The organism is Brevibacterium aurantiacum, assembly GCF_900169065.1.
GTDB lineage: Bacteria > Actinomycetota > Actinomycetes > Actinomycetales > Brevibacteriaceae > Brevibacterium > Brevibacterium aurantiacum.
Genome location: NZ_FXZB01000021.1, coordinates 1 through 57,671, shown reverse-complemented (window position 1 = coordinate 57,671; position 57,671 = coordinate 1). Strand labels below are relative to the sequence as shown.

Below are 57,671 nucleotides of genomic sequence, written 5' to 3'. Positions count from 1 at the left end.
GTCGCAGGAAAGGCATCGCACGTAAGATGAAGGCGATGACTGACTCCGACACCGACAGGTCCCACACCGCCGCCCCCGCACTCATCGGGGCGCTGCTCCACCTCGCCGCGACCGACGCTGGCCTGGCCCCGACTGCCACGTCCGCGCTGAGTCCCAAGGACAGCGAGATCCTCGCCGAGGTTGAGGTCGCACTCCGCAATCAGACGTTGAATGAGAATGGCGTGAAGAAGGCCCTCGCCGAGGTGGCCGGATCCATTGCCAGCGTGCGCAGCTCACCCAGCCCGGTGGCGTTGACCGCGGCGAAATACGAGAAGGCGCGCACCACAGTCCTCAGGCAGTTGGGTGTGGCCTCGACCAAGGGCGCCAGTGTGTGGCCGCCGACCAGCCAGACCGCCGTCCAACGCTTCGGCTCCTGGAACGAGGCGCTCAAGGCCGCGGGCCTGGCCACCAGCTCGGTGGGTCGAGCACGGGGCCAGCTGCGCTTCGACGAAGCCGCGTATGACAAGGCGATCGCCGACTTCGTCGCTGACTGTGACGACCGGGACCTCGGTGCCACCTACAAGGCCTACGGCGAATACGCCGCCGAACACAAGGGCGAAGTTCCTTCGGCCGCCGCAGTGCGGAAGTTCTACGGAAGCTGGAACGCGGCACTCGCCTCGGCGGGGTGAGGGTTTGACCGCGAGGTAAGAGGCCGAGCACGGATTCTCAAGCCACCACGGGATGGCTCGATGATGCCGAAATGTGCAAATACACAATTCTGAGCCTCACCCTGGTGTGAAATTTCATTGTTGGCGGAGTGCGCACAGGGAAGAGTGATGACAGTCACTTCCAACTCTGTTCATCTGCACTCTCGGAGGCACCACCATGAGTTCGCCAACTCGCACCGACGACGGTTCCGTCGACAACTCGGGCACCGGCACAGCCGCCAGCGCTCGCCTCGATCGCGCGAAGATGCGCAAAATCGCGACCGCCAGCGTCATCGGCACCACCGTGGAATGGTACGACCTGTTCCTCTTCGGCACCGCCTCGGCTCTGGTGTTCAACCAGGTCTTCTTCCCCGAACTCTCACCGGCGCTGGGCACGATCCTCGCGTTCCTCACCTTCGCCGCCGCCTACCTGGCGCGCACGGTCGGCGCGGTCCTGTTCGGACACTTCGGCGACCGCCTCGGACGCAAGTCCATGCTGCTCGTCTCCCTCCTCGTCATGGGTGGTGCGACCCTGGCCATCGGCTTGGTCCCCGACTTCAACACGATCGGCATCGCCGCCCCGTTCATCCTGCTCACCCTGCGCATCATCCAAGGGTTGGCGCTCGGCGGCGAATGGGGCGGGGCGGTTCTCATGACCGTCGAACACGCACCTGAGGAGCGCCGAGGCTGGTACGGCTCGATGGTCCAGGTGGGCGTGCCCGTGGGGACCCTGCTGGCCAACCTCGCCTTCCTCATCGTCACCGGTCTCGTGTCCGAAGAAGCACTCATCTCCTGGGGCTGGAGGGTCCCGTTCATCGCCTCCGTGCTGCTCGTGGCCGTCGGCATCTACATCCGCCTCAACATCGAGGAGACGCCGAGCTTCCAGCAGGTCCGCGAACAGGGTGCGAAGGCCAAACTGCCCTTCGCCCACCTCATGCGCCACTACTGGAAGCCCGTCATCCTCGGCGGCGTCGCTACCCTGTCGACCGGGTCAACATTCACGCTCATGGTTGCCTCCGGCGTCAACTACGGAACCCAGGAAAAGGGGCTGTCGAGCAACTTCATGCTCTGGGTCGTCCTTGTCGCCTGCATCATCGGACTCATCTTCATCCCGGTCTTCGGCCGCCTCTCCGACAAGGTCGGACGGCGCCCGATCATCGCCGCAGGAATCGCCGGCGAAGTCATCCTCGCCTTCCCGTTCTTCTGGCTCATGAACACCGGCAGTCCCGCCGCAGTCTTCCTCGCCTACGGGCTGATGATGATCGCCTTCTGCGCGAACTACGGACCGATTGCGACCTTCCTCGCCGAGCTCTTCGGCGCGAAGATCCGCTACTCCGGACTGTCCGTGTCCTACATGCTCTCGGGCCTGCTGGGCTCGGCAATCACCCCCGCGATCACCGTGTGGCTGCTCGACGTCACCGGCAAGTCCGACTCGATGGCCTGGTACATCGCCGGCTCCGCGGTCCTGTCTCTCATCGCCCTGTTCCTGCTCACCGAAAACCGCCTGCAGAGCATCGACCGTGCCGATACCGCCGAGGCCGGAGTCAACGCTGACACCACCGCCGAGGTGGGGGTGGAGAACCGATGATCCGCCGCATTGAAACAGCCCCGGGTTTGGCCCCGAGTATCGGCCCGTACTCACAGGCAGTGGTTGCCAATGGGTTCGTCTTCACCACCGGGCAGGTGCCCTTCGCCGCCGACGGCATCACGCCCGAAGCGTTCGAAGACCAGGTGAGAACGTGCCTGGGCAACCTGCGCTCTGTCCTTGATACCGCCGGCAGCAGCATCGACCAGGTCGTCAAGGTCAACGCCTATCTGACCGCGCCCGAACAACGCGAACCGTTCAACCGTGTCTATGCGGACTTCTTCGGAGAGGCGAAGCCTGCACGGACCACCGTGTGCGTCTCGATCTGGGACATCTCGCTTGAGGTCGAATGCGTCGCGGTTGTCAGCGAATCTTCCGAAGCTGCGGGTGGGGCGTGAGCGGTATGGCGGTGGACCTGGACTGTGAGGACCTGGCCTCTGAGGAACTGATCGCCTCACTGAGAGAGGTCGAGCTCCCGACGCTCGGTCACTTCCTCGAAGACGGATTCTGCACACCGCGTATGGCGCCGATCAACGAAGGGCCGCAGATGGTCGGCCCGGCCAGAACCCTCGATCTGCGCGAACCCGATGCGCTCGCCGTCAACCGGGCACTGCACACACTGAGGCCTGGTGACGTCCTCGTCATCCGGGTTGCCAGCGGTCTCCATGCTCCTGTCGGGGCAGTCACCGCCGCGGCCGCGATCGCCCAGGGTGCCGCAGGCATCGTAGTCGACGGCCCCGTCACCGACGCCGACGCGCTGCGCCGTGTGCAGGACCGACTCCCGGTCTTCGCCACCGGACTGATCGCGCGGACGACGAAACGCACCGGCCGCCTCGGCGATGATGTCCTTGACTGCGAGGTCGAGATCGACGGCGTCACAGTCCGCCCCGGTGATCTGGTTCTCGGTGACCGGCAGGGAGTGCTTGTACTGCCACCGACGGGCCCGGGGAATGAGGTCCTGCAGGCGGCGCTGGCCTCCGACTGGGGCGAACCAGCACTTCTCGCGCGAATTGCCGCGGGGGAGGACCTGCGGGAGCTACTGCCGGGGTGACCGGGGAACGGTCAGATCTCAGACTCCCTGAGCGACCGCCTCGGCGATGGGGGTGTCACCGTCGTGGAAGTTCAGCGTCTTACCGAAGCTCGCGGGCTCGGCAATGGCTGCGGCGATGACATGTGCGACGTTGTCGCGAGACGTCGAGGGCACGTCCAGGTCGCGGGTCTCGCCGGCGCTGTCCACGGTGATCTTCTGTGTCGCAAGTTCGAGGGTCAGAACTGAGGGGCCGAGGACCGTCCAGTCGAGGTCGGTCTTCGTGCGCAGATGTTCGTCGGCCTGTGACTTCGCGTTGTAGTAGGCGTACATTCCGTCGCCCTTCTCGACGCCGGGAACTTCGCCGTCGACGAGCCGGGAATTGAAGTATGAGACCATCACGAAGCGGCGGATACCCGACTTCTGGGCTGCATCCATCACGCGGATGGCGGCATCGCGATCCATCGCCCATGTGTGGTCCTCACCCGATCCGCCAGCACCGGCGGACCAGACAACTGCGTCACTGCCGGCCAGCACCTCGGCGATGGCATCGGTGTCGAGGTTTTCGACATCGGCGACGACAGGCGTCGCGTTCGCCGCCTCGATTTCGGAGGACTGCTCCTCCTTGCGGATGGCCGAGCGGACCGTGTGCCCGGCATTGTTGAGCAGCGGTGCCGCCAGCATCGCAACTTTTCCGTGGCCGCCGATGATCGTGATAGTCGACATGTCTGCCTCTCAAATGGTGGAGTGCGTTCTATTGGTTCCCTGGTGTAAGTCCGGATGTCGGCTCAGTATTCCGAATGCGGTGGTATATTTACTGGTATGATTTCGGCGAAAAATGGACACGAGATTCTTGACGCAGTTGGGCACGAATTTCAGACTGCCCTGATCGATTCGGTCGATCAAGCCCGCATTGACCTGGGTGACTTCCAGGATTTCAGACCCGCCTGGTTTCCGACATTCACGCAGCGATTCATCAGCAGCTTCATCCACGAGCGAGTGTGGGCAGAACTCGTTCGTCGAATCGACGCGTCCCCGGAGTCAACGATCATTGACGACGAGCCGGTACGTGAGATCGGATGGATGAACTCATTCAAACTTCGCGTGAAGCGCCACCGGGCGGGGGACGTCATCGCTGCATTCCCCACCGAAGGGGCGAAACGTTGGTATGAGCCGACTCTTCCTCTCGATGGGCTTGAGGTGACGCATCTGGCTGTCGGGTACAAGTGGATGGATGGGCGAATCGGTCCTGCCGTCATCTCCTATCGAGAGTCACTTGATAGTCGAGCCCTGTGGGCCGTCACACTCGAGCGCGAAGTTGAGCGCCCGGCGACGATCCGGGTGGAAGACGTCTACGAGACTTCTATGCCTGAACTTGATCTCAGTGGCCTCGTCGACAGCGACGAAGAAACCGGAACTGACGAACTGTGAAAGGCGAAGTCATAGAGACACTGATGCGCGCACGAGGCCTGACTCAGGCTGATCTCGCGTTGGCGATCGGTGCTGCTCAGGCCACTGTTTCCCGATATATTTCGGGGGCCAGGACGCCTGAGGACTCTGAAATCCGCAGGATTGCCGACGAGCTTGGTGTCACCCCGGCGTTCCTCGTCAAGGAATTTCGCATGCGTGCCGCCATCGGAGTGTCAGCGCATATGCGCCGCCAGTCGTCGACCAAGGTGTCGATGTGGAAGTCTGCCGAAGCGAAACTGAACGAGCTCCGGATGCATATGTCGATGCTCACCGAACGCGCGCCTTTGCAGACGGCAACCCATGTGCCGACCTTCGATTATCAGTTCACAAAACCGGCGGAGGCTGCTCGTCGAGTTCGTACAGCTTGGCGCGTGCCACTTGGGCCAGTGAGGTCTGTGGTGGACCTGATGGAGACAGCGGGAACGATTGTCTGTGAACTCGACCTGGGCACTCATCGAATCGATGGTCTTTCGCAGTGGGTCTCCGACTATCCGCTGGTCATCGTCAACTCCTGGTCCTCGCCTTCGCGGAAGCGCCTGACGTTGGCTCATGAGCTGGGGCATCTTGTCATGCACGCAGACGGATATGTCGATGACGAGATGATCGACGTTGAAGCCCAGGCCAATGAGTTCGCAGCCGAGTTCCTGATGCCGGAGGCGGAGATCCGTCACCAGCTGAAGACGCTGAAGCTGCCCAATCTCTTGGCTCTCAAGCTCGAGTGGGGAGTCTCTATGCAGGCCATCTTCGAGAGGGCATTTCGCCTTGGTCTGGCGAGCGGAACCGATCGGCAGAATTTCTACCGGCAGATCAGCCGCAAAGGGTGGCGCACAGAAGAGCCAGAGGAAGACCGTGTCCCAGTGGAGTCGCCGAGGCTGGTGTCAGGTCTCGTCGCTCAGTTCAGATCGGCGGGTTTGACCAACGACGACTTCGCAGACTTGACCGGTTACGCGAGGGATGCGGTGCCTGACGTGTTCCTGCCTCAATCGGGTCGCCACTTGAGCTCGGTCTGAGTTTCACCGGGTCACAGGTGTCGGCAGGCATTACCGCGTCGCGGCGAAGTCGGCGATCCGATCGCAGGCCGTCTCAATGGTCTCCGGGGCGACGGAGAACGTCAGTCGCAGGTAGCCCTCACCCTGAGCCCCGAATGCCGAGCCGGGAATCGTTGCCAACCCGTGGTTCTCCAGAAGAGCGGTGGCCGCCTCCCACGAGGTCAGTCCCCAGTCCTTGATGTTGGCAAAGGCATAGAACGTGGCCTCGGGGCGCAGCATGCTGATGCCGTCGATGCCCGCAATGCGCTCGGTGATGAGGTCGCGGCGCTGCGCATAGGACTGCACCATCATGTCGACGTCGGTCTGCGGGCCCTCGATCGCTGCGAGTGCCGCTTCCTGCACGAACCCGGGAAGGCTCGAGGTGATTCCCTCCTGGAGGAAGGCCATCGGCGCGATGAGATCGACCGACCCGATGACGAATCCACAGCGCCACCCGGTCATCGCGTAGGTCTTCGAGAAGCTGTTGACAACGAGGAACCGATCGAAGCCAGGGCGCACCTCGGCGATGGAGGTGAACTGGGCATCGTCGAAGGTGATCTGGTCATAGACCTCGTCGGAGATGACCGTGAAGCCGAACTCCTCGGCCAGATCCGCGATCGTCTCCAATTCGGCCCGGTCCATGACCGAGCCCAAGGGGTTCGACGGGCTGTTGATGATGATCGCCGCGGTCTTGTCGGTGATGGCCGATCGAACGTCCTCGGCGCGGAATTTGAAGTCGTTGTCCTCCGTGACCGGCACTGGAACCGCCACCCCGCCGAGGCGGTGGATCTGTCCCACATAGTTCGGGAAGCTGGGATCGGGGATGATGACCTCTTCACCAGGGGAGACGGTGACGTCGAGGGCGAAAGTCAGCGCCTCCATCGCACCGAAGGAGACCATGACATTGTTGGCCGTGACCTCGCGATTCCACCGGCCGGCGTACTTCGCTGCGATCGCCGTGCGCAGCGGTGGGATGCCGGCGTTGGCCACGTACCGAGTCTGATTGTTCTCGATCCCGCGGATGCCGGCGGCCTTGATGTGCGCGGGAGTATTGAAGTCCGGCTCGCCGACCGTCAGCTTCACGGCCTCTGGGTAGTCCAAGGCTAGGTTGAACATCTTGCGGATGTTCGAGGCTGGGTAGGTCTGGGCCATCGGGGCGATGCGGCGGTACTCATGTGTCATTGATTCCTCGTACTTCTGTGTGGAGCCACGTTGGTTGGGCCGGGTCTATTCGTGGAGCCCGGCCAGGCGGGAGCCGAACTGGGCGAGGAGGCTCGTCTTCTTCGCCCCGGTGATGCGTTCCCATTCGTCGGCGATGTTGAAGATCTTGTACATCGAGCGGATGCCCAGCCAGCGGATGGGCTCGGGCTCCCACTGACCGGAGAAATGATCGTTCCAGGGCAGTCCGGTCAGCGGCGTGGCGGCTCCCGAGGCCCGGTCGAGCAGGGTCTTCGCCGCCAGATGCGTGGCCGTCACCCCATGACCGGCATAGCCGCGGGCTACACCGATGCGCTGGTCGGTATCGAAGAAGATGCCGGCGCACCAGTCCCGAGTCACGCCCAAGGCGCCGCGCCACGCATGGGCGACCTCGAGCTCAAGGTCGGGGAAGAGCGAGGACAGGCGCGCACTCAACGCATCGACCACCTCGGCGGGGACTTGGCCGTCACCCGGCAGACCGGATCCGAACTCGTAGGGTGCACCGCGACCGCCCAGCGCGATCCGATCATCGTCAGTACGCTGAGCGTAGATGAAGGTGTGCGCTGTGTCGCCCAGGCATTCCCGCCCGTCCCAGCCGATCTCCTCCCACGCTTCAGCCGGCAGCGGGTTGGTCGCGATCATCGACGAGAACACGGGAATGACCTGACGTCCTTCCAGCCCGGGCAGGTCGCCAGTGACGGTGTCCGAGTAGCCCTCGATGCAGACGAAGATCGTGTCCCCGGTGACCGGGCCGCAATTCGTTGCGACCACACCCTTGCCGATGTGACCCGCCGAGGTGTCCTCGCAGATCGTGACGCCCTGATTCTTGAGGACTGCTGCCAAGCCACGCGTGAGGAGTGCGGGGTCAATGCGGGCGGTGCCGGGGAAGAATACGCTGCCGTGAGCGTTGTCGACGTTGATGTGTGCCTTGGTCGCCTCGGCGTCGAGGAACTGCATGTCCTCGGGTCCGTAGCCGTACTGTTTGTCACCCTCGTAAAGTTCGCGCAGTCGGGTCATTCCGGCCTCGGACTGGGCGATGTCGATATGGCCGCCGCGGACCTGATGGGCGTCGATGCCCTCGCTTTTGAGAACCTCGAGGACCTCGTCGATGGAGTCGAAGAGTGCAGACTGGAATGACCTCACGGACTCCACCCCGCTCAGTCCGGCAGAGCCGACCGGGCCGTTTGGGTCGGTGTCGTTGGCACGGTCGACCGCCTCGGCGTACTTGGCCCTGTTGCCGGGCATCAGTGTGGAGAGCCAGCCGCCGTTGCGACCTGAGGCACCGTAGCCGATGTGCTTTGCCTCGACGATGGTGATCTGCCAGTCGGGGTGAGTCTGCCTGGCGTAGTAGGCCGACCACAGGCCGGTCATGCCGCCGCCGACGATGATGAGGTCCTGTTTTGCGGTGGGAAGTGGGGAGGGAGAGGTGGTCTCGGGCGGTGACTGGGTCAGCCAATGGGAGGCCTCGCCGTTGAGGTAGGACATGGAATCAGTTCTATCCCACCGCTGGAGCTAAGTAAATGGTTGCGGGGTGGCGTATTGCCATATGGAATCCGTGCGGCCCTGGGATGGTTTCATAAATCACGGAGCGCGATCGATCCGGCTGCTGGATACACTGATTCCATGAGCGCAATGGAGCCGATCAGCACCCACGACTATTCTCTCGACCACGGGCCCATCGAGGACTGGCAGCGGGCGGATGCGACTGCCTCGGCGACGGGAAGAAATACGGCCCCGGACGCAACTACCGCGTTCGCAGAGCTGGGCACGATTGCCGGAGCCGAATACGGGCTGTGGGAGATGGGCGCCGGGGCGATGCGCGACGTCGAAGGTGAGGAAGTCTTCCTCGTCATCAGCGGCACCGGCCGGATCGAGTTCGACGAACCCGCATTGGCTCCGGTTGAATTGGGACCGGGGTCGCTGGTCCGGCTTGAGGACGGGATGAAGACCCGCTGGTGTGTCGACGAGGCACCGCTGCGGAAGTTGTTCATCGCTCCGAGCGAGGGCTGAGCCGAAGCCCAGAACACCGTGCCGCGGGCTTGTCGGTACTAGTACTCGATCTTCAAGCTCCGCAGACGCCGGTAAAGAGTCGTTCGGCTCATTCCCAGCGCTCGGGCGGCCTGGTTCTTGTTGCCTTCCGCAGCTGCCATGGCTTCGACGATCGCCGCGCGTTCGGCCCGATCCAATCCGAAGAGAGGCTGATTCTGATCGCGTCGATAGATTTCGGGCAGGTCGGATAGGGTGATCTGCCCGCTGGCTCGCTCGGCCAACACCTGCATGAGGACTTTTCGGAGCTGCACTAAATTGCCGGGCCAATGTGCTCGGGCCAGTCCCTGTGATGCGGTTGCAGAGAATGTGAAGCGTTTCTTGCTGGCAATCTTCTGCGCCATCGCCTCGATGAGGATCGGAAACTCGGCTACTCGTTCTCTCAACGGGGGGAGCTCCACGTATTGATCTGCCATTGACAGAACCGAGCGAAGACGCCCGTCTGCCTCTTGAGCGTGAGAATCCGCGGTGATGACGATTCGGGCACTGGAAGCATCGTCGCTGACCAGCTGGCGGAGAAAACTGAGCTGTGCCGTCGGCAGAAGATCGATATTGTCGATGATGAGTGCTCCGGTGGTGGCGCCCACTGCCTTCTGCAGACGTTTGGACCACACCTGAGCGCCAGCAGTCTGTAAGTCAACGCAATCGATGAGGGTGGGCTCGAGAGGGCGGGATGCCTCGCGGGCCGCGCTGGTTCTGCCGGTGCCCGGCTCTCCGACTACCGCGACTGAGCCCGAACGCCCCTGCACCGCTTTCAAACGGCCTCCCCACACCTCTCCGGCCATATTCGCGCGTGGGCGACCGCGAGGAATCGTCGCCTTCTTCTGCCACAGAGGGTGCAGCGTGAGAATTTCTCCGCCGGATCGAATGTAACGGATATCCACTGCGACGAGGCGGTCGGAGGCGACTGCGATGGAAGCCTGGGACGAGCGTGCGAGGCGTGCCTCGGCAATCGTGCTCCGGAGCACGCCATAGTCGATGTGTTCGAGAAGCCCCTCGGCCTTCTGATTGCTCATCACGGTCTCATCGCCGATGGCACAGACCGCCTGATCTGTGCCTCGGGAAGCCTGGAGGAATTCGGACATCAGAGAGTACTCGTCGTGATACGTGTTCTGCAGGAGCTGCTGCTCGATCTGATGCACCATCGTTCGGCCGAAACCCTCGAGCAGAGAAGTAGTCGATTCGGTCGGAGCGGTGACATTGAGCGCGCCTTCGAGCCTCTTGCTGCCGGGGTGGATGATGGGGATGCCGAAGCAGGAGAAATCGCGAAATGCTTCGACGAAGTGTTCGTCGCCGTCGACGGTGATTCCGCGACCTGTCTCCAGTGCGGTTCCGATGCCGTTGAAGCCGAGCTTCTCTTCGCTGAGGTCTGCGCCGGCAATCAGCCCGCGTTGTTCGACCTGCGCCCCGATCCGGGACTGTGCTCCGCCGACCGTCTGCACGAGAAGGCCCGAACGATCTGCCACCAGCAGAGACAGATCCAACCCGGCGAGCTCATCGCCGACAGCGCTCAAGGTGGCGCCTGCGGCGCGAAGCAGCGCGGTTTTCGCAGGGAAGAGGTTCGTCGTGTCTGTGAGGTTCTCCGGAAGAGAGTCGTGGGTGACACCACACAGCTGCGAGCGCTTCCATGCAAAGTCCACTTCGCTTCTGCGCGATGTAACTTGCGGCACGTGACCTCCAAGGGCATAAGACTTCTTCATCTCGTCGTGCTTTTGAAACCTATCTCACAAGAGTGTCCGGCACAAGCAGTCCGATGATAGGTCCGAAATGGACTGGCGCAGCTGAGCAGGCGGACGTATGCAGAGTGTTTCATATGTGGACGCTTGTTCATATCGGTTCGACCCTAGCCTGGACAAGAGCCATCGCACCGTTGCAGCTCGCAGTGGTCGATGGTCCACATCAGAAACCGAGAAGGGAAATTCCGATGAAAGCATCATTGGCCACCGAGGTGGGCGGCAAATTCACTACCCACGATATACAGATCGACGACCCCCGAGGGCGCGAAGTGCTCGTCGACGTCAAAGCCTCAGGGCTGTGCCACTCTGACCTCCACCTCATCGACCACGACTACGGAATGCCACTGCCAGCTGTCGGCGGTCACGAGATCTCCGGAGTGGTCAGATCTGTCGCATCCGGGGTGACGAGCATGAAAGTCGGTGACCACGTCGTCGCCTGCCTGATCCCATTCTGCGGTGCCTGTGCCGAGTGCCTGGCTGGCCACAGCACCTTGTGTCTGAACCCTGCCGCCGTCTCTCGTGGGGAAGATGAGAGTCCCCGGATCTCCTTCGCCGATGGGTCTGCGATCGCTCAGTCGGTCAACGTCGGCGGCTTTGCCGAACAGGTGCTTGTGCATGAGAATCAGCTGGCCGTTGTCAATAACGAGATTCCATTCCCCCAGGCCGCACTTCTCGGATGCTCGGTGGTCACGGGTGCCGGTGCTGCGATCAATACCGCTCACATCCGACCCGGCGACACAGTAGCGGTGGTCGGGACCGGCGGAATCGGCCTCAACGCCATCAGCGGTGCCAGGCTCTGCGGTGCCAAGAACGTCATCGCAGTCGATATCGTCGACAGCAAACTTGAAGCGGCGAAGAAGTTCGGCGCCACCGATGTCATCAATTCGGCTGAGACGGATGCAGTGGCTGCCATCCAAGAGCTGACTGGGGGCGTCGACCATGCCTTCGAAGTCATCGGAATCAGTGCCACTCAGCGACAGGTGCAGGAGATGACTCGTCCGGGTGGAACTGCCTACCTCATCGGAATCGCCCCTCCCGGTGCCACCACCTCGTTCGACTCATCTCTGGCTGATCTGTTCGCGCAGAGGAGCCTGCAGGCCGTGCTGATGGGCTCGACCAACGTCAAACGAGATATAGCGCTGTACGCGGACATGTACGTCCAAGGTCGATTCGAACTCGATGGCCTGGTCACCCGCGAGATCTCTCTGAGCGAGATCAATGAAGGCTACGAGATGCTGAAGAAGGGCGAAGTCATCCGCTCCATCATCACCTCATTCTGAGGCGAATCGAGAGTGTTTTTCGGACGTTGCACGAACACAGACTGGCCAGCAGGGCCGGTCGGAGAGAGGTCATCATGAGTCCAACAATTGAGACCCGAACGACGGTCCAGTCACCCCAGATCAGCAAGTTCCTCAAGCAGCCTCAGAAGATGCTGATCAACGGCGAATGGTGTGACTCCGTTTCCGGGCAAACCTTCACCACCTATGATCCCGCCACCGGGGACGTCCTCGCTGAGGTTCCGCGAGGAGGACCGGAAGACATCGACCATGCGGTCAAAGCGGCCCGCACCGCCTTCGAGGAAACCTCTTGGGCTCGGCTGCGGCCCAATCTGCGCGAAGATCTGCTGTGGCGGATCTCCCAAGCGATCGTGGAACGAGTAGAAGATTTCGCGGAATTGGAATCCCTGGACAACGGCAAACCGATCGGCATCGCCCATGCCTTCGACGTGCGCGCCGCCGCAGACTGCTTCCGCTACTATGCAGGGTGGCCGTCGAAGATCCAAGGAGCAACGAACAACCCCTCCATGCTGTTGGCTCCGACCGAAGTCGAATTTCATTCCTATACTCGGCGTGAGCCTGTTGGGGTCTGCGGTCAGATCATTCCGTGGAACTTCCCGTTGCTCATGGCCGCGTGGAAGATCGCTCCCGCGCTCGCCACTGGTAACACTCTCGTCCTCAAGCCGGCAGAGCAGACACCGCTGACAGCTTTGCTCCTCGGCCAGATCATGGTTGAGGCCGGTGTCCCTGCTGGAGTCGTCAACATCGTCACCGGGTACGGGGACGCAGGAGCTGCACTGTCGGGTCACGAGGATGTAGACAAAATGGCATTCACCGGCTCGACCGAGGTCGGAAAGAAGATCGTCAACGCAGCTTCAGGCAATCTTAAGAAGGTGTCGCTCGAGCTCGGAGGCAAATCTCCGAACATTGTCTTCGAAGACGCGGACATCCCCAGCGCTGTGGGTGGGGTCCTACAAGGCTTCACGCTGAACTCGGGCCAGGCGTGTGAAGCCGGTACCCGAGTCTATGTGCACGAAAAGATCTATGACGAGTTCAACCAAGCCCTGGCCGAACAGGTGCGGACCTTGAAGGTAGGCCCGGGCAACGATCCCGAATCTGCGATCACTCCGCTGGTGTCGGAAGAACAGCTGAACAGGGTTGTCGGCTACCTCAATGCGGGTAAGGAAGAGGGAGCGCACGCGTTGGTGGGCGGCAATCGCCACGGCGATTCAGGCTACTTCGTGGAACCGACTGTCTTCACGGACACGACCGAAGACATGTCGATCGTGCGAGAAGAGATCTTCGGGCCGGTTGCTGTCTCAATTCCTTTCTCCGACGAGAGCGAAGTGATCAAGGCTGCCAACAAGAGCGAATACGGACTGGCGGCGGGACTGTGGACCACAGACCTCAGCCGGGCACATCGAGTCGCAAGCAGGTTGAATGCCGGCTCGGTGTGGGTCAATACCTACCATGCACTCGATAGTGCACTTCCGTTCGGCGGGTTCCACCAGTCGGGTTGGGGACGTGAGCTCGGGCCTGAGAGCATTGAGCTCTATACACAGGTGAAGTCTGTGACTATGGCGCTCTGATTCCGTGCAGCTCCAATGAGACAGGTCCGTTGTCAGGTTCCGCGGTTCACATCGGCACTGTCTTGCTGAGCGCACAATTCGACGCAGAGCCGCCATCGAAAATTCTTCGTTGGCGGCTCTGCGTATGTGATGTCTGCGCCGAAGAATCGGATCGTCAGAATGCAGAGAGCCTGAACCAAGGGACCAACCCTTTACACTCTGGTACGGTGCCGCACCCACACGTTCGGCTCGATGTAGACCGCGTTGCCGTGCTCGATATCGCAGAGCACAGGTGTCAGCGCCCCGGAAACCTCGACCGGTCCCGAGGTATCCATAGGCAGACCGGTCCAGTTCCGCCATTCCTCAAGAGTTCCGGCGATCACCATCGAGCGGTGCGCGATTCCCTCGATCGTCCCGCCGGCGCGAATATGGGTGCGCAGCCAGGGGTCGACGGGCAGCCCGTCCTCCCTCGTGCGATAAGCGTAGGAAGGCATCGGATCGTGGATGTCGTTCTTGCCATTGGGGCGGACCGGAACGACTACCTCGGCGAATCCCTGGTCCTTTGCATGCTGTCGTAACGCGTCGAGGATCCTGCCGGACAACCCCAGCCCTTGTTTGTCAGATCGTACGAAGATCTCGAGCGCGGCCAACATGTTCGGCACCTCACCTAGGACCTTCGTCTGGATTCCGCGTCGGATCGCCCCGTCCCATCCGTCTTCTGGCAGGCGCTCACCTTGGAAAAGCAAGGGGATCGCATGTGCCTTGCCCACGATCCCGTCCGCCGAGGTGTGGGCGATGACTAGGTGATCGGCGAACTGGGCGAGAATGTCCCGATGATAGTAGAGGTTGCCGAGAGGATCGTGCCGGATAAATTCCGGCCACGTATTCTCCAGGTTGAGGAGCTCGTCTTTGAGGTCCGGGCGCTGAGCCAAGGTGGAAACTGTGAGATTCATGGTCGCCAGTCTAGGCAGCCTTCCAAAAGCGTTCCTCGGCATCGACCTGTGGTTCCTGGTCGTTGGGCGAAGCGGATTGGCCCTGAACTGACTGTCCGGTCGCCGCTGACATTCGAGGTTACGGTGATCTATCGTGAGGGAAGAGACGAAGATCGGGCGGTGTGAGTACACCGCTCACCAGGACCGTCATCCCACCCGTTTGAAGGAGCCGACAATGAAGACCGCTCAACGCCTTGGCAATCTGGGCACCGAGACCTCGTTCCGGGTCGCCCAGGACGCCGCCGAATGGAAAGCCCGCGGCAATGAGGTCTATCCCTTCCACCTCGGCGATCTCAATTTCCCCATGGCGCCCCACATCGTCGAGGCGATGGACAAGGCGATCCGGGACGGCAAGACCGGCTACTGCCCCGGCCCCGGAATTCCGGAGCTGCGCGCGGCACTGGCTGACGATATCGGGAAACGACGTGGCGTGACGATCGACCCCGCCGAGGTGGTCGTCACGACCGGTGGCAAGCCGGTGATCACGAAATTCCTCCAGGTCGTCATGGACCCCGGCGACGGCGTCCTCTACCCCAGCCCCGGGTTCCCAATCTACGAATCCCAGATCGAGTACCTCGGCGGAAACGCGCTTCCCTACCGGTATGTGCCCACCGCCGACGGGTTCGCCATCGACCTCGACCACCTGCGGGCCTCCATCGATGACAAGACCGTAGCCATCATCTACAACGACCTGCAGAACCCGATCTCGGCGGAATCGACCGAGGCCGAACGCGAAGCAATTGCAGCGATCGCACAGGAGTTCGACCTCTGGGTCCTCTCTGACGAGGCCTATTTCGAGATGCGCTACAAGGGTCGGTCGAAGTCCATCGCCGCACTTGAGGGCATGCGTGAGCGCACCGTCATCCTCTACACATTCAGCAAGAAATTCGCGATGACCGGGTCACGGTTGGGCTGCGCGGTCGCCCCGCGTGAGATCGCCGAGGTGATGTCGACGTTGAACACCAACGACGAATCGTGCACCACCCATTACGTCCAGTGGGCAGGCATCGCCGCTCTGCAGGGACCGCAGGACGAAGTTGGTCGGATGCTCGAGGTGCTGCGCAAACGTCGCGACGCCACATGCTCGATCATCAACTCAATCCCAGGCATGAGCGTGGCCGTTCCCGGCTCGACGTTCTATGTATTCCCTGATGTCACCGAGGCGATGGAAGCCAAGGGGATCGCGACGTTGTCCGAGTTCTCCACCGAAGCCCTGCACAACACGGGAGTCTCCTTCTGCACCCGCGAGCACTTCGGCAGACGGCAGGACTGGGAAGACCGGAGTTACATCCGCCTCGCCTACTCGGGCATCGGCGAGAACGACATCACCGAGGGCCTGGGTAAGCTGCGCGACTGGCTGGCGCAGGGGTAAGGGCCGGAGCGAGGAGTCCTCGCTCCTGTCTCTGCTCGAGGCGCAACACCGCAGGCGCAACAGCCGGGCGCTGCAGCGGGTGCAGCAATGCCGGCGCTCCAGCGGGCGCATCAGCGCAGGCGCACGGCGTGTGTGCACGGGGTGTGCGCACGGCGCACGGCGTCCCGGGCCTTCCCGCAATCCGTCATAGTGGACTCGCGTGCGAAAAATCGCCTTGGGTCGAACGCGCGTCCACTATGACGGGGGTCTGCAGTCCACTATGACGGGGGTCTGCAGTCCACTATGACGGGGGTCTGCAGTACGCAGTGATATGGGCGAGGCCCGTCGTCGGCCGGGTTCTGCGAGATCTGCTCAGTCCGCGGGTTCCGGCTCAACTTCCCGGCCCTTGATGAACGGAGACTCCTCGGGCTCGGGGTGGCGCAGCCTTTGGACTCCGATGATGAGGAGACCCAGGGCAACAGCGCCGATCGCTGCCCATACGTTGGTGCGCAGGCCGAGGACGACGAAGCTGGGGTCGAGACGGATGGACTCCCACACGATGCGGCCGGCGCCGTACCAGACGAGATACATGCCGAAGAGGCGTCCCCACTGGAAGAACACGTGGCGTCCCAGCCACATCAGGACCAGCGCGCCCAGGCTGTTCCACACCACTTCGTAGAGGAACGTGGGGTGGAAGAGAGTGTCGACGGGCAGTCCTGGAGGGAAGGCCGAATTGTTCGGATCGATCTCCAGACCCCAGGGCAGAGTCGTCGGCTGACCGAAAAGCTCCTGGTTGAACCAGTTGCCGAATCGTCCGCAGGCCTGGGCGAGAATCAGCCCGGGGGCGATGGCATCGAGGAGCGTTGAGAGTCTGATGTTGAGCCGGCGACACATGATCAGCGCGCCCAGGGTGCCGCCGATCAGCGAACCGAAGATGGCGATTCCGCCCTCCCAGATCGCCCACACGGAACCGGGCTCGAAAGGGTTCCACGGATTGCGCCCAGGGCCGAAGTAGTCCGTGTAATGGGTGATGACGTGATAGATCCGTGCGCCGACGATGGCCATGGGGACGGCCAAGGTCGCAATGTCGAGGACCTCCCAATCGGGCACGCCGCGCTTGACCAGCCGGTGGTTGGTCAGCACGATGGCGATGACGATGCCGGCGAGGATGCACAGCGCGTAGAAGTGGATCGTCAGGGGGCCCAAGTGGAAGCTGGAGACGCTCGGACTCGGGATGGAGGCCAGAATGTCGTGGGGCAGCGTGGGCAGGTCATCGACCGCAAGGTTGGCAAGCACGATGCAAGTCTATTTCCTCGACCCCCTGAAGAGACATTCCATTGGCCGTGCACCGATTGAGAGGTGTCTGTGCCGTCGAGTGGGATGATTGCGTCTATGGCCCTCGACTTCACTCTCGTCCAACTCCGGTACTTCCAAGAAGTTGCCCGCAGGGAGAACATGACCGAGGCGGCCAAGCATCTCAACGTCACCCAGTCGGCGATCTCGACGGCCATGGCCCAGCTCGAGCGGACCCTGGGCATCGACCTGTTCATCCGCCAGAAGAATCGTTCCGTGGTGCTCTCACCCGCAGGCAGACGCTTCCTCTTCGAGGTCAATCCATTCCTCGAATCCTCCGACGCTCTGGGAGAGACCGCGCACGGACTGGCCCAGTCGCTGAGCGGCAATCTCACGGTCGGGGTCTTCTCGCCCATCGCCCCGACCCGACTGCCGCTCATCCACGCGGAGTTCGAGAAACGCTACCCCGACGTGAGAGTCAATTACTTCGAAGCCGACCTCCATGAACTGCACACCGCGGTCATCGCCGGGGAATGCGATATCGCACTGACCTACACGCTGGGACTGACCGAACGCTTCGATACCTACCTCATCGACGTCGTCCGGCCGCACGCCCTCGTCTCCCTGGAGCACCGCCTCGGCGGGGGAGCTGATGGGCCGCGACCCATCCATCTGAGCGAGCTGGCAGAGGAGAACTACATCCAGCTCGATCTTCCGTTCTCACGGCAGTACTACGACGAGCTCTTCCGCATCGCCGGGATCGCTCCGAACGTGCGACACAGCTTCGCCGGCTACGAGACCGTGCGATCCTTCGTCGCGATGGGGCACGGGTATTCGCTGCTGAGCCAGTCCGTGTCCTCGGGAACCTACATCGGATCGAAGACCGTCGACGTGCCGCTGCTCGATGACTTCCCCAGCATCGACCTCGCCATGATCTGGCCCAAAGACGTGCGCCTGAGCAGACGGGCCCGCGCATTCAGCGAACTGACGCGGGAGATCCTCGGTTCGAATGAGAGCGAAGAGCCACTCATAGATTGAATTGATCCCGGGCTTAGAAAGTATCTGTTGGACTGATGGCGTGGTCCAGGTAACAATTGTTCCCACACTTACGGATACGGCGAGGGAGAACTCATGGCCGCAACACAACCGGTGGCGACGACGTCACGGGAACCGACCGGCAAGACCACGAGCATGCAGAAAAAGGTGCTCGTCGGCGGCAGCATCGGCCAGTTCGTCGAGTTCTACGACTTCACGCTCTACGGCCTCTCGGCCGTCATCCTCTCCGAGTACTTCTTCCCCGACGGCGACCGGGTCACCGGCCTGCTCGTCATCTTCGCCACCTTCGGCGTCGCCTTCGTCATGCGGCCCCTGGGCGGACTGTTCTTCGGTGCCCTCGGCGACAAGGTGGGCAGGCGCAAGACTCTGACCGTCACGATCTTCCTCGTCGGCATCTGCACCGCGCTGATCGGCATTCTGCCGGGCTTCGACCAGATCGGCTGGTTCGCGCCCATCCTGCTCATCCTCGCCCGACTGGGCCAGGGCTTCTCCGCTGGCGGCGAATCGGTCGGCGGACCCTCCTTCGTCTACGAGCACGCACCGGTGGGCAAGCGCGGACTGTGGATCAACATCACCCTGGCCGCCACTGCTCTGCCCTCTGTCTTCGCCGGCGGCCTCATTCTGCTGCTCTCGACTGTGATGAGCGACGCGTCCTTCGACTCCTGGGGCTGGCGCATTCCCTTCCTCTTGGCTCTGCCGCTCTCGGCCGTCGGTCTCTGGATCCGCTCGCGCACCGACGAGTCCGATCTGTTCAAGAAGACCGCGGCCGAACGCCCCAAGGAGTTCAGCCCGATCCGCGACTCCTTCCGCGAGAACTCGGTGGGCATGCTTCAGGTCTTCTTCGTCCTCGGACTCACCGCCCTGGGCTTCTACATGCTCTCGGCCTACTTCGTCACCTACATCCAGACCACCGGCGACCTCACCCGCGAACAATCACTGCTGACGAATGCCATCGCCATGGCCAGTTACACGATCTTCCTTCCCATCGCCGGAGCCATCGGCGACAGAGTCGGACGCAAACCCATGCTCATCGCCGGCTCCATCCTCCTGGCCATCACATCGATCCCCGCATTCGGCCTGGTCACCAGCGGCAACATGGGCCTGGCGTTCCTCGGACAGACGATCTTCGTCATCTCCCTGTGCTGCTACGGCGGAGGCTGCTACACCTTCTTCTGTGAGCGCTTCTCCACGAAGACCCGTTTCACCTCGGCAGCGATCAGCTACAACATCTCCTACGCCATCCTCGGCGGAACCGCTCCGTTCGTCGGCACCTGGCTCGTCGACATCACCGGCGTCAACACCGCACCAGGGTTCTACATGACCATCTGCGCGGTGATCGTCCTCGTCCTCATCTTCGTCACCCGCCTCCCCGAGACCCGGGGCCGGCTGGGGTGACCGCCGGGCCACCTCGGCGATCCGAATCCCACTTCAGCACCAGACTCGCAAGAGAAAGAGACGCACCATGACCACAGCATCCCCCGGAACTTCGACCGCAGCCTCATCGTCTGCGGCAGCGTCCAGCGACGCTGCCTTCCTCACCGACTTCCACCACGTCGCCACATTCGGCGCCACCGACAACGACGGCGTCGACCGGCAGGCACTGACTCTCGAGGACAAGCAGAGCCGTGACTGGATGCGCGGCTGGGCCGAAGGCAACGGCTTCGAGGTTCGCGTGGATGCGATCGGCAACATGTTCGTCTGCCTCGAACTCGTCCCCGACGCCCCCTACGTCCTCATCGGTTCACACCTGGACTCCCAGCCTCTGGGCGGTCGCTTCGACGGTGCCTACGGAGTCATCGCAGCCCTCTTCGCAGCCCTGCGGGTCAAAGAGAACGTCGCCGAATCCGGGCAGAAGCCCCGATTCAATATCGCCGTGGTCAACTGGTTCAACGAGGAAGGCGGACGCTTCGCCCCGTCCATCATGGGCAGCTCCGTCTACGCCGGACTCTTCGACCTCGACGAGATGCTCGCCGTCCAAGACCTCGAAGGCACGTCAGTCGCCGAGGCGCTCGCCGCAATCGGCTACAACGGCACCGACGCCCCACCCGAGGCGATCTCCTACGCCGAGATCCACATCGAACAGGGCCGCATACTCGAGCGTGAGGCCACGAACATCGGCGTCGTCGAATCCAGCTGGTACACGCAGAAGCTCGACATCGACGTCCTCGGCGAACAGTCCCACACCGGCGCCACCGCCATGGCCGATCGCCACGACGCCCTCGTCGCAGGCGCAAAGATCGTCCTCGCCGTCGCCGACGTGGTCAACGAGTTCGCCGACGAAGCACTCATGTCCTCGGTCGGCCAGCACGTCGTCGAACCCAACTCACCCATCGTCGTCCCCCGCCGCGTGCACATGGTCGCCGACCTCCGGTCCTCCGATCCGGACATCGTCAAGGCCGCCCGGGATACCCTGCACCAGCAGATCGCGAGCATCGCCCTGGAGCATGACATCACGATTAAGGTTGAGGACTTCGACGTCCGCGGCAAGCTCTATTTCCCGGAGACCGGTGTCGAGCTGGCTGAGAAGGCCGTGGCCAATGAGGGGCTGTCGATCCGTCGCCTCGAGACCATGGCCGGCCACGACTCTGTGGCCATGAACCACAGGGTGCCCGCCGTGATGATGTTCGTGCCCAGCGTCGACGGCGTCTCCCACTGCGAACGCGAGTTCACTACGGACGAGGACATGATCCGCGGCCTCGGTGTCCTCACTAACGTCGCCACGGAGTTGGTCAACGGTGAACTCAGTGAGGACCGCGAGGGTGAAGTGTGGGTCGGGAAATCCGTCGCCGAGGCACGCGCATGACCAACACCGAAACCTGGGCACTTTCCGCGACCGAGGCACTGTCGAAGTTTCGGTCGAAGGACCTCTCCCCGGTCGAATACCTCACCTCCCAGATCGGACGGATCACGTCCGAGGACGAGCGCATCAATGCGGTCACGGAGGTCGTGGAGGAGGCGGTCACCTCGGCGAGGGAGGCCGAAGGCTTCTACGCACACGCATCGAATGATGAGCTCACCGAGGCGGCCGCCGCCCGGCCATTGCTCGGCCTGCCCGTGATCGCCAAGGAGAAGCACGCGATCGCCGGGCGGACGCTGACCCAGGGGCTCATCCACGAACGCGACACCGTGGCCGGAGCAGACGGGGCGATCATCGCCCGCATCCGCGCAGCCGGAGGGTTCGTCCATGCCCGAGCGACCTCGCCGGAACTCAGCTGCGCGACGGTCACCCATTCCCCGATGTGGGGCGTGACCCGCAAGCCGTGGAACCCTGAACTCTCACCCGGCGGGTCCTCGGGCGGCTCGGGCGCGGCGCTGGCGGCGGGCTTCGCGCCCCTGGCCACAGCCTCGGACATCGCCGGATCGACCCGGCTGCCCGCCGCGTTCACCGGCACCGTCGGATTCAAGGCACCCTATGGTCGGATTCCCGGCGTCCAGCCCTTGGCCGCCGACTGGTACCGAGGGGACGGACCGATGGCGCGCACCGTCGCCGACACCGCTCTGCTTGCCCGGGTGATGGTCGGCGTCGATCCCAGCGACCACGCCACCATCACCTCACCCGGTTTCCTCGACGGCTTCGATGCCACCTCCGCCGAGGTGGTCGAAGGGTTGAAGGGGAAGCGGATCGCTCTCTGCCTGCGCCTGGGTGACTTCCCCGTCGGTGAGGACATCATCGCCAATACCCGGGCGGTCGCCTCGGCGCTCGAGGCTGCGGGGGCAATTGTCGAAGAGGTCGAACTGCCGTGGACGGCGGAGCGGATCTTCGAAACCGCGTTCACGCACTTCGGCAATATCCTCGCCCCCGCGATGCGGGCCGCGACGCGCGGGCACGAGGACACGCTGGCCGACTACACGCTCCAGATCATGGCCGACGCCGAGGCGGTCGCCAGCCGTCATACGTTCTACGAAGGGCTGGCCGCTGAGGCGCAGATCCAGGCGGAACTTGCGACCGCAATGGAGAGATTCGATGTCCTCCTGGCCCCCACCTCGGCGGTGGCAGGACTCGAAGCCGATGCCAGCTACCTCGACGGGATCACGATCGACTCGAACGGTGTGGGCCGGGAAGAAGTCGGTGCTGGTAATGGCGCTGGCGGCGACGGCGGGGGAGTGCGGCTCGAGCACTATTGGCAGTCGCACATGACGATGCCCTTCAACATCTGCAACCGGGTGCCGATCGTCAACGTGCCCTCCGGCATGGCCGACTGCGGAATCCCGACGGGCCTACAGATCATCGCCCATCCCTTCGACGACCGCACGGCCTTCGACGTCGCCGCTGCAGTCGAGCAGCTGGTGCCGTGGACGGGGATCGCACCAGGGTGATTGCTTGCCACGGCTGAGCAGCATGTCGTCTGACACGTCGCTCAGCCTTCTGTCACGATGAGGAGCGTGGGCGAAACCAACGGAGCGCAAGGGGAGCAGGGTTCAATGCAGAGCCTCGAACAGACACTGGCTGCAGTCGAAGGAATCGGTCGAGACCTCAATGCCGTCACCTCGGTGATGGGCGATCGCGCACGCACCCTTGAGAAGAAGTCAGCGGAGCGTGCCGCTGCCGGTGAAGAAGCACGAGCTCTCGAGGGCATTCCCTTCGCGGTCAAGGACGTCATCGATGTGGCTGGATTCCCCACGACGATGGGGTCGAACGTCAGCAGTGGACCCGACCCGAGTGCATCGGCTCCGGTGGTGAGTCTCTTGGAGCGCGCCGGTGCGCTGCCGGTGGTGAAGACGAACTGTCAGGAGTACTCCTACGGCATCCTCGGTGATGAGAGTGCTTTCGGGCGAGTCATCAACCCGGTTGACCCCGCGCTGTGCACCGGTGGGTCAAGCTCGGGGTCGGCAGCTCTCGTTGCTGCCGGAGTGGTGCCGTTGGCGCTGGGAACTGACACCGCAGGTTCCGTGAGAGTGCCCGCCGCCTGTCAGGGCGTCATCGGGTTCAAACCGACCTTCGGCACAGTCTCGGCCGAAGGGGTCTTCCCACTATCGCCGTCCTTCGACACGGTGGGCCTGTTCGCACGAGACCTGCCGCTGCTCACCGCAGCCTTCAGGGTGATCTCTGGGAATGGGGCGGATGCAAGTCCTGCAGTCTCCTCACCTGCAGAGACGCCGAGGATCGACCTGAGCCTACTCAACGCGGCAGACGAATCGGCCGCGGGGGTACGAGCGTGGGCGAGCGAACATCTCAGTGGATCGGGGAAGGCAACGACCACCTCGGCGAACGTCGATTATCTGACGGAGCTCATTGAGCGGGGGATCGACTTCTATGACATTGTGCGCCGCTATGAAGCCTATGTTCTGCACAAGCAGTTCCTGGATGACCAGGGCGAGCAATACCAGCCAGGCGTCTGGGCGAAGATCCTATCGGGCCAGAACATCACCGAGGCCGAGTATCAGTCCAATGTGGCTTCCTTGGAAGAACTTCGGGCTACCGCCGAATCGTTCTTCGACGACGTTGACTTCATCATCACGCCTGCCATGGACGGTGAAGTGGCTGCGTGGGATGAGCTCGGACCGGAGTCTGCCGCGAAATTCATGCGCTACTCCTTGCCTTTCAACGTTCTCGGGTGGCCGGCAGTGACGTTGCCGATCGGAGCAACCGTGGGGGAGGCCCAGAGCCGCATGGCAGCTGGGGCCAACTCACCTGGGTCGGCCAAGCAGGCGAAACCCGAGTCGGTGCAGATCGTCGGCCCACCGCGCAGTGATGAGAAGCTGCTCGAATTCGTCTCTAGGCTCTGATCGGGTCTCGGCTACGCTGAAGACAAATTCAGCAGCCACGAACGAAGCGGAGCCGCCCCGTCATGAGGCCCACGCACAGCCAGATGATCACGATCACCGACGATATGCGGGCGAACGTGGCGATGGTGCCAGCCCTGGTCGTCGGCCTCGTGCTCGTCCTGGGCCTCGACTTCAACCCGCTCGGCGCGGAGGCAGGGCAGCTGGGGGATGTCGTTGAAAAGCTCATCGCGATTTTCCTCTTCGCATGGCCGATCTTCGCGCTGATCTATCTGCTGTGGACTCACGCCGGGCTGCACGAGCTCGACGAAACCGAGCTCATAGTGCACTCGCGCTGGGCGCTGGCTCGCAAGCGGCGCTGGTGGTCGCGATACTTCAGCAACGGCGGGGCCGTGTCATGGGCGACTTTGGCTGCGTACGTCGCGATCGTGCTCAACATCTACCTCGTCACCATGGGCTCGGACGGGAGCATCGTCCTATCCGTGATTCTCGGGCTGGCGAACGTGGTCGCTTCGTGGTCGGTCATGGTGTACTCGTTTGCTCTGGAGTTCATGCGACTCGACCTCGGCGGAGGGGGAAGCCTCGGCGCCAGGCAACTCGAGTTCGACATGCCGGAAGAGCGGGCATTCGGTGACTATCTGACGTTCGCGGTGCTGTCCTCGACGATGACGGCAGCTCTGCCAGGGCGAGCAATCACCCGCGAGGGATGGAAGATGGTGCGCAGCAATGTCATTGTCGCCTTCGTCTTCAACTCGGTCGTCGTGGCGACGCTGGTGTCGATGTTCCTGTCCTACCTCAAGATCTGAGGAGTGTCTGACCGGCGCGGTCAGGCGAAGCGGTGCCTACCGACAAGTGCAGCGCACAACGAAAAGTGCGGTGCCGCCTGCTTAGTGAACAGGCGGCACCGCACTTCATGGTGTTGGTCTTGAGGGTCAGCTCATTGTGCTGTCCTCACAATCTCCAGCAGCTGTCAACGGGTGCCTTGCCGTCGAAGGTGCGATTCGTAGACAACTCGACGCGAGGCAGCGAGGCGATGTAGCCGCCGATGTGCGTCGGGCCGAGATTGCCCTCGAACGCAACCTTGTGGCCGGCGTCGCACCATTTCGAGGCCAGTTCTTTGCCCAGTTCGAAGGGCACGACGTCATCGAGGCGGCTGTGGTTGACGAGGACCGGGATGTCTGGGATCTCGGCATCTCCCAACCGCTGCTTATCGGCAACATCCATGAACTTCTCTTGGACGAGGTCCTGGAATGAACTTCCGTCCTTCGTCAGAGTGCTCGTGTCGAGGAAGGCGTTCGACAGGACTGCTTCGATCGTGCACTGGTTGGAGGCGCTTTCGACTCTGTCCAGGCCTTCCTGATTGAGGAATTCAGTCAGGTCGACATCTGCCTGATCGGCGAACGAGGAGACTCCGTAGAGCAGGAGTCCTGTCTGCATGCTGGAGAGGCCGGAGACCGTCTTGTAGAGGTCCGTCGGAACGGCACCCGCCGAGGCGGAGGCGAGGCTGAGGTCTGGCGCCCAGTCATCCGCGAGTTCCAATGCCGCGGTCGTGGCATGTCCGCCCTGCGAGTAGCCGCGCAGCTGAAGCTTCGTGTCTTCATTGATGGTGCTGCCTTCGACGTTCTGAACTGCCTTGGCCGCATCGAGGACGGATCGACCTTCCTCCACGCGGTTGAGGTAGCTGTGTGCGCCTTCGGTGCCGAGCCCGACATAGTCGACGACGAGAACCGGACGCTTCGCCGCCAACGCAGAGGTCACGGAGATGCCCTCGTATTCGGTGCCCATTGCCATCTGCCGGCTGGGAGCGCATTTATCGGCGATGCCCTGCGTGCCAGGTGAGATGACGACAGCGTCTTTCGCGTCGCCCTCCGCACCTTCCGGGGTCAGCAGCGTGGCAGTGGCCGCTCGTGCTGTGCCCTTTTCGTCGGTGGTCTTGTACATATACGTCGTGGACTTCGCATTGTGCTCAATGAGCTTGATGGGATCGACGTAGAACTTCGACGGCGTCTGCTTGACCACGCCGCCGTTCTCCTCCGGCAACTGGTCCGGCGTCTGGTAGAAGTCCTCGGGGACGCCGGAGTCGGGAAGGTCTTCGAGCGCTGCTGCGTACTCGACATCAGCAGTGGAGATCTCATCCGACTTGTCGACGGCTGCCTTCGCATCCTCGACGCTGACGCTCTCTGGGACATTGCTTCTGTTCAGGGAGTCCGAGTCTTCGGCCTGCCTGTCCTCGATCATGCTCTTGGCTTCGTCTTCGCTCTGCGGGACCAAAGATTGTGCCTGGGCGGGTGCCGACACTGTGCCAAGTGCGAGTGTCAGCCCGGTGATGGTGGCAGCGCTCAGCATTGCGAAGCGTCGTGCGTGTGGAAGCGTTCTATGACGGGACGTGCCCATATGTGTCTGGTCCTGTTCTGTCATGTGTCTCGGCATTGAGAATGCGCGAACAGTTGTGGTGTCGCCGACCGACGGGACAAGTGTGCCCGTCCTTCCGATCGTCTCTGATGCAAGGCCTGTATGGTGACAGGCATCACAATCCTACTCGAGGGTAGAACTTATCAGTAACATTTCTTATCGGTCAATCGAGAAGCGCGAATGTGCAGGTGGGCCAGTCGCCGGGTGATACCTGTCGGCAGACATTTCAAGTCAGGCTGAGTAGGTTGCAACCTACTCAGCCTGACTTGAAATGTGCATTTTCCGCATGCACTCGCGATGTTCCCGCTGCTGCGGTGATTCCAGCTTTAGCCTCGGCTGCGCTGGGCGTCCAGTGCCTCCACATCCGGGTAGATGGTCTCCGAAGGGGCAACGCTGCGGTTGCGGAGCATGAAGAAGTAGAGGAGGAATGTCACCACGATGCCGACGATCCACGAGATGTCGGCTCCTCCCAGCTTCTCGACCAGGGGCCCGGTGTAGAAGGACTGGGCGAGGAAAGGAATCTGCACAACGACACCGACTCCATAGGCCACCAAGGCTCGCCAGTTCCACTTGCCGTAGCGACCCTTGAGGTCGTAGAAGGCGGGGATGTCGAAGCGGTCCTTCGAGATCAGGTAGAAGTCGGTGAGGTTGATGATGCTCCATGGAGTGAAGACCATAAGCAGGGCGAGGACGAAGTTCTTGAAGTTCGCGAGGAAGTCCGCCGACGCCAACAGGGCCACAAGCACGGTCAGGGTGACGATGCCGATGACGAAGACCGCGCGGGTCCAGCGGCGGATGTTCGTCTTCTCCCCGAAAGAGGTGAGGATCGTCAGCGTGCACATGAACGCGCCGTAGGCGTTGAGAGTGTTGACGGTGAGCTTGCCCAACAGGATCACGATGAAGATGAGCAGAGCGTAGACCCCGCCCCCGACGATGTCGCCGACGAAGCTGACCTGGTTCTCGACGAAGGAGTTGCCGGTCTCGGTCATGGCGGCGGCGCCGATGAGGGCGCCCAGGGTCATCGACCACTGTGAACCGATGACGGATCCGCCGAAGGTGAACCAGAAGGTCTTCGACGCCGGAGTCGAGCGCGGCAGGTAGCGCGAGTAGTCGGCGACATAGGGACCGTAGGTCAGCTGCCAGCCCACGGACAGTGCGATCGCGGACAGGAATGCTGGGAATGCGAAGGACGAGCCCGAGATCAGTCCGGGGACGTCGACCTTCGTGAACACGCAGTAGGTGATGAAGAGGAATCCGAGCAGGCCCGTGACTGAGGAGACGCGACCGAGCACGTGGATGTACTTGTATCCCAGCAGGGCCACAGCGGCAGTCAGTGCACCGAAGATCACGATGCCCACCGCCGGCGTATTGACACCGATGATGAGGTTGACGGCCTGTCCGGAGAGCACGGCACCGGTTGAGGCGAAGCCGATGTACATGAGCACGACGAGCACCAGTGGAATGATCGCCCCGATGATGCCGAACTGTGCCCGCGAGGAGATCATCTGCGGCAGACCCAGCTGTGGTCCCTGCGCGGAGTGGAGGGCCATGACGATGCCGCCGATGACGTTGCCGATGAGCAGACCGATGATGGCCCACAGCGCATCGGCACCGAAGACGACGGCGAGTGCTCCGTCGACGATGGCGGTGATCTGGGTGTTGGCGCCGAACCACAGCGTGAACTGGGAACGTGCGGTGCCGTGACGTTCATTGTCAGGCACCATTTCGATGGATCGTTTCTCGATCCCCGAATTGGATGAGCTCGCCATGGGTTTCTCCTTAGAATGATGAATCAGACCCAGTCAACACCCGAAATCAGAGCGATACGAGACCTGAGTCACACAAACTGTCCGACATATCGGATCATTGTTGGGTGCGGAGCCGGAAACGGGGTTCAAGGGCGAATCGATCGCCCTTGAACCCCGACCTGATCGTATTCCGATGCAGGTTTCGGTTCTGTTTCGACTGATTCAGTTCGACAGCGATCTGGCGATGATCGTGCGCTGGATCTCCGAGGAACCCTCATAGATGCGGTAGATTCTCGCGTCGCGGACATAACGTTCGAGCGGGAAGTCCCGTGTGAAGCCGTACCCGCCATGGATCTGCAGGGCCTCATCGGCGATGAACGCAGCCGCCTCGGAAGCGGCGAGCTTTGCCGTCGCCGAGGACCGGGTGAAGTCCACCTCGGCGTCCCTCTGCTCCGCGGCATCCATGGTCAGCAGCCAGGCCGAGCGGTACTTCGTGTACATGTCCGCGAGCTTGAAGGCGATGCCCTGCAGGCGGTTGAGGGGCTTGCCGTTGATCCTGCGCTCGCCGGCCCAGGCCACGGCCGCGTCGAGTGCGGCCTTGCCGATGCCCAAGCTCATCGCCGCGACTTCGATGCGCCCACGGTCGAGGACGCGCATGGCCGTGGTGAAGCCTTCACCCTCGACGCCGAGGAGAGCGTCGGTGGGCACAATGGTGTCGATGACGAATTCGTAGACCGGGCTGCCGCGCAGGCCCATCGTCTTCTCCGGAGGATTGAAATTCAGCCCGTCACCAGCCGCCTTCGTATCCACGATGAAGGCACTGATCCCCTTGTGCCCGGCCTCGACGTCGGTCTTCGCGTAGACAACGATGAAGTCGGCAAATCCGGCATTGGTGATGAAGCACTTCGTGCCCTTGAGGTGCCAGCCGCCCTCGACGCGTGTGGCCCGCGTCGACATCTCGGCCGGGTTCGATCCCGCGCCCGGCTCGGTCAGCCCGAACGCGCCGATGACTGCACCTGAAGCAGCACGCGGCAGCCACGACTCGCGCTGCGCATCGGTGCCGCCGAGGAGGATCGAGTCGGTGGCGAGGAACTGCGCGGTGATGATCGAGGCCGTCGACGCGCATGCCTCCGTGACGGCGGCGACCATCTGGCTCATCGCTACGGAGCCCACGCCCGGCCCACCGAATTCCTCGGGCAGATTGAGGCCGAGGACCCCCACCTCGGCGAGGGTCTTCAGGGTCTCATCTGAGACGCGCTCGTTTGCGTCCGCGACCGCTGCCTGCGGGACCAGGACGTCCCTGCTGATCTGGGCGACCGCGTCGACGAGATCCTGCTCGTCGGTGCTGATGTCGAAAGCCATGGTCCTACTCCTTCGTAGATTCTGTCGTGAATGCGGCATTGTGCTCGCCGAGGTGGGGTACGGGAAGTGCAGACGCGGGCCTGGCGCCGTTGACGAGGATCGGATGGGCCAGGAAGGTATGCCCGGTCCGCTCGTCCGTAGCGGTGAGACCTCGACCGTCGGTGATCGGACCGTCGACCGCCTCAGTGAAGTTGAGGACGGGGGAGTTGGGAACTCCCGCCGCGTCGAAGATCGCGCACAGCTCGTCCACCGTGTAGCCGGTGGTGAACTCCTCGATCTCGGCGCGCAGGGCCTCATCGTTGTCCGAACGGTCGGAATCGGTGGCGAAACGCGGGTCGATGAGGAGCTCAGGTTTGCCGAGCGTGGCTGTGAGGACGCCGAAGAGTTTGTCGTTGGCGACGGCGATGACGACGAGACCGTCGGCGGCAGCATAGGTGTCGAATGGCGCCGAGATCGGGTGCCGGTTGCCCACGCGATTCGGTGTCGACCCGGCGGCATGGATGGCCGTGTTCGTCGGCTGCATGGCAAGCATGACGTCGAGCATCGGGATGTCGATGTGGGCACCCTCCCCGGTGGTCTGGCGGTGGAAGAGTGCGCTCGAGACACCGAAGGCGGCGAAGACTCCGGCGGAGACATCGGCGATGGATTCCCCCACCCGGGTGGGGGATCCCTCGGGGAAGCCGGTGGACGACATGAGTCCGCTCAGGGCTTGGATGACAGTGTCGTAGGCGGGCCGTTTCGCCTGTGTTCCGGTCTGTCCGAAGCCGGAGATAGAGGCGTAGACGATGTCGGGTTTGACTTCTTTGATGTCCTCAAAGGACAGGCCCAGTTTGGCTGCCACTCCCGGCCGGAAGTTCTCGACGACCACATCGCAGGTGCGGATGAAGTCAAGCAGCTGCGCATGCTGCTCGGGATCCTTGAGATCGGCCTCGATGGAGCGTTTGCCCCGGTTGAGGGATGTGAAGTACGTCGATCCCGTGTCGGTGAAGGGACCCAGGTGACGGGAGTCATCACCGTGGCCCGGCATTTCAATCTTGAAGACCTCGGCGCCCTGATCGGCGAGCATGGCGGTGGCATAAGGGCCGGCCAGCACGCGCGAGAAGTCTGCGACCCTGACCCCGTCGAGTAGTTGTTTCGTTGCGTTCATGAGGATAATCCTCGAGGTGGGAGGCGTGGAAGACAATGAGTGGTGAACAACATTCGTCCGGTATCTCAGACGGGATGCGTCAGCCCACTCAACTCAGACGGCGACTTCCGCCCAGAGCCAGAATGTAGGCCCCCGGGGTGCCGAGCGAGAACCGGGTGACCAAGGGTGAGGACAGTGCTGCGATGACGAATCGCCCAGGTTGACCGCAGTGGTGGAGAGATCGATGAGCGCTTGGTCGGTGAGATCCCTGTCAGGGCTGTTGATGGTTAGCCCTCGCCTTTTACATCTCTACTTGCAGAATCGATTTCGTCTCGACTAAGAAGTATGTGGCATGAATGATGTCCGATATGTCGGACATAACTTGATCCGTACCACTTCCACTTCTGTGGGGAATCGTCAGAATTGGAGTGTGTAGGCAGGACAGACCCTATGACCGTACGACGAAGGAGAGTCACATGACCACCAAGCCGACTTTCACCCAGCACGACCCTTCTCGCGTGATCCGCGCCGACCGGGGCACCGAGATCACCGCCAAGAGCTGGCAGACTGAAGCGCCCAAGCGCATGCTCATGAACAACCTCGACCCCGAGGTCGCCGAACGTCCCGAAGACCTTGTCGTCTACGGCGGCACCGGTCGCGCGGCTCGTTCATGGGAGGCCTACGACGCGATCGTACGCACCCTCGACGATCTCGAGGACGACGAGACCCTCCTCATCCAGTCGGGCAAGCCCGTCGGTGTCATGCGCACCCACGAATGGGCCCCGCGGGTGCTCATCGCCAACTCCAATCTCGTCGGCGACTGGGCCAACTGGGAGCATTTCCGCAAGCTCGAGTCCGAGGGCCTGATGATGTATGGCCAGATGACCGCCGGATCCTGGATCTATATCGCCACCCAGGGCATCCTTCAGGGCACTTACGAGACCTTTGGTGCCATTGCCCGCAAGCGCTACAACGGAACCCTGGCCGGCACGCTGACTATCACGGGCGGCTGTGGCGGCATGGGTGGCGCACAGCCTTTGTCGGTGACGCTCAACGGCGGCGCCTGCCTCATCATCGACGTCGACAAGACCCGCCTCGACCGTCGCAAGTCCAAGCGCTACCTCGACGAGGTTGAGACCGATATCGATACGGCACTGGCCAAGGTCATCGAGGCCAAGAAGAACAAGCAGGCACTGTCCGTGGGGCTCGTCGGCAATGCTGCAGAGGTCCTGCCGATGATCCTCGACCGCCCGGAGGCTGCCGAGGTCGACATCGTCACCGACCAGACCTCGGCCCACGACCCGTTGTCCTACCTGCCCATCGGCGTCAGCGTCGACGACTGGCACGAGGAAGCGGAGCAGGATGCGGAGAAGTTCACCATCCGCGCCGAGGAGTCCATGGCCAAGCACGTGCAGGCCATGGTCGAATTCCAGGACCGCGGTGCCGAGGTCTTCGACTACGGCAACTCGATCCGCGACGAAGCGCGCAAGGCCGGCTACGAACGTGCCTTCGAATTCCCCGGCTTCGTCCCGGCCTACATCCGCCCGCTGTTCTGCGAAGGCCTCGGACCCTTCCGCTGGGTCGCACTCTCCGGTGATCCCAAGGACATCGAGGTCACCGACAAGGCGCTCAAGGAACTCTTCCCCGAGAACGAGCACCTTCACAACTGGCTCGATGCCGCCAACGAGTACGTCGAGTTCGAGGGTCTCCCGGCCCGCATCTGCTGGCTCGGCTACAAGGAGCGCCAGCAGGCCGGACTGTTGTTCAACCAGCTCGTCGCCGAGGGCAAGATCTCGGCCCCGATCGTCATCGGCCGCGACCACCTCGACTCCGGTTCGGTCGCCAGCCCCTACCGTGAGACCGAATCGATGCTCGACGGCACCGACGCCGTGGCCGACTGGCCGCTGCTCAACGCCATGGTCAACACTTCATCGGGTGCGACCTGGGTGTCCATCCACCACGGTGGCGGCGTCGGCATCGGCCGCTCCATCCACGCCGGTCAGGTCTCCGTGGCCGATGGCACCGAGCTGGCTGCGAAGAAGCTCGCCCGCCTGCTCACCAACGACCCGGGCATGGGCGTCATCCGCCACGTCGACGCCGGCTACGACCGTGCCTCCGAGGTCGCCGAAGAGCGCGGCATGCGCGTTCCGATGATCCCGGAGCTCGACAAGCGCGACGAGGAGTCCGCTGCGCAGTAATTCGGAGTCGCCTGAGGTCTGACTCGCGTGAAGTCTGACTTGCTTGTGGTCAGACTCGCCTGCGAAGGGGGTCGATCGACGTTTCACAGCCCAGCTTCAAAGAGGGGCTCTGAAACTTCGGTCGATCCCCTTTCTCGTGGTGGACGACCTCCGCGAGAAGTGAGGCGCTCAACCTGGGATCTGTTCTCCCGGCACAAAGATATAGCTGTGGGCATAGAGGGCCGCCTCGATGCTGAGCCGATTCGATCCCAGGTCCGTGCCGAGGAGCGATACTGCGATCTCCACCCGGTACCGGATCGAGTTCTTGTGCATCGTCATCGCGGTCGCCGTCGCTGTGTAGCTGAGGTCGTGACGCAAAAATGTCAGCAACGTCGAGCGGTGGCGGGCATTGGCCTCGGAGTTCTCCGCCAACGGGCCGAGCACGGAGCGCACCCAGTCCTGCGCCGCCTCGACATCAGTGGACATCAGTGAGACGAGAGCCATTCCGGGGTCGTCGTGGGAGCGCAGTGCCGCCGGTGACCGTCCGGCCACGCAGACGTTCTGGACTCGCATAGCTTCTTGGTGAGAGAGCCGGAATCCTTCAGCACCGGTGTGAGCGGAACCGAACGCCAAGTGCACAGCGTCGGTGGCATCCAGCCGATCGCCGAGGGACTCCTCGTACTCCCAGCTCTCGGGCACCGTGATCCATCCCCAGGCGGTGTCCTGGTCGCGACTGATGATCAGCCTCGAGCGTGGGGAACCCATTGCTGCGCCTGCGGCGTTGATGGCGGAGGTGAATCTGCCCAGGTCATCAACGGTCTCCGGTGCCGAATGGTGTGTCCAGGCGACGACCGCCACATGTCGGGCGGTGAGGCTGTAGCCCAGTGTTGCCGCGGCCGCAGCGGCGTCGACGTCCCCGCCTTTGATGATGTCTCTGACCTGGGATTCCCGCGCAGTGGTGCGGTTCGCCAACCACGCTTCGCGTTCCTGTTCGTAGAGGAGGGCGACCTTCTGTGACATCCAGTCGATGTATTCTGACACCTCATCGACCAGCCGCTGGAACACTGCCGGAGCCAGATCGACCGGGAGCTCGTCATTGGCGGTGATGAAGTCGTAGGCGCTCTGCAACAGCCGTTGCTGACCCAGGCGGTAGGCCCTGACCAAGGCATTCACTGAGATCCCGCGCTGTGCCAGCCGTCTGGCGTATTCGTAGGCGGCAACAGGCGGTTCGAGGTTGTCCGGAGCGATCCCATGCTGGAGCGCATGGAAGATGGTCTCGATATTGCCTGCGATGCTCGCGCTGAGAAGATCAAGGAGCGTGGGCTCCTCACCGAGTTCGGCGATCCGCGTCGCCAGATACTCGTAGACGCTCCGGGTCAGCTCTGGGACGCGCGGACTCAGTTCAGCGGAGATCCGGGAGAGCTGCGCCATCACCTCGGGAGTGACATGTGTGGGACCGGGCCCGTCGCCGGGCGTCCGCGAAGGAGAGGCGACCATAGGAGAAGACTAGCGCGAACTGTCATCCGTGGTGAGGGCTTCGTCGAAAGTACCTGAAGTTGTTTTGTACCTTTGGCCGAATGATGGGAAATGCTTTGACGTGCGGGTCCAGTGTGCTGACCACGATGCCTGGATACGCTTGATCTATGCAGACTTCGACTACCACTTCCGCCCCGACCAGGAGCTATACGCCAGCATGGGTCGCCGAGGCGGGAGTGACCTCAGCCTTCCCCGTGGCCGATCTGGTCGGGCTCCCTGCCAACCGGGCTGGCTCCGACCCATACGGACCGTGCCTGAGCTGGCCCGGCGGCAGACTCGACAACACCGGATTCGCATCCGCCGTGGCGGCGACCGCGCATGCCATGAGGACTCAGTTCAGGATCGGTCTCGGGGCCGTGGTCGGTGTGCTGCTGGGCAACGGCCCCGAGTTCATCACGACGATGTTCGCCACCTGGTCCCTCGGTGCGGTGCTGACCCCGATCAACCCTGCTCTGACCAACGACGAGGTGGGCTTCCAACTTGATGATTCCGGTGTCGTGCTGGTCATCGGCGACTCCCGCGCCGAGGCCGTTGCCGACGTCCGTGGCCTCGGTTTCCTCTCCGCCGCCGACGAATGCTTCCGCGGCAGTGCCGAACAGAGCGGTGTCGAACAGGGCGATGCCGAACTGGGCGGTGCCGAGCCGATCCGTGACCTCAATGTTCGGGGCAGCGACGGATCACTCATCGTCTACACCTCGGGTACGTCAGGTCTGCCGAAGGGCTGCCTGCTCAGCCACGCCAACGTCTCGGCCATGGTGTGGTCGATTCTCAACGGGGTCGACTTCGGTGACGACGCACGCAGCCTGTTGGTGATGCCTCTCTTCAGCAGCCGCGGGCTCCTCGCGGGTACACTCTCACCACTCATGTTCGGCGGCAGCGTCCATGTGCTGCCGGAGTTCGATCCGAGAACTTTCTGGGACGTCGTCGAGGAGGTGCGTCCGACCTACTTCTCGGCTGTGCCGGCGATCTACTCGGCCCTTGAAGCCACGAAGAGACGCACTGTCGACACCTCCTCCCTGCGGTTCGTTCTCAGCGGAGCTGCACCGATGTCGGTCGATGCGACCACCCGTTTCGAATCGAAGTTCGGCGTGACCGTCCTTGAAGGGTACGGTCCCTCGGAATTCTCGGCGGCGGCGACCCTCAACCGCAACGACGGCACCCGCCGCCTCGGAACCGCAGGGACAGCACTGCCGGGAATCACCGTGGCCATTCAGGATCCTGCCGGCAGGATCCTGCCGGCAGGAGAGGCCGGCGAGGTGGTCATCTCCGCGCAGACCGTTATGTACGGCTTCCTCGGCCGTCCCGGCGTGACAGCCGAGACACTCAAGGATGGCTGGCTGCACACCGGTGACCTCGGATTCCTCGACGACGACGGATTCCTGACCCTCGTCGACTGCGCCACAGGCACGATCAACTGCAGGTGACCGAAACCGGGGAGACAACGGCCGACGAGCCGGCCGCCAGTGGCGTGAGTCGGCCGTCACGATCTGTCCGAAATGTCGGACGAATTTCGACGATGGCGGTTCAGCCGCGCGCCCCGGCGGTCCATACTGGGGAGAGCAATCACTCTCGACCGTGAAGGACCTCTCCCTTGCAGATCATCACCGGGATCAGCGAACTCGTCGTCAACGACCTCAACACGCTCGGCGCACTCAATGTCATCGAAGACGCTGCAGTGCTCGTCGACGACGGCCGGATCCTGTGGTCGGGACCGTCCGCTCAGGTGGACACCGCACTTCAGGATCACCTCTGCGATCAGAATCCCACCCCCGCCGAGGTGGTCAACGACGATGACATCGAAAACGGAACGCTGACCTCGGCGAGTGCCGGCGTCGAGGTCGACACGATCGACCTCGGTGGCAAGGCCGTCATCCCGGGCTTCGTCGACAGCCACAACCACCTCATCTTCGCAGGCGACCGGTCCGAGGAATTCGCTGCACGGATGGCGGGGCAGAAGTATTCGGCCGGCGGCATCGCGACCACCGTCGCCGCCACCCGCGCGGCCAGCGATGAGGAACTCGAGGCCAACCTCGTCCATCTTATGGATCAGGCAACCAGGCAGGGCACGACGAGCTTTGAGATCAAGTCCGGCTACGGACTCACTGTCAAGGACGAGCTGCGCGCACTGCAGATCATCAATCGGCATACCGAGGAATCCACTCTCATTGCTGCCCACGTGGTCCCGCCCGAGCACAAGGAGAACCCGGAGGCCTACGTCGACCTCGTCATCGACGAGATCATCCCGGCCGCGACCGGCCAGGCGAAGTGGATCGACGTGTTCTGTGAGAAGGGCGCCTTCACCGAGGACCAGACTCGACGGATCATCGAAGCCGGCCTGGCCGCGGGCATGAAGCCGCGACTGCACGCCAACCAGCTCACCGAGGGAGGAGCGCTCAAGCTCGGCGCGGAACTCGGCTGCGTCTCGGTTGACCACGCAACCTTCGCCTCCGACTCCGACCTCGCGGCACTCGCCACAGCTGGCACCGTCGTCACGCTGCTGCCGAGCATTGAATTCTCCACCCGCCAGCCCTACCCCGACGCCCGCCGCTACGTCGAGGCCGGGGTGCGCCTGGCGATCGCCACGGACTGCAACCCGGGATCGGGATTCTCCAACAGCGTCCCATTTGCCATCGCCATCGGTGTGCGCGACATGCACTTCACCGTCGAACAGGCCGTCTGGGCTGCGACCGCCGGCGGCGCCAACGCCTTGCAGCGCACCGACGTCGGCCACCTCGGCGCCGGAGCCCGGGCCGATCTGGCCATCCTGGACGCACCCAGCTATCGCCACCTGGCATACCGGCCCGGCGTCCAACTGGTCGAACGCGTCTACCGCGGCGGCGAACTCGTCGCCGACAACCGACCACGAAGCTGAACTACACAGTTAACGAACGTACGCACTTACCGCTTAACCGAAAGGTCCCAGATGTCAGTCTTCATCGATCTCGATCCCGATACCCTCACATTCGCCCAGGTGGTCGACGTCGCCCGCCACGATGCGAAGGTGGCCCTGAGTGAGACCACCCTGGCACGCGTGAACAAATACCGCGAAGCCATCGACGCCCTCGCCCAGGCCGAGAAGCCCGTCTACGGCGTCTCCACCGGCTTCGGGGCACTGGCTCAGCGCCACATCCCCGCCGAACTGCGCACCCAGCTGCAGAAATCGCTCATCCGCTCCCACGCCGCCGGCGTCGGCGAACCCGTCGAACGCGAGGTCGTGCGCGCCCTCATGCTGCTGCGCGCCCGCACCCTGGCCACCGGCCGGGCAGGTGTCCGCGCCGAGGTCCTCCAGACCTACGTCGATCTCCTCAACGCCGGCATCACACCGGTCGTCCACGAATACGGTTCGCTGGGCTGCTCGGGTGACCTCGCTCCACTGTCTGCCTGCGCACTCGTCGTCATGGGCGAAGGCGTGGCCGCCGGACCCGACGGAGTCGCCGGACCCGCCGATGAGATCCTGGCCGCGGCCGGCATCACCCCGGTGACCCTGGCCGAGAAGGAAGGCCTGGCGCTGGTCAACGGCACCGACGGCATGCTCGGCATGCTCATCATGGCCCTGACCGACCTGGAGAACCTGCTCACCGCCGTCGACGTCTCCGCTGCCATGAGCATCGAAGGCCTCTTCGGCACCGACGCGGTCTTCGCCCCCGAACTCCACTACGCACTGCGCCCCCACGACGGCCAGTCCGCGGCAGCCGCGAACATGCTGACCTCGCTGAAGGACTCCGGCATCACCGCCAGCCACCGCGACTCGACCCACCTCGTCCAGGACGCCTACTCGATGCGCTGCGCCCCACAGGTCAACGGCGCAGCCCGCGACGCCGTGGCCTTCGCCACGCAGGTCGCCGAGCGCGAACTGCGTGCGGCCATCGACAACCCCGTCGTGCTCACCAACGGCATGGTCTCTTCCAACGGCAACTTCCACGGCGCACCCCTGGCCCACGCCCTGGACTTCCTCGCCATCGTCGCCGCCGATGTGGCCTCGATGTCCGAACGCCGCACCGACCGGATGATGGACGTCACCCGCAACCAGAACCTCACCCCGTTCCTCGCCGATGACGCCGGCGTCGACTCGGGCCTGATGATCGCCCACTACACCCAGGCCGCGATGGTCTCCGAGGCTAAGCGCAACGCCAGCCCTGCCTCGGTGGACTCGATCCCGTCCTCGGCGATGCAGGAAGACCACGTGTCCATGGGCTGGTCGGCCGCCCGCAAGCTGCGCAAGGTCGTCGACAACCTCGCCAGCGTCGTCGGCATCGAGTTCTACGCCGCCTCCCGGGCCTGCGATATGCGCGAAGCGTCACCGGCACCGGTCACCGGCGCCGTGATCTCCGCGATCCGCGAAACCGTGCCCGGCCCCGGCCCGGACCGCTTCCTGTCCCCGGAGCTGGCCGAGACGATCTCCAAGGTCAAGGACGGCTCCCTGGTCGCCGCGGCCGAATCTGTCTCACCGCTGCAGCACACCGTCACCGAAGCTGCCGGAACCTGGCTGCCCGAAGGCGGATCACCCGCGGTCAACGACCCCGAGTTCACCGCACTGGGCAACCTCGACGCTGCCGCCGCAGCCTCCGGTACGGATGCGGCAACGACTCACCAGGATGCAGCCGACTCCAACGGTTCGGGCGAGGCGAACTGAGATGAGCGATGTCGTCTCCCTCCTGTCCCAGATCGAGGACACCGGCCGTGACACTCGCGGTCCCGGCTACCAGCGGTCCGGGTTCTCGAACACCGAACGCGAACTGCGTGACTGGTTCCTCGCCGAGGCGGCCCGTCGTGGCCTCGACACCGAGATTGATGACAACGGCATCACCTGGGCGTGGGCGACTGCGCCCGGTGACAATGCCGTCGTCACCGGCTCCCACCTGGACTCCGTCCCTGGCGGCGGAGCCTTCGATGGCCCCCTCGGTGTCGCCTCGGCGCTGGCGGCCTTCGACGAACTCAAGTCCTCCGGTGCACTCGAACGCGCCCAGCGTCCACTGGCGCTCGCCGTCTTCCCTGAGGAAGAGGGCTCGCGCTTCGGTGTGGCCTGCCTGGGATCACGCCTGATCGCCGGCGCCATCGACTCAGACCGGGCGCTGCGTCTCACCGATGCCAACGGCGACACCTTTGCCGATGTCGCCCGCGGCTACGGTCTCGACCCGAACCGCATCGGCACCGACACCGCACGGCTGGAGAAGGTCGGCTCCTTCATCGAACTCCACGTCGAGCAGGGCATCGGTCTCATCAACACCGACCAGCCGGTCGCGATCGGCTCATCAATCATCGGGCATGGTCGCTGGCATTTCTCCTTCGCTGGTCAGGGCAACCACGCAGGTACGACACCGATGGGCCACCGCGCCGATCCGGTGGTCGCGGCTTCCCGCGTGATCGGTGATATTCCGACCCTAGCGGCCGCCACTGACGCGAGTGCCGTGGCAACCGTGGGCCGCACGCTCATCCACCCGGGCGGGACGAACGTCATCGCCTCGGGCATGAGCTTCTGGCTCGATATCCGTCACGCCGACGATGCCGTGGTCAAGCAGGTGCTCGAGACGATCTCGAAGCGCGCCCGCGAGCATGCCGAGGGTGCCGGCGTTGAGGTGTCGATCTCCCAGGAGTCCTACTCACCGACGACCTACTTCACCGCCGAACTCAACTCCCGGCTGACCTCCGTGCTGCCAGACGCACCGCTGCTGCCCTCGGGTGCCGGACACGATGCGGGCATCCTGGCCCCACACGTGCCCTCGGCGATGCTCTACGTACGCAACCCGACCGGAGTCTCCCACGCACCCGAAGAGGCCTGCGAAGTCGATGACCAGCGCGCCGGAGTCTCCGCCCTGGTCAAGGTCCTCGAAGGGGAACTGGGGGCCGCATCATGAGCACGCGCTTCTGGTGCGAGACCGCCTGGGTCGACGGGCAGGTCGCCACCGGCGTCCTGCTCACCGCCGATGAGACAGGCACCCTGACCTCGGTCGAGACCGAGATCGACACCCCACCCACCATCGCCGAGGTGGTCCCCGGCTTCACCCTGCCCGGTGGAGTCAACGCCCACTCCCACGCCTTCCACCGCATCCTGCGCGGACGCACCCATGGTGACGGCGGGACCTTCTGGACGTGGCGCGAAGTCATGTATTCCGTGGCCGCTCGCCTGACTCCGGAGAGCTACGAGACCGTGGCTCGTGCGGTCTTCGCGGAGATGCTCGCCGGCGGCTACACCTCGGTGGGCGAGTTCCACTACGTCCACCACGCACCCGACGGGACACCGTATGGTGCCGGCGATTCCACCCGCGCACACGCGATGGAACGGGCGCTGGCACGAGCGGCCACCTCGGCGGGGATGCGGATCCGACTCCTCGACACCTGCTACCTCACCGGCGGCATCGACTCCGAGCTCTCGGCAGAACAGGCTCGGTTCGGTGATGGAACCATCGACGGTTACATGGACCGCCATGCCGCGCTATCGGAGTCCTTCGCCACCGAGTTCCCGGTCATTTCCCCTGGCGAGAGCTTCGTCCACGTGGGATCGGCCATCCACTCGATCCGCGCGGTCCCGGCAGCCAACCTGCCCAGATTCGCCGAACTTGACGAACCAGTCCACGTGCACCTGTCCGAGCAGCCAGCGGAGAACGAAGCCTGCCAAGCCGCCTACGGCACGACACCCACGCAGGTCCTCGACCGCTCGGGTGTGGTCGCGTCGAACCTTTCGGCCGTCCACGCCACGCACCTCAGCAATGACGACATCGCGAGCCTGGGCGGGGCCGAAGCCAACATCGTGATGTGCCCCTGCACGGAGGCCGACCTGGCCGACGGCATCGGACCGGCCCGCGAACTCGCCGATGCGGGAGCGACGATCTCGATCGGCTCCGATCAGCACGTCGTCCTCGACGCACTACGCGAGACCCAGGGCCTGGAAGCCGGGGAGCGACTGCACTCGGGCCAACGAGGACGATTCTCACCGGCCGAGCTCATCAGCTCCCTGACCACGGGCGGGGCACGCAGCCTCGACCTGCCCGTCGGCGAACTGGCCGTGGGCAAGGCGTGTGACTTCATTGCTGTGAGAACCGACAGCATGCGCACCTTCGGATCGGTGGGGGAGCAGGTCATCCTCTCGGCCACCTCGGCGGACGTGGCAATGACCGTCAGCGGCGCACATGTGCGAGTCCGCGACGGCGTGCACACCGAACTCGGCGAGATCTCGGAACTCTACCGGGCTGCGTTCGCCGCCCTGGGGATGGAGGACTGAGCCGTGGCTGAGGTTCCGTCACTGCGGCGCTCGATCGCGATTCTCAGGCACCTGGCCTCATCGAATCGTCCGATCACCGCCGGTGCCCTGGTCCGGGCGCTGGAGATCCCGCGCTCGAGTGCCTACGAGCTGCTCACCGTGCTCGAGGAACTCGGGCTCGTCGTGCGCACCGAATCCGGTTACGTGCTGGGCGCCGGCGTGCACGAACTGGGAAGTTCCTACTTGCGCACGAACCCGCTGCAGCGCCTGGCTCAGCCCATCGTGCGGCAGCTGGCCGAGGAGACCTCGGCAACGGCACAGCTGGCCGTGATCCGCGGCTGGGAAACCGTGTACGTGCTCAAAGAGCAGTCGTTGAAATCGGTCGCGGTCATCACCGCCACCGGAGTGCGCATGCCCAGTTACCTGACGGCGACCGGGCGGGCGATACTCGCGCATCTGCCCAAGTCAGAGGTGCTGGCGATGTTCCAATCCGAGTCCGGATTCGTCACCCGCACCGGCCAGGGCCCGACCACGGTCAAGGCGCTCAACGCAATCCTGGCCCAGGACAGGCGGGCCGGATGGGCGATCGAACACGGCGAGGTCACCCCCGGGATCTCAACCATCGCAGCCCCCGTCTACGACGTTCTCTCCCGCCCGATCGCAGCAATCGGTCTTTCGCTCGCCGGTGATGTGCTGACCGAGGATACCGACACCGAACCGCTCGTGAACAAGGTCCTCGCGGCCGCCGCCGAGGTGACCGCCAAGCTGCGGTGACCTCTCAAGCGTCGGCGACCGTCCTCAGCCAGAACAACAAAGCGGACCACTTGGTGTCGAAAGAGCCGGTTGTGGCGTCTCCCGTCGAAGCTAGGTGGTCCCCTCGATGAAGCGTGGGGCCACCGCTTTCACTAGTTGAGAGATGTGTGGAACTCATAAACAGCGCTCCTGATTTTTATGACTTAGAAGTTGTTCTCATAAAAATGACGTCAACGCTTTATGAGTTCTGCCGCCGTCCGGCACGCTGGGCAAAGGCATCGATCGCCGCGAGGATTTCGTCACTGCGCCAGAACGGACCCAAGCCATGTTCAGCCTTCGAGCTGGCAATTCCTGCATCGACGAGCGCTTTCAAGGGTGGATAGATGTTCGGTTGTGCAACTCTCAGTTCCTCTGCGGCGGTGGCGGAATTGAGGACCGGGTGCTCGATCAGGATGTCGAGCAATCTCCAAGCATTTGAATTCTTCCTGGCGGTCAATTTCGAATCCCAGCTCTCACGAATCCTTCGCAGATCTGTCACGAGTTGAGTACTGTTATCTATCGCCCGGAACGCAGCCTCTGCGAAAATTCGAATGATCGGATCGACATTGCCTCGCCGATACTCTGTCAATGCGCTGTGGTAACGAGAAACATCAGCAAGCAGTCCAGCTGATACTGGTACAGCTACATTGCGAGTGATTCCCCGCTGTCGAAGCATTGTCTGCACAATCGCGCGCCCAGTTCTCCCATTGCCGTCTGTGAACGGATGGATCGTCTCAAACTGTGCGTGCGTGATCGCTATCGCCGTCATCGCTGGAACATCGGCCCGTTCTGCAAAAGCTGTCAAGTCTTTGATGAGTTCCGGCACTCGGGAATGATGAGGTGGCACGAACTCCGCACCTACAGGGGAATCGGCACGGGTACCTATCCACACCTGTTCGTCCCTGAACTCGCCCGGAGTGTGTCGAGTCTGAGTCCCCATGAGAACTTGATGGATCGTTCGTATCGAATCGCTTGAAATGGAATCAGCGCTTTTGAGTGCTGTGAGCAGAGCGTTCGTATTTGCCGCAATCAGCTCAGCGTTGCTGCCAGACCGAGCTCCGAGCTCTGCGGAGAAGATTGCGCGAGCGCTGGCTGTCAGGTTTTCAATTTGAGATGACGATGCTGCCTCTGACCGCAGGAGGACTGGTGCAAAACCTGCAATTTGAAATCCCAGTTCGGCGTCGAATCGGCTCAGCTCCCGAATTGCTTCCTCAGCGACTGCGGCTACTTCAGGGTCTATAGCGGGGGTTCGGTCAGCGATCGTCGGTGGAACTGAGGAGTCATATTTCACGCTTCCAGCATGAATCGCTGCGCTCGGGCCAAAGCCTGAGCGCGATGTCCAGTCGTAGGTCTCGGCCCCGATCGGCGGCCAGTTTAGAGCGTTGCTTCGTGCTGGTTCGAGGTTTCCGGAACTCATCGTCACCATCCCAAAAATTATGAATTATATAAGTTTCTCATAAAAATGACGTCAGCGCTTTATGGTTTGTGCCGCCGCCGAAATGACCTCTGGCTGCGGTGACCATCCTCATCCAGAACAATCGAGCGGACCACTTGTCGTCGAGGGAGCAGGTTGTAGCGTCTCCCATCGAAGCTCAGTGGTCCGCTCGATGTAGCGTGGGGCCAGAGTGAGGCTCAGAGTCCGAGCACGCGCTTTTCGCGGGCGATCTCTTCGACGATCTGGTGGTCGCTCTTCAGCTCCTTGATCAGAGCGATTCCGAGTACGACGACGATGACGGTGAATGGCACAGCAGAGAGCATCGCCGCCTGTTGCAGAGCCTGGAGTCCGCCGAGGAGGAGCAGCACGATCGCGCAAGCGCCGGTGAGGAATCCCCAGGTGGCGATGACCGGTCGGTTCGGCTCGAACGAGCCTCGCGAGGACAGCGAGCTGAGCACAAAGGTGTTCGAGTCAGCAGAGGAGACGAAGAACAGGATCACCATAATGATGGTGAAGATCGAGGCCAGGAGCGACAGGGGCAGTTCCTCGAGGAGGCTGAAGAAGGCGGTGTCGAGATTGGCCGAAGTCGCCTCACCGATCTTCGCTCCGCCCATGTCGAGCTTGATCGCGGACCCGCCCATGATGGTGAACCAGAGGAAGAACACGGCGCTTGGAACGAGCAGCACACCAGCGACGAACTGGCGGATCGTGCGGCCCTTGGAGATCTTGGCCAAGAAGATTCCGACGAAGGCGCTCCAGGACAGCCACCAGGCCATCATGAAGTAGGTCCAGCCGAGCATCCATTCGCTGTCTGCAGCACTGGAAGGCGTCATGAAACTCAGCTGCAGGAAGTCGCCGGCGAAGGAACCGACCGAGCGCACGAACAGATTGGCGACGAAGCCGCTGGGCCCGGTGATGAAGACGAACAGGCCGAGGATGGTCGCCATGGTCAGGGTGATCTGGGAGACGTATTTGATGCCACGGCCGACGCCGGACAGAGCCGAGCCGGTGAAGAGCAGCGTCAGCACACCGATGACGACGACCTGCAGAGTCAGGGTGGCGTCGACGCCGAACACGACTTTGAGGCCTTCGCCGATCTGAGAAGCGCCGAGGCCCAGCGACGTTGTCGTTCCGAATAGGGTGGCGATGATGGTGAGGATGTCTATGAACTTGCCCACCCAGCCGTCGACGAACCGTCCGAGCACTGGGCGCAGCATCGTTGAGACGAGAGCCGGCCGACCTTTCCTATGTGTGGAATAGCCGATGGCCAGGCCGAAGACTCCGAAGATCGCCCAGGCTTGGAAGCCCCAGTCGAGGTAGGAGAACTGCATGGCGCGGACTGCGGCGTCCATGGTCTCCGGCTCCGCCAGGCCATGCGGCGGGACCATGAAGTGCGACATCGGTTCGGCCACACCGTAGCTGACGAGGCCGATGCCCATGACCGCTGCCAAGACCATCGCCAGCCAGGCGAAGGTGCTGTATTCCGGCCTCGAATCCGCTGACCCGAGGCGAAGACGGCCGAATCTGCTGGCGGCGAACCACACGAGCATGACGATCGCGGCGAACGGCACGACGAGGTAGATCCAGCCGAAGCCCGATGACACGGCGGTCATCGCAGTGGTCATGATGCTGCCCAGGCTCTCCGGCGATATCGCGGCCCAGAGCACGAAGGCGATGACGAAGGCCACCGACCAGTAGAAGACGCTGCCGATATTGCTGCGCCGAGCGGAGCCGGTATCTTGTGATACTGCCTGCTCAGCGTCGGTGGTGCTTGCCGCGGGGTCAGGCTCCGAGTCGGCTTCAGATCCGGGGTCAGGCTCCGGTTCGGGTACGTGGTTGTCCAGCATCGTCATCGTGGTCTCCAAGCTCGAGTCCGCCTCGGCGGCGGGCAGGAGCCTTCGTCAGGGGGCGGTGGGGGTAGTGCGCTATGGCAAGAAACAGGCTCCGCGAACTGGGGTGTTCGTGGAGCCTCGTAGGTGACGAGTGTATGCGCTTATGTCAGCAAAGCCTGCCTCGATTCGGCACTCTGCCGAAGAGTGTGAGGTTTCTCGCCCTTGAGAGGACTGGGCGCGTCAGCGCAATGGGCCGGTTATGTCAGGCGTTCGAGTATTTCGACTGCCCGGTCGGTCCCGTTCTCGGCCGTGATCTCCTCTGCCAGGTGTACGGCGTTCCTGCGATAGGTTTCCGTTTCCACGAGGTCAGTGATCCGCTCGGCCAGAGTGTGCGCTGTGATATCCGCACGGGACAGTAATCTCGGGCCCGCACCGAGGTCGTGGACCCGGTTGGCCCAGAACGCCTGATCACCAAGGAAAGGGCAAATCAGGCTGGGGCAGCCAGAGGCCAATTGTCGGTGTATTCGATGTCGATGACCGCCTGTCCGTAGACGCGACTGTATTCCCCGCACTCTCGGAAAGCAGAGCACTCTTCGGCGACGGCAAAGTCGAAGCCGACCTCGTCGTGCAGGGTGCGGGAAAATTCTGCGGCGTTCTTCTGTCCGACGGCGAGTCCGAGGCGGTGAGAGAGTTCCACGTAGTTGCTCGCGAGAGCCGCATTGTCGTCGATGTCGATTGCCTTCTGCGAGCGAGTGAACGAGTCGAAATTGTCGAATTCGATGGCATCGAAGCCTGCCTCTGCGCACTCGCGTATCCACGGACTGACAGTGTCGAAGACCCTCTCACGTTTGTCACCGGTCGACGTGTCGATCAGAACTTCATCAGGCCACTCGGGATCGACAAGCCGCTCGCGGCTTTTGGACAGCAGCAGATCAGAGTCCCAGAGCTCGAGTTCATCAGGCTGTGTCTGAAAGCCGTTGACGTAGCAGATCGAGTAGCGACCAGGGGCTGGTTCGTCTGACTTGTCACGGGCAACGATGCTGACGTCCTCGGTCGGCTTGTACGCGCCGCCGAGTTGGTAGTCGGGGAGACCTCCGGCGGGCGGAAGCTCCACCGCATGCGCAGATGGCGTGCCGTCAGCGGAAGAGCTTCGGGGCGGATTCGACGCGCACGCTGAGAGCAAGGCTGCGACCAAGACTCCGATCACCAGGATTGAGCCTTTTAGCCGCATGAACCAGATCCTACACAGCCTAGCTCATCGAAGTCCGAGCCTTACAGGTATGGCTTCGTGATGAGCTCCAGGTACATGCCCGAAGGGTCCAGGAAGTACACGCCTCGACCGTCGTGCTCGGTGTTCGTCTCGTGCAGGCGCTTCCGTTGCGGATCTGCCCAGTAGTCGAGGCCGCGTTCGTCAAACAGTGCCACCGCTCTGTCGAAATGATCATCCGTGCAGATGAAGGCCATATGCACGGGCTGGATATCGACGGTCGGAGGGGGAGACGCGAACTGCAGCATCACGCCGTCGTCGAGCATGATGTTGGAGAAGAGTCCCCACGACTGAGTGTGCTCGACCTCGAGGATGTCGACATAGAACTGAGCCGATTCCGCCGGATCGGCGGCGGCGATGATGGTGTGATTGAAGATTGCTGACATGGTGTCCTTTCGAAAAGTGGATTCTGTGCGGGAGAACTTCTCGAAAGGGGTGGACCGCGAACTCTGCGCTCGCGTCCACTGCGGCTCAACAGTCGACCGGGTTACCGATCCGTGAGCGGCTGAAAGCCTGTCCGGTCATGGTCCAAAGTTTAATCGACTCGATGGTCAGCTGCCTATATGTAAGGGATACAGGGTTCTCTGGATTCAGCCGCTCTCAGGGCATGAAAGCTCGAAACGGTTGGTAAGTTCTGCTCGATGCAGGCGACTGGATCAAACAGAACTTACCAACCGTTTCGCCTCGTCTGACGTGTGTGAGGATCGTCTGAGGCCAGAAGGTACGCGCGCTATGCGCAGGCGCCCTCACCGCCGCCGCAGCACCACAGCCACCTCGAGATGCTTCGTATGAGGGAACATGTCGAAGACCCGAGCTTGGCTGACCGTATAGCTCGGCATCTGGTCGAGGTCCTTGGCCAGGGTGAGCGGATTGCAGCTCGAATAGACGATGTGCTCGACCCCGGAATCCTCGAGCGCCGTCGACAGCCTGGCCCCGATTCCTCGCCGAGGTGGGTTGACGATCACGCAATCCGGTCGTTCACCGCTGGCCAAGTTCGCCTCGGCGAACTCCGTGGCGTCGTCGGCGATGAACTCGACCGTGGCGCCGGACTGGGAGTCGAAGCCGAGCTCGACGGCACTGATCTTCGCGGATTCGATGGCCTGTGCGCTCAGCTCGACGCCGGTGATGGTGCGCGAAGTCTGCTGACCAGACTCCTTCGCGCAGTACAACGCGAACCCGCCCACTCCGCAGTACAGATCCCACAGTGAGGACGGGGCAATCTCGTCGACCCACGCGGCGACTTGGTTGTAGAGACCGATCGCCACATCAGTGTTGGTCTGGAAGAAGGACTGCGGACGCAGGTGCAGGTCGACTCGGTCGAGGTTCATGCGCAGAGAGTCACCGAGCAGCATCTCTTCCCGACTGCCTTCGAGTACCGCCTTGTGCTCCGGCAGCAGATTCACCGAGATGACTGTCGCCGTCGGGAGCAGCGCCCTGAGTTCCTGGCCCCTGGACCGCAGCACGTCGAGGCCGTGCTGGGAGCGGACGACGAACCGGGTCATGAGGTCACCCGAGGGAGCCGCGGTGATGTGGACGAACTTCAGCTCACCTCGGCGAGCCTTTACGTCATAGGGCGCCAGCCCGGTGCCGTTGAGGAAGTGCGCGATCGTCGGGATGACCGCGCGGATCTGCGGGGCTTGGATTCCGCACTCGCGCAGATCGACGCCGTGGAAGTCCTGATCCAGGATTCCCAGGGTGACAGAGCCAGCCGAACCTCCCACGGCCAGCTTGGCCCGGTTGCGGAAATCGCGGTCGAGACCGACCGCGGCAGGCAACCAGGCATCGGGGGAGTGGCCGGCCAGCACCTCGACGCACCAGGCTTCCTTGTCCGCCACCTGATCGCGGTGGGGTGTCTCGATGAACGTGCAGGAGCGGCACAGTCCCGCGTTGAAATAGTGACAGTCCAAGTGCCCGTGAGCCGCCGAGGTGGGGGTGAGGGGCAATGATGTCATGACCCCATTTTACGGGGTTCAGCGGAAAGCAAATGGCGACAACAGCGCGATAGTGTTGACCTTGAAGTTCGGCAGGGTCGGCGAAGCCCCTGAGATGAGGAAGGACGTGATGGCTCAGCTGCGTGCTCCGCTCCTAACTCCGGTGCTTCGCGTCGACAAGCAACTCGATGAGGATCGACGATGACGATCATCACTTTCAGCATCGTCGCCATCACCGTGCTGATCTCTGCTTTCGTGCAAGGCTCCACGGGCATGGGCTTTGCGATGGTCGCGGCCCCAGTCGTGAGCATCATTGACCCGAGCCTCATCCCCGTGATGTTGCTCGTGTTGATGATCCCGCTGAACTTCTACATCGCGGCCCGGGAGCGCTCCGAAATCCACTGGTATGGGGTGAAATGGATCAGCGTGGGTCGCTTCGCTGGGACCTTCTTCGGTCTGTGGATTCTCGTCATCGTCAACCTCCACCAACTTGCCTTGCTCATCGGCTGGTCGACTCTGGTGGCCGCTGTTATCGCACTCCTCGCCCCGAAGTTCACCCCGAACAAGCCGGTGTTGGCCATAGTCGGTCTCATTACCGGCGTCACAGAAACCTCGACCGGCGTCGGCGGACCACCCTACGCCTTGGCCTACCAGCACAGCCCGGGCCCGGAGCTGCGCTCGACGGTCGCAGTGTGCTTCCTCGTCGGGGAAGTCATCTCCCTCATCGTCCTCGCGATCAGCGGTCAGGTACATGGGCCGGCGATGCTGTTCACCGCGGCCATGTTGCCCTTTTTGGCCCTCGGTTCGTTTCTCAGCAAGTACGTCCACCATCGACTCGATGGACCGGTGCTGCGCTATATCGTCCTCGGCTTCGCAATCATCTCGGGCACCATCGTTATCGTCCAGGCATGAACGATGGTCTGTCGGACGAAGCCGAGCCTGAACTGCCCCGCGGCGTCAGGCGAAGGTGAAGCTGAGGATCATGAAGAACCCGAAGGAGATGAAGGGAGCCAGGACCGCGATGGCGATGGCAACGACGCCCTGAGTCCTGGCGCGGCTGGTAGCAGCTGCGACAATGCCCATGATGAGGCCTGTGATTCCGAGTGCGGCACACAGAACCTGCAGTCCGGCGAATGCGATCGCGAGGTTCTGATACCAGCTGGGGGCGTCGGTGAAGTAGTAGCCGCCTGTGTTCTCCATCGGGCCGATGGTGATGCCGAGAATGATCGAGACGAGCAGGGACAGCCCCGCGGCGATGATGGTGAGGACAAGGGCGAGCTTGCCGAGCAGCGGTCGGTTCGTACCTGCGGGAGACGTCCCGTCATGGTCGGTCTCAGTGTTGAGTGAGGCAGGTGTTTGGTCGACGACGCTGCCGTGACTGTGACTGGCACCGTGCACGTGATTTCCCAGTCCCAACGCTGCGGTAGAGGGCTGCTGCGCTGCCAACTCATCATCGGTGGGCTGGGGATACATGAAGTCCGGCGAGGTCATGTCTTCGACACTATCGACGCCGACTCCTGCCCGCCCATGCGGCTTCCCTGTACCCGGGGTCGGGAAAACCTGACCATCTGCTGGGGCTGGAGGGCTACCGTTGGGCGGCGATGCGGAAGCGTTTCTGCGTCACCTCGATCGGGGTTCTGCGGGTCGCGAGCCGATTGAGGGCGACGAGGTTGTCGGCCACCGTGAACCCCGGGACGTCCCAGGGGATATAGGCGAGGTACTCGATGATCGCCTCGACGTCGGCGAATTCCATCATGCCGGTCCACTCATCGGCGTCGGTGATGGTGAAGCCCTGGGCCTCGAGTTCCTCGAGGCAGGGTCCGAGCTGGTTCTCCGGCGCTTCGGGCCGACCGCCGAACCAGAGGCGGAATTCGCCGGCTTCCGTGCCGTCGACCTGCTGGGTGAGGAAGCGCCCGTCGGGTGCGATGACACGGGCGAGCTCCGCCGGGTCATAGCTCTCATGCCGGTTCATCACGAGGGTGAAGTAGTCGTCGGGCCATGGCATAGGCTGTCCGGTCTCGCTGTCGTACTCACGTACCTCGATGCCGTATTTTTCCAGCGCCGAGGTGGCCAACTCCAGGTTCGGCTTCCATCCTTCAGTGGCATGAACCGAGGATCTGCGGCTGATGAAGCCTCCAACGGTGCTGACGCTTTTGACGAGTCTGCTCAGGCGCTCGCCTCCGCCGGTTCCCATGTCGAGGCACGGCTGCAGACGTGCCATCGCCTTGGCGCACGTGAGATCAAAATCCCAGGGCGGATCATCGGCGACGAGGCGGGAGCCGAGGGCGCCGAAGTCCCACCCGGTCATCACCGCAGTCTCGTGGATCCACTGCCATCGGGCGTATCGGTCCTCTGCAGATTCGGCCACGCTGCCAATCCTTCCGTCACGGTGCCGTCCTCTCGGCCCTGACTCCACTATGAAATCTCCGGGATGGGAAAACAAGCAACCGGGCACGCAGGGCTGAAAATGATCGGAAACTGCAACAGCTCAGGCGCGGATACTCCGGACGACAGCGCGGACCAGACGCCACCTCAGACGAGGAAGCAGAACACGAGGACGAGGACGTTGAGCACGAGCATCCCCAGGCAGTTGAGCCAGAAGTCGCGGCCGATGTATCCCGCGCGCAGATGGGCCCCGGCGGCGGTGAGGAAGTAGACGATGAGGCCGACGATCGCGGCCAGGCCGACTCCTGGAATCCAGAAGCCTGCGATCAGTCCCGCCACGGCGAGGAACTTCACCACCGCCAGCACCCACCACCAGTCACGGGGAAGTCCGACTCCGTCCAAACAGTCGGCGATGACCTTCGGCGGCCAGAAGGTCAGGAGTCCGTCGACGCCGACGATGAAAGCCATCACCGCCACCGGCCACCAGGGATCGGGGAGCAGGGTCATGGTGAATCATCTCCGTGAATCGGGGCGCAGTCTCATACGGGCCTGCGCAGCTGGGTGTGGAAGGCGATGCTCTGCGAGAGCGCATCGGTGGCCTCGTGCAGACTCATATCGCTGGCCGCCCACCGAAACAGGATGCCCAGATAGGAGTCGTAGAGTGCAACGGCACTGGCCTGGGAATATGCTTCGCTGATCCCGATCGAGATCAGACTCGAGGACAGCTTGTCCTGCAGGTCGGTCGCCAGGGTCTCGAACACCTGAGGTTTGCCGGCCACGCGCATCAGCGCGGCCGCATAGTCCCGGGATAGGTCCTCGTGAGCGGCGAAGAATTCGAGGAAGGGCAGGAAGATCCCCACGAGGTGATTCTGCACCGCCGAGGTGGCCGCTGGCTTGGCGCCGCCCCGTGCAGGAGGTGCCTCCTCGGTGATGGCGCGGGCTCGCGCTGGGAGGGTGTAGGTCCCGGATTGGAGCTGTCCGATCCATCGGTCGTAACAGCGGACGAGGAGGACATCCTTGTCACCGGCGGCCATCACTCTGCCCACGGACACCTCGGCGTGTTTGGCGATGCCTCTGACCGTCGTGGCCTTGTAGCCGAGCTCGAGGAAGAGGTCGGCGGCGGCGGAGATGATCTTCTCCTCGGTTCTCAGGCGACGACTGGTACGTGAGTGAACATGTTCAGTGGACATAGTCGGATCATAGGCCTTTCCGTGTTCAGTTACCAGGGCGGTCTCCCAGATTGCTCGTCGATTGAAGTGGGGTGCGCAGTGTTGCCCGCGAGTGAAAGTTAATGTACCTTAACTTTATGACCGTCGATCCGCCCAGCTCCGGCACCTCCGTCACTGCTGCACGCCCGAAGAAGGTCTCGACGTTCTTCCTGCTGGGGCCGGCCTTCGTCGCGGCAATCGCATACGTCGATCCCGGCAACGTCGCCGCGAACCTCAGCGCCGGCGCCCAGTACGGGTATCTGCTCGTGTGGGTCCTCGTCGCGGCCAACCTCATCGCCGTGCTCGTCCAATACCTGTCCTCGAAGCTCGGACTCGTTTCCGGGCAGTCACTGCCCGGGCTCCTCGGGAACAGGCTCAGCCGTCGGTCTCGACTGGCGTACTGGGCGCAGGCGGAGGTCGTGGCCATCGCCACCGACGTCGCCGAGGTGATCGGCGGCGCCATCGCTCTGAAGATCCTCTTCGATCTGCCGCTGTTATTGGGCGGCCTCATCGTCGGCGTCGTGTCCCTGTTCCTGCTCTCGATCCAGTCCACCCGCGGTCAGCGCCCCTTCGAAACGGTGATCATCACCCTGCTCGCAATCATCGCCATTGGCTTTCTAGCAGGCCTGTTCGTCGGCGATGTGAAGTGGGGACAAGCGGCAGGTGGAATCGTGCCCAGACTCGAAGGCACGAACTCGGTGGTTCTGGCAGCCAGTATGCTGGGCGCGACCGTGATGCCCCACGCGATCTACCTGCATTCGGCGCTGTCCGTTGATCGTCACGGCACCGCCCCGCGAGCCTCGATTCCTCAGCTGCTCAAGGCCAGCCGCTGGGATGTGGTGCTCTCCCTCGTCATCGCCGGCTCGGTCAATATCGCGATGCTGCTCCTGGCAGCGGCCTCACTGCGCGGCCAGAGCGGAACCGACACGATCGAGGGTGCGCACGCGGTCGTGACGGCCAACCTCGGCGAGATCGTGGGCCTGTTCTTCGGTATCGGACTGCTCGCCTCCGGCCTGGCGTCGAGTGCTGTCGGGTCCTACGCGGGGGCATCGATCATGCAGGGACTGCTGCGGGTCAACGTCCCGATCGTGTGGCAGCGTGCGGTGACGATGATTCCCGCGCTCATCATTCTCAGCCTCGGCGTGGACCCGACCTGGTCGCTCGTCCTCAGCCAAGTCGTGCTCAGCCTCGGTATCCCTTTCGCCATGATTCCCCTGGTCAGGCTGACGATGAACCGGAGCGTGATGGGTCAGTACGCGAACTCACGGATCATCACGATCGTCGCGATCCTGGCCTCGGGGCTCATCATCGCCCTCAACGTCGTCCTCATCGTGCTCTTGGCACTCGGCATCGACTGAGGTCAGCCCGCGCAGGCAGTTGAACTCGGGCATGCAGGCGAGCCTGTCGGTTTCACCCGTCCCGCAGGTCCGTGGGCTCGACCATGGTTCGAGGCTTCGACCTCACCCACCACGGCCGAGGTTGGCCTTCCTCCCGTGCCCTCCGTCGTTCCTGACCGGTGGCGTAGCGGTAGGTGAAGACTCGTACCCGGAGGAGGGCCGGTGCCTGACCGTCGAAGGGGTCGGGGCCCAGCTGCGTGCGGATCTGCGAGTCCCCGTTCCCGATGCGCTCGAGCAGCGCATAGAACCAGGACTGCCGGTAGTCGCCGAGGGCCGCGAACCACATCAGCCAGTCCAGGCGCAGATGATAAGGCGCAACAATGGGGGAGCGGCGATGCACATCCCCGGGCTTGCCCTTGAACACATAGGGGCGCCACTCGCCTGAGTCCATGGTCGCATTCGGGTCGAGGGTGCCCTCGATGATGATCTCATCACGGAACTCGGTCATCGAGCCGAAGGCGCCGTAGGCGTTGCCGAGTCCCCACCGGTTGAAGCTGGCATTCATCTTCTGACGTGACGAGAACAGGTTGCGCAGGGCGGGGACGTTGAGCACGCACTGCCAGATGACGAAGACTGCGATGAGGATCGCCCACCACAGGGGAAGGACGTTAGCCGACCCGAACTCAGCGTTCGACGTCGACGACCCGGCCACCTCGGCGAGGGACCCGATCGGCCAGCCCCATCCGGGCCAGGGCCCACCGACGATCCAGGCGAGGAACGAGTCGCTGATCCCGGCGAAGGCGAGCAGGATCGTCGCCCAGTTCAGCCAGGCATAGTTGCCGGTGATGACCAGCGCCAGCTGCGTAATGATGATGGCGGCGGCCGCGAACGAGGCGATGGGCTGAGGGAGGAAGAGCAGCCACGGTGCGATGAGCTGGACGACATGGCTGCCCAGCGTCTCCCCACGATGCCACCACCCGGGCATGAGGTGGGCGCGGCGGCTGAGTGGGCCCGGCATCGGCTGGGTCTGATGGTGGTAGTCCATGGCGGTGAGATCCCGCCAGGAGCTGTCCCCACGCATCTTGATCATGCCCGCCCCGAACTCGATGCGGACGACGAACCAGCGGAGGAAGAGGATCATCAGCAGTGAGGGGGCCACCTCGTGGGAGCCGAGGAATCCGATGAGGAACCCGGCCTCGAGCAGGAGTGATTCCCAGCCGAAGCCGTAGAAGCGCTGCCCGATGCTCGAGATCGAGAAGTACAGCCACCACATGAGTCCGAACACGGGGATCGTCGTCCATGCGGGCCCCGCCTGAGGGAGGCCGATGACGACGGTCATGGCCGCGAGCATGCCGACTCCGCACACGATGCGCAGTCGGCGGTCGGTGTAGGCGAAGCGCTTCCACCGGAACAGGCTCGGCGCCTGAGCGGAGGTGGTGGCCGCGATGAATCGTGGTGCCGGGGTCAGCCCGTGCTCACCGAGGAGAGCGGGAAACTGGTTCCAGGCGCTGAGGAAGGCGATGAAGAACAGGGCAGCGAAGCCGCGTTGGATGACCTCTCTGGCGATCGTGTAGTCACCGGCGGCCAAGAATGACAGCACCGCGGTCATGTCCACGGTGATCACCTCCCGGTTCTCGCGTCCGCGTGAGTCTCCTCGGGCCCACGCCGTTCCCTGTTCTGACTATGGTGCCCGGAGCGAGATCGCGCAATACCCCGAAGTGGCGCACAAACTCGAAGCGGCGCACAAACTCGAAGTGGCGCAACACTGCGATGAATGCGCCGAGGCTGCCCCCGGTTTCGGGGACAGCCTCGGTTCACGTTCGGCTATGTTCGCAGCCGGCTGCGGTTCAGCGCATCAGCGGGGATCGTCTGCCGGTTCCGGCTCGACTTCCTCCACGTCATCGGGTGACTCGGGTACGGCCGGAACCGAATCCGTGGCAGGGGGAGTCGGCGGGGTCACGACCGACTGGTACGAGTGCTCGTGCGAGTAGGCGAGGAACGACAGGTGGTTCTCGTAGCGGTCGAGGACGTCGTCGATGATCTGCTGCCCACTCAGGCCCATGAGGTCATAGCCCTCGGAGCCGGTCTGGGTGAAGACCTCGATCCGGTAGTACACGTCATCGCCGCGCGGGGCATTGCGTGCACCGAACGAGGGAACGTTGTGTTCGACGGCGGCGACCTGATAGTGGAAGTTTCGCTGTTCGTCCATGTCGACGATGAGCGTGAACTCCGTGATTCCCGATTCTGGGCCCGTCTGCTGAGTCAGCTCGACGGTGTAATCGAGTTCGCGGAACTCGGCGGCCACGGCTTCCAGCGCGGGTTCGACCACTTCGTTGACGAACCTGTCGACGGACTTCTTCGACGGGTAGGAGCGCAGAGTCGCCAGGCGCTGACGCCAGGTCTTCTCCGGAGTCCTGCCACCGTGGGCGGCCGTGGTCCGTCGCTTGCGGGTCCGGCCCTCTCGTTCGGCTCGCTCCATGCGCAGCACCTTCGAGAAGGAGGCCATGACGAGGTAGGCGATGACCGTCACCGGCAAGGCGAAGATCAGGGTCGCGTACTCCATCGTCGTCACCCCTCCCGCGACGAGCATGGCGATGGTCAGCACGGCAGTGACGACTGCCCAGAAGATCCGCAGCCATTTCGCGCCGTCTTCTTCGGGGTTGGGGATCGTCGACGAGAAGTTCGACATCACCATCGCGCCGGAGTTGGCACTTGTGAGGTAGAAGAGCAGACCTGAAAGCGTGGCCAGGCCGATGAGGAAGGTTGAGCTCGGGAACATGTCGAGGAGGGCATACCACCCCTGCTCGGGAGAGTCGATGGCCTGCTGTGCGAAGTCGCTATTGCCGCTGAAGACCTCGGACAGGGCGGAGTTGCCGAAGATCGAGACGATGATGAAGTCGCAGAGCACCGGTGCCGTGATGGCCGCGATGACGAACTCACGCAGGGTGCGTCCGCGGGAGATGCGGGCCAAGAACAGTCCGACGAAGGGACCCCAGGCCAGCCAGAACGCCCAGAAGAACAGAGTCCAGGCACCCATCCAGGCGGACCCGTCGTCGACATAGGCAAACGTGGACAGTGTGCGCTCGGGCAGGGTGAAGATGAAGCGCCCGATGTTCTCGACCAAGGCATTAAGAAGGAACGCCGTCTTGCCGGTGACGAGGATGTAGAACATCATTGCCGCACAGGCCCAGAGGTTGAGCTCGGAGATCAAGCGGATGCCCTTGTCCACACCGGAGGTGCAGGCAGCGATCGTCATGACGACGGCGACGAGGACGAGGGCGATTTGGAGGGCGAGGCCCTGCGGAAGACCGAAGAGTTCGGAGAAGCCGACGTTGAGCAGGACGACGCCGATGCCCATCGAGGTGGCCACGCCGAAGACAGTGCCGACGAGGGCGAAGATGTCGATGACGTCACCGGTGGCACCGCGCACGCGCTTACCCAGCAGCGGGTAGAGAACCGCGCGGATCGACAGGGGCATGCCCCAACGGTAGGCGAAGTAACCCATGGCCATGCCCAGCAGTGAGTACATCGACCAGCCGGCGATGCCGTAGTGGAACATGGTCCACACGACGGCGTCCTGCGCGGCGGCGGCCGATTCGGGATCGGCGTTGACCGGCTGGAGGAACTGGGTGATCGGTCCGGTCACCGAGTAGAAGAGCATGTCGATGCCCACGCCCGCGGCGAAGAGCATCGCAACCCAAGTGAAGAGGTTGTACTGGGGGCGGGAATGGTCCGGTCCCAGACGCACGGAGCCTTCCTTAGCCTTGATCCACCGATGCGAGTAGCCGGATCAAGCCGCGCGTGAAATGGAAATGCCCCTTCTGAACTGGGAAAATGATGATGTTCGAAGTCAACATTCCCGTTCAAGAAAGGGGCACCTCTCAGGTGC

Annotated in this window: 48 protein-coding genes (1 of these 48 running past the window's edge); 26 read left to right on the top strand and 22 right to left on the bottom strand. The window is 63.1% G+C overall.

Annotated features, from left to right (window positions below; genetic code table 11):
* The 5 genes from BAUR9175_RS14640 to BAUR9175_RS14620 form a co-directional block, all read left to right on the top strand.
* Positions 1-25 carry the 3' end of a hypothetical protein gene (locus tag BAUR9175_RS14640; protein ID WP_009883494.1) on the top strand. Its footprint begins 395 nt before the window's first position, so 25 of the gene's 420 nt are visible here — the last part of the coding sequence; the start codon falls outside the window, past its left edge; it ends in the stop codon at positions 23-25.
* Positions 26-35: 10 nt separating this feature from the next.
* On the top strand, positions 36-668 hold the full coding sequence (locus BAUR9175_RS14635) for a homing endonuclease associated repeat-containing protein (RefSeq protein ID WP_226823970.1): 633 nt from the start codon (positions 36-38) through the stop codon (positions 666-668).
* Positions 669-864: 196 nt separating this feature from the next.
* Positions 865-2,274 carry an MFS transporter gene (locus BAUR9175_RS14630; RefSeq protein WP_233429385.1) on the top strand — a complete coding sequence of 470 codons (1,410 nt, stop codon included), beginning with the start codon at positions 865-867 and terminating at the stop codon, positions 2,272-2,274.
* Positions 2,271-2,669 carry a RidA family protein gene (locus BAUR9175_RS14625; protein WP_101584199.1) on the top strand — a complete coding sequence of 133 codons (399 nt, stop codon included), beginning with the start codon at positions 2,271-2,273 and terminating at the stop codon, positions 2,667-2,669. Before BAUR9175_RS14630 ends, BAUR9175_RS14625 begins: the two co-directional genes overlap by 4 nt.
* Before the next feature lie 5 nt (positions 2,670-2,674).
* On the top strand, positions 2,675-3,322 hold the full coding sequence (locus tag BAUR9175_RS14620) for an RraA family protein (protein ID WP_101584198.1): 648 nt from the start codon (positions 2,675-2,677) through the stop codon (positions 3,320-3,322).
* Positions 3,323-3,340: 18 nt separating this feature from the next.
* Here BAUR9175_RS14620 and BAUR9175_RS14615 read toward each other — a convergent pair whose 3' ends face one another.
* Positions 3,341-4,024 (bottom strand): NAD(P)H-binding protein, encoded by a 684-nt coding sequence (locus BAUR9175_RS14615; RefSeq protein ID WP_096145714.1) that lies wholly within the window; start codon positions 4,022-4,024, stop codon positions 3,341-3,343.
* A gap of 54 nt (positions 4,025-4,078) precedes the next feature.
* Here BAUR9175_RS14615 and BAUR9175_RS14610 point away from each other — a divergent pair, with 54 nt between their 5' ends.
* The gene (locus BAUR9175_RS14610) at positions 4,079-4,729 is read left to right on the top strand and encodes a hypothetical protein (protein ID WP_141322677.1); all 651 of its coding nucleotides are present in this window, start codon (positions 4,079-4,081) and stop codon (positions 4,727-4,729) included.
* Positions 4,726-5,778, top strand: a complete 1,053-nt coding sequence (locus tag BAUR9175_RS14605) for an XRE family transcriptional regulator (protein WP_101584196.1) — start codon at positions 4,726-4,728, stop codon at positions 5,776-5,778. Before BAUR9175_RS14610 ends, BAUR9175_RS14605 begins: the two co-directional genes overlap by 4 nt.
* A gap of 30 nt (positions 5,779-5,808) precedes the next feature.
* On the opposite strand, the gene BAUR9175_RS14600 is transcribed toward BAUR9175_RS14605, so the two are convergent.
* Both BAUR9175_RS14600 and BAUR9175_RS14595 read right to left on the bottom strand, forming a co-directional pair.
* Positions 5,809-6,978: a pyridoxal phosphate-dependent aminotransferase gene (locus BAUR9175_RS14600; RefSeq protein WP_096163139.1), complete on the bottom strand. Its 1,170-nt coding sequence runs from the start codon at positions 6,976-6,978 to the stop codon at positions 5,809-5,811.
* 45 nt (positions 6,979-7,023) lie between these two features.
* Positions 7,024-8,478, bottom strand: coding sequence for an NAD(P)/FAD-dependent oxidoreductase (locus tag BAUR9175_RS14595; protein ID WP_101584194.1), 1,455 nt, complete (start codon positions 8,476-8,478; stop codon positions 7,024-7,026).
* Between the two features lie 138 nt (positions 8,479-8,616).
* On the opposite strand from BAUR9175_RS14595, the gene BAUR9175_RS14590 reads away from it, so the two are divergent.
* Entirely contained in the window at positions 8,617-9,003 is a 387-nt protein-coding gene (locus BAUR9175_RS14590; protein ID WP_029417126.1) for a cupin domain-containing protein, read from the top strand.
* 38 nt (positions 9,004-9,041) lie between these two features.
* Here BAUR9175_RS14590 and BAUR9175_RS14585 read toward each other — a convergent pair whose 3' ends face one another.
* On the bottom strand, positions 9,042-10,679 hold the full coding sequence (locus tag BAUR9175_RS14585) for a sigma-54-dependent Fis family transcriptional regulator (RefSeq protein WP_009883505.1): 1,638 nt from the start codon (positions 10,677-10,679) through the stop codon (positions 9,042-9,044).
* A gap of 284 nt (positions 10,680-10,963) precedes the next feature.
* On the opposite strand from BAUR9175_RS14585, the gene BAUR9175_RS14580 reads away from it, so the two are divergent.
* Entirely contained in the window at positions 10,964-12,055 is a 1,092-nt protein-coding gene (locus tag BAUR9175_RS14580; RefSeq protein WP_009883506.1) for a zinc-binding dehydrogenase, read from the top strand.
* Positions 12,056-12,129: 74 nt separating this feature from the next.
* Positions 12,130-13,641, top strand: a complete 1,512-nt coding sequence (locus tag BAUR9175_RS14575) for an aldehyde dehydrogenase family protein (protein WP_009883507.1) — start codon at positions 12,130-12,132, stop codon at positions 13,639-13,641.
* 191 nt (positions 13,642-13,832) lie between these two features.
* Here the strand turns inward: BAUR9175_RS14575 and BAUR9175_RS14570 are convergent, their stop codons facing one another.
* A complete protein-coding gene (locus BAUR9175_RS14570) occupies positions 13,833-14,573 on the bottom strand; it encodes an N-acetyltransferase (protein ID WP_029417128.1) in 741 nt (246 codons plus the stop codon).
* 214 nt (positions 14,574-14,787) lie between these two features.
* On the opposite strand from BAUR9175_RS14570, the gene BAUR9175_RS14565 reads away from it, so the two are divergent.
* Entirely contained in the window at positions 14,788-15,984 is a 1,197-nt protein-coding gene (locus BAUR9175_RS14565) for a pyridoxal phosphate-dependent aminotransferase (RefSeq protein ID WP_101584192.1), read from the top strand.
* Between the two features lie 351 nt (positions 15,985-16,335).
* On the opposite strand, the gene lgt is transcribed toward BAUR9175_RS14565, so the two are convergent.
* Complete coding sequence (lgt, locus tag BAUR9175_RS14560; RefSeq protein WP_009883510.1) at positions 16,336-17,259, bottom strand: prolipoprotein diacylglyceryl transferase; 924 nt, start codon at positions 17,257-17,259, stop codon at positions 16,336-16,338.
* 96 nt (positions 17,260-17,355) lie between these two features.
* On the opposite strand from lgt, the gene BAUR9175_RS14555 reads away from it, so the two are divergent.
* From BAUR9175_RS14555 to BAUR9175_RS14530, 6 genes are all read left to right on the top strand, one after another.
* Positions 17,356-18,294, top strand: a complete 939-nt coding sequence (locus tag BAUR9175_RS14555) for a LysR family transcriptional regulator (protein ID WP_009883511.1) — start codon at positions 17,356-17,358, stop codon at positions 18,292-18,294.
* Positions 18,295-18,387: 93 nt separating this feature from the next.
* Complete coding sequence (locus tag BAUR9175_RS14550; RefSeq protein WP_257944340.1) at positions 18,388-19,707, top strand: MFS transporter; 1,320 nt, start codon at positions 18,388-18,390, stop codon at positions 19,705-19,707.
* A 67-nt stretch (positions 19,708-19,774) separates the two neighbouring features.
* Positions 19,775-21,115 carry a M20 family metallo-hydrolase gene (locus tag BAUR9175_RS14545; protein ID WP_101584191.1) on the top strand — a complete coding sequence of 447 codons (1,341 nt, stop codon included), beginning with the start codon at positions 19,775-19,777 and terminating at the stop codon, positions 21,113-21,115.
* The gene (locus BAUR9175_RS14540) at positions 21,112-22,629 is read left to right on the top strand and encodes an amidase (protein ID WP_101584188.1); all 1,518 of its coding nucleotides are present in this window, start codon (positions 21,112-21,114) and stop codon (positions 22,627-22,629) included. The genes BAUR9175_RS14545 and BAUR9175_RS14540 overlap by 4 nt, the downstream gene beginning before the upstream one ends.
* A 66-nt stretch (positions 22,630-22,695) precedes the next feature.
* Positions 22,696-24,039 carry an amidase gene (locus BAUR9175_RS14535; protein WP_165771633.1) on the top strand — a complete coding sequence of 448 codons (1,344 nt, stop codon included), beginning with the start codon at positions 22,696-22,698 and terminating at the stop codon, positions 24,037-24,039.
* 62 nt (positions 24,040-24,101) lie between these two features.
* A complete protein-coding gene (locus BAUR9175_RS14530; RefSeq protein WP_226823967.1) occupies positions 24,102-24,842 on the top strand; it encodes a DUF1345 domain-containing protein in 741 nt (246 codons plus the stop codon).
* A 145-nt stretch (positions 24,843-24,987) separates the two neighbouring features.
* On the opposite strand, the gene BAUR9175_RS14525 is transcribed toward BAUR9175_RS14530, so the two are convergent.
* The 4 genes from BAUR9175_RS14525 to BAUR9175_RS14510 form a co-directional block, all read right to left on the bottom strand.
* Positions 24,988-26,382, bottom strand: coding sequence for a lipase family protein (locus BAUR9175_RS14525; RefSeq protein WP_180959254.1), 1,395 nt, complete (start codon positions 26,380-26,382; stop codon positions 24,988-24,990).
* 392 nt (positions 26,383-26,774) lie between these two features.
* Positions 26,775-28,217, bottom strand: a complete 1,443-nt coding sequence (locus BAUR9175_RS14520) for a purine-cytosine permease family protein (protein WP_101584185.1) — start codon at positions 28,215-28,217, stop codon at positions 26,775-26,777.
* Positions 28,218-28,418: 201 nt separating this feature from the next.
* Entirely contained in the window at positions 28,419-29,558 is a 1,140-nt protein-coding gene (locus BAUR9175_RS14515) for an acyl-CoA dehydrogenase family protein (protein ID WP_101584183.1), read from the bottom strand.
* 4 nt (positions 29,559-29,562) lie between these two features.
* Positions 29,563-30,705 (bottom strand): CaiB/BaiF CoA transferase family protein, encoded by a 1,143-nt coding sequence (locus tag BAUR9175_RS14510; RefSeq protein ID WP_101584181.1) that lies wholly within the window; start codon positions 30,703-30,705, stop codon positions 29,563-29,565.
* 455 nt (positions 30,706-31,160) lie between these two features.
* Between BAUR9175_RS14510 and hutU the strand changes: the two genes are divergently transcribed.
* Complete coding sequence (hutU, locus tag BAUR9175_RS14505) at positions 31,161-32,882, top strand: urocanate hydratase (RefSeq protein WP_069599301.1); 1,722 nt, start codon at positions 31,161-31,163, stop codon at positions 32,880-32,882.
* Between the two features lie 168 nt (positions 32,883-33,050).
* Here hutU and BAUR9175_RS14500 read toward each other — a convergent pair whose 3' ends face one another.
* Positions 33,051-34,358 carry a PucR family transcriptional regulator gene (locus BAUR9175_RS14500; protein WP_009883522.1) on the bottom strand — a complete coding sequence of 436 codons (1,308 nt, stop codon included), beginning with the start codon at positions 34,356-34,358 and terminating at the stop codon, positions 33,051-33,053.
* Between the two features lie 146 nt (positions 34,359-34,504).
* Here BAUR9175_RS14500 and BAUR9175_RS14495 point away from each other — a divergent pair, with 146 nt between their 5' ends.
* From BAUR9175_RS14495 to BAUR9175_RS14470, 6 genes are all read left to right on the top strand, one after another.
* Complete coding sequence (locus BAUR9175_RS14495; protein ID WP_081448570.1) at positions 34,505-35,821, top strand: class I adenylate-forming enzyme family protein; 1,317 nt, start codon at positions 34,505-34,507, stop codon at positions 35,819-35,821.
* A 167-nt stretch (positions 35,822-35,988) separates the two neighbouring features.
* Complete coding sequence (gene hutI, locus BAUR9175_RS14490; RefSeq protein WP_101584179.1) at positions 35,989-37,269, top strand: imidazolonepropionase; 1,281 nt, start codon at positions 35,989-35,991, stop codon at positions 37,267-37,269.
* 51 nt (positions 37,270-37,320) lie between these two features.
* Positions 37,321-39,030 (top strand): histidine ammonia-lyase, encoded by a 1,710-nt coding sequence (gene hutH / locus BAUR9175_RS14485; RefSeq protein ID WP_009883525.1) that lies wholly within the window; start codon positions 37,321-37,323, stop codon positions 39,028-39,030.
* 1 nt (position 39,031) lies between these two features.
* Positions 39,032-40,252, top strand: a complete 1,221-nt coding sequence (locus tag BAUR9175_RS14480; RefSeq protein WP_101584177.1) for an allantoate amidohydrolase — start codon at positions 39,032-39,034, stop codon at positions 40,250-40,252.
* Complete coding sequence (locus BAUR9175_RS14475; RefSeq protein WP_101584176.1) at positions 40,249-41,616, top strand: formimidoylglutamate deiminase; 1,368 nt, start codon at positions 40,249-40,251, stop codon at positions 41,614-41,616. The genes BAUR9175_RS14480 and BAUR9175_RS14475 overlap by 4 nt, the downstream gene beginning before the upstream one ends.
* Before the next feature lie 3 nt (positions 41,617-41,619).
* A complete protein-coding gene (locus BAUR9175_RS14470) occupies positions 41,620-42,369 on the top strand; it encodes an IclR family transcriptional regulator (RefSeq protein ID WP_096146935.1) in 750 nt (249 codons plus the stop codon).
* A 217-nt stretch (positions 42,370-42,586) separates the two neighbouring features.
* Here the strand turns inward: BAUR9175_RS14470 and BAUR9175_RS14465 are convergent, their stop codons facing one another.
* The 5 genes from BAUR9175_RS14465 to BAUR9175_RS14440 form a co-directional block, all read right to left on the bottom strand.
* Positions 42,587-43,813 (bottom strand): Fic family protein, encoded by a 1,227-nt coding sequence (locus BAUR9175_RS14465; protein WP_226841736.1) that lies wholly within the window; start codon positions 43,811-43,813, stop codon positions 42,587-42,589.
* A 206-nt stretch (positions 43,814-44,019) separates the two neighbouring features.
* The gene (locus tag BAUR9175_RS14460) at positions 44,020-45,675 is read right to left on the bottom strand and encodes a BCCT family transporter (protein ID WP_096158058.1); all 1,656 of its coding nucleotides are present in this window, start codon (positions 45,673-45,675) and stop codon (positions 44,020-44,022) included.
* A 466-nt stretch (positions 45,676-46,141) separates the two neighbouring features.
* Positions 46,142-46,768 (bottom strand): endo alpha-1,4 polygalactosaminidase, encoded by a 627-nt coding sequence (locus BAUR9175_RS14450; RefSeq protein ID WP_257944339.1) that lies wholly within the window; start codon positions 46,766-46,768, stop codon positions 46,142-46,144.
* A 158-nt stretch (positions 46,769-46,926) separates the two neighbouring features.
* Entirely contained in the window at positions 46,927-47,307 is a 381-nt protein-coding gene (locus BAUR9175_RS14445; RefSeq protein ID WP_096158064.1) for a VOC family protein, read from the bottom strand.
* 360 nt (positions 47,308-47,667) lie between these two features.
* Positions 47,668-48,873 carry a methyltransferase domain-containing protein gene (locus BAUR9175_RS14440; RefSeq protein WP_101584170.1) on the bottom strand — a complete coding sequence of 402 codons (1,206 nt, stop codon included), beginning with the start codon at positions 48,871-48,873 and terminating at the stop codon, positions 47,668-47,670.
* 180 nt (positions 48,874-49,053) lie between these two features.
* On the opposite strand from BAUR9175_RS14440, the gene BAUR9175_RS14430 reads away from it, so the two are divergent.
* Positions 49,054-49,764 (top strand): sulfite exporter TauE/SafE family protein, encoded by a 711-nt coding sequence (locus tag BAUR9175_RS14430; RefSeq protein WP_009883537.1) that lies wholly within the window; start codon positions 49,054-49,056, stop codon positions 49,762-49,764.
* A 45-nt stretch (positions 49,765-49,809) separates the two neighbouring features.
* Here BAUR9175_RS14430 and BAUR9175_RS14425 read toward each other — a convergent pair whose 3' ends face one another.
* The 4 genes from BAUR9175_RS14425 to BAUR9175_RS14410 all read right to left on the bottom strand — a co-directional run bounded on the left by BAUR9175_RS14425 (position 49,810) and on the right by BAUR9175_RS14410 (position 52,427).
* Positions 49,810-50,343 carry a hypothetical protein gene (locus BAUR9175_RS14425; protein ID WP_101584168.1) on the bottom strand — a complete coding sequence of 178 codons (534 nt, stop codon included), beginning with the start codon at positions 50,341-50,343 and terminating at the stop codon, positions 49,810-49,812.
* Between the two features lie 94 nt (positions 50,344-50,437).
* A complete protein-coding gene (locus BAUR9175_RS14420) occupies positions 50,438-51,220 on the bottom strand; it encodes a class I SAM-dependent methyltransferase (protein ID WP_096162479.1) in 783 nt (260 codons plus the stop codon).
* A gap of 164 nt (positions 51,221-51,384) precedes the next feature.
* Positions 51,385-51,744 carry a DoxX family protein gene (locus tag BAUR9175_RS14415; protein ID WP_009883540.1) on the bottom strand — a complete coding sequence of 120 codons (360 nt, stop codon included), beginning with the start codon at positions 51,742-51,744 and terminating at the stop codon, positions 51,385-51,387.
* Between the two features lie 32 nt (positions 51,745-51,776).
* Positions 51,777-52,427 carry a TetR/AcrR family transcriptional regulator gene (locus BAUR9175_RS14410; RefSeq protein WP_009883541.1) on the bottom strand — a complete coding sequence of 217 codons (651 nt, stop codon included), beginning with the start codon at positions 52,425-52,427 and terminating at the stop codon, positions 51,777-51,779.
* A 116-nt stretch (positions 52,428-52,543) separates the two neighbouring features.
* Here BAUR9175_RS14410 and BAUR9175_RS14405 point away from each other — a divergent pair, with 116 nt between their 5' ends.
* Positions 52,544-53,803, top strand: coding sequence for an Nramp family divalent metal transporter (locus tag BAUR9175_RS14405; RefSeq protein ID WP_009883542.1), 1,260 nt, complete (start codon positions 52,544-52,546; stop codon positions 53,801-53,803).
* Between the two features lie 52 nt (positions 53,804-53,855).
* Here BAUR9175_RS14405 and BAUR9175_RS14400 read toward each other — a convergent pair whose 3' ends face one another.
* Positions 53,856-55,406: a lipase maturation factor family protein gene (locus BAUR9175_RS14400; RefSeq protein WP_101584167.1), complete on the bottom strand. Its 1,551-nt coding sequence runs from the start codon at positions 55,404-55,406 to the stop codon at positions 53,856-53,858.
* A gap of 231 nt (positions 55,407-55,637) precedes the next feature.
* Positions 55,638-57,530, bottom strand: coding sequence for a choline BCCT transporter BetT (gene betT / locus BAUR9175_RS14395; protein WP_257944338.1), 1,893 nt, complete (start codon positions 57,528-57,530; stop codon positions 55,638-55,640).
* Positions 57,531-57,671 lie beyond the last annotated feature (141 nt).

Excerpts from the sequence above, each read along its gene's own strand:
- BAUR9175_RS14635 (WP_226823970.1), top strand. The coding sequence starts at position 36 with ATGACTGACTCCGACACCGACAGGTCCCACACCGCCGCCCCCGCACTC.
- BAUR9175_RS14630 (WP_233429385.1), top strand. The coding sequence starts at position 865 with ATGAGTTCGCCAACTCGCACCGACGACGGTTCCGTCGACAACTCGGGC.
- BAUR9175_RS14625 (WP_101584199.1), top strand. The coding sequence starts at position 2,271 with ATGATCCGCCGCATTGAAACAGCCCCGGGTTTGGCCCCGAGTATCGGC.
- BAUR9175_RS14620 (WP_101584198.1), top strand. The coding sequence starts at position 2,675 with ATGGCGGTGGACCTGGACTGTGAGGACCTGGCCTCTGAGGAACTGATC.
- BAUR9175_RS14615 (WP_096145714.1), bottom strand. The coding sequence starts at position 4,024 with ATGTCGACTATCACGATCATCGGCGGCCACGGAAAAGTTGCGATGCTG.
- BAUR9175_RS14610 (WP_141322677.1), top strand. The coding sequence starts at position 4,079 with ATGTCGGCTCAGTATTCCGAATGCGGTGGTATATTTACTGGTATGATT.
- BAUR9175_RS14600 (WP_096163139.1), bottom strand. The coding sequence starts at position 6,978 with ATGACACATGAGTACCGCCGCATCGCCCCGATGGCCCAGACCTACCCA.
- BAUR9175_RS14595 (WP_101584194.1), bottom strand. The coding sequence starts at position 8,478 with ATGTCCTACCTCAACGGCGAGGCCTCCCATTGGCTGACCCAGTCACCG.
- BAUR9175_RS14590 (WP_029417126.1), top strand. The coding sequence starts at position 8,617 with ATGAGCGCAATGGAGCCGATCAGCACCCACGACTATTCTCTCGACCAC.
- BAUR9175_RS14580 (WP_009883506.1), top strand. The coding sequence starts at position 10,964 with ATGAAAGCATCATTGGCCACCGAGGTGGGCGGCAAATTCACTACCCAC.
- BAUR9175_RS14575 (WP_009883507.1), top strand. The coding sequence starts at position 12,130 with ATGAGTCCAACAATTGAGACCCGAACGACGGTCCAGTCACCCCAGATC.
- BAUR9175_RS14570 (WP_029417128.1), bottom strand. The coding sequence starts at position 14,573 with ATGAATCTCACAGTTTCCACCTTGGCTCAGCGCCCGGACCTCAAAGAC.
- BAUR9175_RS14565 (WP_101584192.1), top strand. The coding sequence starts at position 14,788 with ATGAAGACCGCTCAACGCCTTGGCAATCTGGGCACCGAGACCTCGTTC.
- BAUR9175_RS14555 (WP_009883511.1), top strand. The coding sequence starts at position 17,356 with ATGGCCCTCGACTTCACTCTCGTCCAACTCCGGTACTTCCAAGAAGTT.
- BAUR9175_RS14550 (WP_257944340.1), top strand. The coding sequence starts at position 18,388 with ATGGCCGCAACACAACCGGTGGCGACGACGTCACGGGAACCGACCGGC.
- BAUR9175_RS14545 (WP_101584191.1), top strand. The coding sequence starts at position 19,775 with ATGACCACAGCATCCCCCGGAACTTCGACCGCAGCCTCATCGTCTGCG.
- BAUR9175_RS14540 (WP_101584188.1), top strand. The coding sequence starts at position 21,112 with ATGACCAACACCGAAACCTGGGCACTTTCCGCGACCGAGGCACTGTCG.
- BAUR9175_RS14530 (WP_226823967.1), top strand. The coding sequence starts at position 24,102 with ATGAGGCCCACGCACAGCCAGATGATCACGATCACCGACGATATGCGG.
- BAUR9175_RS14525 (WP_180959254.1), bottom strand. The coding sequence starts at position 26,382 with ATGCTGAGCGCTGCCACCATCACCGGGCTGACACTCGCACTTGGCACA.
- BAUR9175_RS14520 (WP_101584185.1), bottom strand. The coding sequence starts at position 28,217 with ATGGCGAGCTCATCCAATTCGGGGATCGAGAAACGATCCATCGAAATG.
- BAUR9175_RS14515 (WP_101584183.1), bottom strand. The coding sequence starts at position 29,558 with ATGGCTTTCGACATCAGCACCGACGAGCAGGATCTCGTCGACGCGGTC.
- BAUR9175_RS14510 (WP_101584181.1), bottom strand. The coding sequence starts at position 30,705 with ATGAACGCAACGAAACAACTACTCGACGGGGTCAGGGTCGCAGACTTC.
- hutU (WP_069599301.1), top strand. The coding sequence starts at position 31,161 with ATGACCACCAAGCCGACTTTCACCCAGCACGACCCTTCTCGCGTGATC.
- BAUR9175_RS14500 (WP_009883522.1), bottom strand. The coding sequence starts at position 34,358 with ATGGTCGCCTCTCCTTCGCGGACGCCCGGCGACGGGCCCGGTCCCACA.
- BAUR9175_RS14495 (WP_081448570.1), top strand. The coding sequence starts at position 34,505 with ATGCAGACTTCGACTACCACTTCCGCCCCGACCAGGAGCTATACGCCA.
- hutH (WP_009883525.1), top strand. The coding sequence starts at position 37,321 with ATGTCAGTCTTCATCGATCTCGATCCCGATACCCTCACATTCGCCCAG.
- BAUR9175_RS14480 (WP_101584177.1), top strand. The coding sequence starts at position 39,032 with ATGAGCGATGTCGTCTCCCTCCTGTCCCAGATCGAGGACACCGGCCGT.
- BAUR9175_RS14475 (WP_101584176.1), top strand. The coding sequence starts at position 40,249 with ATGAGCACGCGCTTCTGGTGCGAGACCGCCTGGGTCGACGGGCAGGTC.
- BAUR9175_RS14465 (WP_226841736.1), bottom strand. The coding sequence starts at position 43,813 with ATGGTGACGATGAGTTCCGGAAACCTCGAACCAGCACGAAGCAACGCT.
- BAUR9175_RS14460 (WP_096158058.1), bottom strand. The coding sequence starts at position 45,675 with ATGACGATGCTGGACAACCACGTACCCGAACCGGAGCCTGACCCCGGA.
- BAUR9175_RS14445 (WP_096158064.1), bottom strand. The coding sequence starts at position 47,307 with ATGTCAGCAATCTTCAATCACACCATCATCGCCGCCGCCGATCCGGCG.
- BAUR9175_RS14440 (WP_101584170.1), bottom strand. The coding sequence starts at position 48,873 with ATGACATCATTGCCCCTCACCCCCACCTCGGCGGCTCACGGGCACTTG.
- BAUR9175_RS14430 (WP_009883537.1), top strand. The coding sequence starts at position 49,054 with ATGACGATCATCACTTTCAGCATCGTCGCCATCACCGTGCTGATCTCT.
- BAUR9175_RS14425 (WP_101584168.1), bottom strand. The coding sequence starts at position 50,343 with ATGACCTCGCCGGACTTCATGTATCCCCAGCCCACCGATGATGAGTTG.
- BAUR9175_RS14415 (WP_009883540.1), bottom strand. The coding sequence starts at position 51,744 with ATGACCCTGCTCCCCGATCCCTGGTGGCCGGTGGCGGTGATGGCTTTC.
- BAUR9175_RS14410 (WP_009883541.1), bottom strand. The coding sequence starts at position 52,427 with ATGTCCACTGAACATGTTCACTCACGTACCAGTCGTCGCCTGAGAACC.
- BAUR9175_RS14405 (WP_009883542.1), top strand. The coding sequence starts at position 52,544 with ATGACCGTCGATCCGCCCAGCTCCGGCACCTCCGTCACTGCTGCACGC.